56 protein-coding genes, 2 tRNA genes and 1 riboswitch (2 of these 59 cut by a window edge) are annotated in these 55264 nt (G+C 71.0%); of the genes, 38 read left to right on the top strand and 20 right to left on the bottom strand.

Annotation, left to right across the window (positions count from 1 at the left end; all coding sequences use genetic code 11):
• The 3 genes from OHA81_RS12725 to OHA81_RS12715 form a co-directional block, all read left to right on the top strand.
• On the top strand, positions 1 to 679 hold the 3' end of the coding sequence (locus OHA81_RS12725) for a hypothetical protein (RefSeq protein WP_329195604.1). It extends 1664 nt beyond the left edge of the window; the window shows 679 of its 2343 coding nt (coding positions 1665-2343); its start codon lies beyond the left edge, outside the window; the stop codon is at positions 677 to 679.
• Between the two features lie 311 nt (positions 680 to 990).
• Positions 991 to 1368: a hypothetical protein gene (locus tag OHA81_RS12720; protein ID WP_329195602.1), complete on the top strand. Its 378-nt coding sequence runs from the start codon at positions 991 to 993 to the stop codon at positions 1366 to 1368.
• A gap of 155 nt (positions 1369 to 1523) precedes the next feature.
• Entirely contained in the window at positions 1524 to 3386 is a 1863-nt protein-coding gene (locus OHA81_RS12715; protein WP_329195600.1) for a DUF262 domain-containing protein, read from the top strand.
• A gap of 209 nt (positions 3387 to 3595) precedes the next feature.
• Here the strand turns inward: OHA81_RS12715 and OHA81_RS12710 are convergent.
• Positions 3596 to 3667, bottom strand: a tRNA-Cys gene (locus tag OHA81_RS12710).
• A 181-nt stretch (positions 3668 to 3848) separates the two neighbouring features.
• Between OHA81_RS12710 and OHA81_RS12705 the strand changes: the two genes are divergently transcribed.
• The 4 genes from OHA81_RS12705 to OHA81_RS12690 all read left to right on the top strand — a co-directional run bounded on the left by OHA81_RS12705 (position 3849) and on the right by OHA81_RS12690 (position 9206).
• Positions 3849 to 5309 (top strand): MFS transporter, encoded by a 1461-nt coding sequence (locus OHA81_RS12705; RefSeq protein ID WP_329195598.1) that lies wholly within the window; start codon positions 3849 to 3851, stop codon positions 5307 to 5309.
• Between the two features lie 279 nt (positions 5310 to 5588).
• Complete coding sequence (locus OHA81_RS12700; protein WP_329195596.1) at positions 5589 to 7373, top strand: DEAD/DEAH box helicase; 1785 nt, start codon at positions 5589 to 5591, stop codon at positions 7371 to 7373.
• 292 nt (positions 7374 to 7665) lie between these two features.
• Positions 7666 to 8307, top strand: a complete 642-nt coding sequence (locus tag OHA81_RS12695) for an IclR family transcriptional regulator (protein ID WP_329195594.1) — start codon at positions 7666 to 7668, stop codon at positions 8305 to 8307.
• A 101-nt stretch (positions 8308 to 8408) separates the two neighbouring features.
• Entirely contained in the window at positions 8409 to 9206 is a 798-nt protein-coding gene (locus tag OHA81_RS12690) for a S16 family serine protease (protein ID WP_329195592.1), read from the top strand.
• Here OHA81_RS12690 and OHA81_RS12685 read toward each other — a convergent pair.
• The 3 genes from OHA81_RS12685 to OHA81_RS12675 all read right to left on the bottom strand — a co-directional run bounded on the left by OHA81_RS12685 (position 9136) and on the right by OHA81_RS12675 (position 11676).
• The gene (locus tag OHA81_RS12685) at positions 9136 to 10488 is read right to left on the bottom strand and encodes an MFS transporter (protein ID WP_329195589.1); all 1353 of its coding nucleotides are present in this window, start codon (positions 10486 to 10488) and stop codon (positions 9136 to 9138) included. The genes OHA81_RS12690 and OHA81_RS12685 overlap by 71 nt on opposite strands.
• Positions 10485 to 11087: an ArsR/SmtB family transcription factor gene (locus OHA81_RS12680; protein WP_329195587.1), complete on the bottom strand. Its 603-nt coding sequence runs from the start codon at positions 11085 to 11087 to the stop codon at positions 10485 to 10487. Before OHA81_RS12680 ends, OHA81_RS12685 begins: the two co-directional genes overlap by 4 nt.
• Before the next feature lie 118 nt (positions 11088 to 11205).
• Positions 11206 to 11676 (bottom strand): Lrp/AsnC family transcriptional regulator, encoded by a 471-nt coding sequence (locus OHA81_RS12675; RefSeq protein ID WP_329195585.1) that lies wholly within the window; start codon positions 11674 to 11676, stop codon positions 11206 to 11208.
• A gap of 133 nt (positions 11677 to 11809) precedes the next feature.
• On the opposite strand from OHA81_RS12675, the gene hppD reads away from it, so the two are divergent.
• On the top strand, positions 11810 to 12964 hold the full coding sequence (gene hppD / locus OHA81_RS12670) for a 4-hydroxyphenylpyruvate dioxygenase (RefSeq protein ID WP_136214419.1): 1155 nt from the start codon (positions 11810 to 11812) through the stop codon (positions 12962 to 12964).
• 264 nt (positions 12965 to 13228) lie between these two features.
• Here the strand turns inward: hppD and OHA81_RS12665 are convergent, their stop codons facing one another.
• The gene (locus OHA81_RS12665; protein WP_329195582.1) at positions 13229 to 14737 is read right to left on the bottom strand and encodes a hypothetical protein; all 1509 of its coding nucleotides are present in this window, start codon (positions 14735 to 14737) and stop codon (positions 13229 to 13231) included.
• Between the two features lie 96 nt (positions 14738 to 14833).
• On the opposite strand from OHA81_RS12665, the gene OHA81_RS12660 reads away from it, so the two are divergent.
• The gene (locus OHA81_RS12660; protein WP_329195580.1) at positions 14834 to 16240 is read left to right on the top strand and encodes an FAD-binding oxidoreductase; all 1407 of its coding nucleotides are present in this window, start codon (positions 14834 to 14836) and stop codon (positions 16238 to 16240) included.
• Between the two features lie 8 nt (positions 16241 to 16248).
• Here OHA81_RS12660 and OHA81_RS12655 read toward each other — a convergent pair whose 3' ends face one another.
• Positions 16249 to 16731, bottom strand: a complete 483-nt coding sequence (locus tag OHA81_RS12655; protein WP_329195578.1) for an SsgA family sporulation/cell division regulator — start codon at positions 16729 to 16731, stop codon at positions 16249 to 16251.
• A 270-nt stretch (positions 16732 to 17001) separates the two neighbouring features.
• On the opposite strand from OHA81_RS12655, the gene OHA81_RS12650 reads away from it, so the two are divergent.
• Together OHA81_RS12650 and OHA81_RS12645 are read left to right on the top strand one after the other, a co-directional pair.
• Positions 17002 to 18279, top strand: coding sequence for an RDD family protein (locus tag OHA81_RS12650; protein WP_329195576.1), 1278 nt, complete (start codon positions 17002 to 17004; stop codon positions 18277 to 18279).
• A 121-nt stretch (positions 18280 to 18400) separates the two neighbouring features.
• Entirely contained in the window at positions 18401 to 19126 is a 726-nt protein-coding gene (locus OHA81_RS12645) for an RDD family protein (protein WP_329195574.1), read from the top strand.
• Between the two features lie 78 nt (positions 19127 to 19204).
• On the opposite strand, the gene OHA81_RS12640 is transcribed toward OHA81_RS12645, so the two are convergent.
• Positions 19205 to 19504, bottom strand: coding sequence for a hypothetical protein (locus tag OHA81_RS12640; RefSeq protein WP_329195572.1), 300 nt, complete (start codon positions 19502 to 19504; stop codon positions 19205 to 19207).
• 470 nt (positions 19505 to 19974) lie between these two features.
• On the opposite strand from OHA81_RS12640, the gene OHA81_RS12635 reads away from it, so the two are divergent.
• Both OHA81_RS12635 and OHA81_RS12630 read left to right on the top strand, forming a co-directional pair.
• Entirely contained in the window at positions 19975 to 22386 is a 2412-nt protein-coding gene (locus OHA81_RS12635; protein WP_329195570.1) for an immune inhibitor A domain-containing protein, read from the top strand.
• 113 nt (positions 22387 to 22499) lie between these two features.
• Positions 22500 to 22805, top strand: coding sequence for a hypothetical protein (locus tag OHA81_RS12630; protein ID WP_190182641.1), 306 nt, complete (start codon positions 22500 to 22502; stop codon positions 22803 to 22805).
• Between the two features lie 6 nt (positions 22806 to 22811).
• On the opposite strand, the gene OHA81_RS12625 is transcribed toward OHA81_RS12630, so the two are convergent.
• Together OHA81_RS12625 and OHA81_RS12620 are read right to left on the bottom strand one after the other, a co-directional pair.
• Positions 22812 to 23414 (bottom strand): nicotinamidase, encoded by a 603-nt coding sequence (locus OHA81_RS12625; RefSeq protein ID WP_329195567.1) that lies wholly within the window; start codon positions 23412 to 23414, stop codon positions 22812 to 22814.
• 141 nt (positions 23415 to 23555) lie between these two features.
• Positions 23556 to 24884 carry a nicotinate phosphoribosyltransferase gene (locus OHA81_RS12620; RefSeq protein ID WP_329195565.1) on the bottom strand — a complete coding sequence of 443 codons (1329 nt, stop codon included), beginning with the start codon at positions 24882 to 24884 and terminating at the stop codon, positions 23556 to 23558.
• An 80-nt stretch (positions 24885 to 24964) separates the two neighbouring features.
• Here OHA81_RS12620 and clpS point away from each other — a divergent pair, with 80 nt between their 5' ends.
• The 7 genes from clpS (at position 24965) to OHA81_RS12585 (ending at position 29728) form a co-directional block, all read left to right on the top strand.
• Positions 24965 to 25279 (top strand): ATP-dependent Clp protease adapter ClpS, encoded by a 315-nt coding sequence (gene clpS / locus OHA81_RS12615; protein ID WP_329195563.1) that lies wholly within the window; start codon positions 24965 to 24967, stop codon positions 25277 to 25279.
• Complete coding sequence (locus tag OHA81_RS12610; protein ID WP_329202218.1) at positions 25276 to 25911, top strand: DUF2017 domain-containing protein; 636 nt, start codon at positions 25276 to 25278, stop codon at positions 25909 to 25911. Before clpS ends, OHA81_RS12610 begins: the two co-directional genes overlap by 4 nt.
• 324 nt (positions 25912 to 26235) lie before the next feature.
• Positions 26236 to 27678, top strand: a complete 1443-nt coding sequence (locus OHA81_RS12605) for an amino acid permease (protein ID WP_329195561.1) — start codon at positions 26236 to 26238, stop codon at positions 27676 to 27678.
• A 90-nt stretch (positions 27679 to 27768) separates the two neighbouring features.
• Positions 27769 to 28191 carry a M67 family metallopeptidase gene (locus tag OHA81_RS12600; protein ID WP_329195559.1) on the top strand — a complete coding sequence of 141 codons (423 nt, stop codon included), beginning with the start codon at positions 27769 to 27771 and terminating at the stop codon, positions 28189 to 28191.
• 77 nt (positions 28192 to 28268) lie between these two features.
• Complete coding sequence (locus tag OHA81_RS12595; protein WP_329195557.1) at positions 28269 to 28379, top strand: putative leader peptide; 111 nt, start codon at positions 28269 to 28271, stop codon at positions 28377 to 28379.
• Between the two features lie 111 nt (positions 28380 to 28490).
• The gene (locus OHA81_RS12590) at positions 28491 to 28778 is read left to right on the top strand and encodes a MoaD/ThiS family protein (RefSeq protein WP_329202215.1); all 288 of its coding nucleotides are present in this window, start codon (positions 28491 to 28493) and stop codon (positions 28776 to 28778) included.
• Entirely contained in the window at positions 28778 to 29728 is a 951-nt protein-coding gene (locus OHA81_RS12585) for a PLP-dependent cysteine synthase family protein (protein WP_329195555.1), read from the top strand. Before OHA81_RS12590 ends, OHA81_RS12585 begins: the two co-directional genes overlap by 1 nt.
• A gap of 245 nt (positions 29729 to 29973) precedes the next feature.
• On the opposite strand, the gene OHA81_RS12580 is transcribed toward OHA81_RS12585, so the two are convergent.
• Complete coding sequence (locus OHA81_RS12580) at positions 29974 to 30342, bottom strand: DUF488 domain-containing protein (protein ID WP_329195554.1); 369 nt, start codon at positions 30340 to 30342, stop codon at positions 29974 to 29976.
• Positions 30339 to 30746, bottom strand: coding sequence for a hypothetical protein (locus tag OHA81_RS12575; RefSeq protein ID WP_329195552.1), 408 nt, complete (start codon positions 30744 to 30746; stop codon positions 30339 to 30341). The genes OHA81_RS12580 and OHA81_RS12575 overlap by 4 nt, the downstream gene beginning before the upstream one ends.
• A 195-nt stretch (positions 30747 to 30941) precedes the next feature.
• Between OHA81_RS12575 and OHA81_RS12570 the strand changes: the two genes are divergently transcribed.
• The gene (locus OHA81_RS12570) at positions 30942 to 31694 is read left to right on the top strand and encodes an MBL fold metallo-hydrolase (protein WP_329195550.1); all 753 of its coding nucleotides are present in this window, start codon (positions 30942 to 30944) and stop codon (positions 31692 to 31694) included.
• Positions 31695 to 31775: 81 nt separating this feature from the next.
• On the opposite strand, the gene OHA81_RS12565 is transcribed toward OHA81_RS12570, so the two are convergent.
• Complete coding sequence (locus tag OHA81_RS12565; protein ID WP_329195548.1) at positions 31776 to 33050, bottom strand: PTS transporter subunit EIIC; 1275 nt, start codon at positions 33048 to 33050, stop codon at positions 31776 to 31778.
• A 276-nt stretch (positions 33051 to 33326) separates the two neighbouring features.
• Positions 33327 to 34628, bottom strand: a complete 1302-nt coding sequence (locus OHA81_RS12560; RefSeq protein WP_329195547.1) for a PTS transporter subunit EIIC — start codon at positions 34626 to 34628, stop codon at positions 33327 to 33329.
• A gap of 254 nt (positions 34629 to 34882) precedes the next feature.
• Here OHA81_RS12560 and OHA81_RS12555 point away from each other — a divergent pair, with 254 nt between their 5' ends.
• The 4 genes from OHA81_RS12555 (at position 34883) to rdgB (ending at position 37293) form a co-directional block, all read left to right on the top strand.
• The gene (locus tag OHA81_RS12555) at positions 34883 to 35116 is read left to right on the top strand and encodes a glucose PTS transporter subunit EIIB (protein ID WP_112449866.1); all 234 of its coding nucleotides are present in this window, start codon (positions 34883 to 34885) and stop codon (positions 35114 to 35116) included.
• Between the two features lie 110 nt (positions 35117 to 35226).
• Positions 35227 to 35961, top strand: a complete 735-nt coding sequence (gene rph / locus OHA81_RS12550; RefSeq protein WP_190182629.1) for a ribonuclease PH — start codon at positions 35227 to 35229, stop codon at positions 35959 to 35961.
• A gap of 190 nt (positions 35962 to 36151) precedes the next feature.
• Complete coding sequence (locus tag OHA81_RS12545; protein WP_329195542.1) at positions 36152 to 36529, top strand: hypothetical protein; 378 nt, start codon at positions 36152 to 36154, stop codon at positions 36527 to 36529.
• 161 nt (positions 36530 to 36690) lie between these two features.
• The gene (gene rdgB / locus OHA81_RS12540) at positions 36691 to 37293 is read left to right on the top strand and encodes an RdgB/HAM1 family non-canonical purine NTP pyrophosphatase (RefSeq protein WP_329195540.1); all 603 of its coding nucleotides are present in this window, start codon (positions 36691 to 36693) and stop codon (positions 37291 to 37293) included.
• A gap of 76 nt (positions 37294 to 37369) precedes the next feature.
• Here the strand turns inward: rdgB and OHA81_RS12535 are convergent.
• From OHA81_RS12535 to bcp, 3 genes are all read right to left on the bottom strand, one after another.
• Positions 37370 to 37453: transfer RNA gene (locus OHA81_RS12535), tRNA-Leu, on the bottom strand.
• A gap of 42 nt (positions 37454 to 37495) precedes the next feature.
• Positions 37496 to 38341, bottom strand: a complete 846-nt coding sequence (locus OHA81_RS12530; RefSeq protein WP_329195538.1) for an HNH endonuclease signature motif containing protein — start codon at positions 38339 to 38341, stop codon at positions 37496 to 37498.
• 313 nt (positions 38342 to 38654) lie between these two features.
• On the bottom strand, positions 38655 to 39122 hold the full coding sequence (gene bcp, locus OHA81_RS12525) for a thioredoxin-dependent thiol peroxidase (RefSeq protein WP_329195536.1): 468 nt from the start codon (positions 39120 to 39122) through the stop codon (positions 38655 to 38657).
• A gap of 133 nt (positions 39123 to 39255) precedes the next feature.
• Here bcp and OHA81_RS12520 point away from each other — a divergent pair, with 133 nt between their 5' ends.
• The 3 genes from OHA81_RS12520 to OHA81_RS12510 all read left to right on the top strand — a co-directional run bounded on the left by OHA81_RS12520 (position 39256) and on the right by OHA81_RS12510 (position 40532).
• On the top strand, positions 39256 to 39576 hold the full coding sequence (locus OHA81_RS12520) for a DUF3618 domain-containing protein (RefSeq protein WP_329195534.1): 321 nt from the start codon (positions 39256 to 39258) through the stop codon (positions 39574 to 39576).
• A gap of 52 nt (positions 39577 to 39628) precedes the next feature.
• The gene (locus OHA81_RS12515; RefSeq protein ID WP_329195532.1) at positions 39629 to 39973 is read left to right on the top strand and encodes a GroES family chaperonin; all 345 of its coding nucleotides are present in this window, start codon (positions 39629 to 39631) and stop codon (positions 39971 to 39973) included.
• Between the two features lie 128 nt (positions 39974 to 40101).
• A riboswitch (guanidine-III (ykkC-III) riboswitch) is annotated at positions 40102 to 40180 on the top strand.
• A gap of 31 nt (positions 40181 to 40211) precedes the next feature.
• Positions 40212 to 40532 (top strand): DMT family transporter, encoded by a 321-nt coding sequence (locus OHA81_RS12510; RefSeq protein WP_329195530.1) that lies wholly within the window; start codon positions 40212 to 40214, stop codon positions 40530 to 40532.
• A 34-nt stretch (positions 40533 to 40566) separates the two neighbouring features.
• Here the strand turns inward: OHA81_RS12510 and OHA81_RS12505 are convergent, their stop codons facing one another.
• Positions 40567 to 43020 (bottom strand): transglycosylase domain-containing protein, encoded by a 2454-nt coding sequence (locus OHA81_RS12505; protein ID WP_329195529.1) that lies wholly within the window; start codon positions 43018 to 43020, stop codon positions 40567 to 40569.
• Positions 43021 to 43337: 317 nt separating this feature from the next.
• On the opposite strand from OHA81_RS12505, the gene OHA81_RS12500 reads away from it, so the two are divergent.
• The 5 genes from OHA81_RS12500 (at position 43338) to OHA81_RS12480 (ending at position 48405) form a co-directional block, all read left to right on the top strand.
• Positions 43338 to 44141, top strand: coding sequence for an ABC transporter permease (locus OHA81_RS12500; RefSeq protein WP_329202212.1), 804 nt, complete (start codon positions 43338 to 43340; stop codon positions 44139 to 44141).
• Entirely contained in the window at positions 44134 to 45015 is an 882-nt protein-coding gene (locus OHA81_RS12495) for an ABC transporter permease (RefSeq protein ID WP_443056518.1), read from the top strand. Before OHA81_RS12500 ends, OHA81_RS12495 begins: the two co-directional genes overlap by 8 nt.
• Before the next feature lie 9 nt (positions 45016 to 45024).
• Positions 45025 to 45993, top strand: a complete 969-nt coding sequence (locus tag OHA81_RS12490; protein ID WP_329195528.1) for an ABC transporter ATP-binding protein — start codon at positions 45025 to 45027, stop codon at positions 45991 to 45993.
• 80 nt (positions 45994 to 46073) lie between these two features.
• Positions 46074 to 46925 carry a DUF1707 SHOCT-like domain-containing protein gene (locus OHA81_RS12485; protein ID WP_329195526.1) on the top strand — a complete coding sequence of 284 codons (852 nt, stop codon included), beginning with the start codon at positions 46074 to 46076 and terminating at the stop codon, positions 46923 to 46925.
• A gap of 64 nt (positions 46926 to 46989) precedes the next feature.
• Positions 46990 to 48405, top strand: a complete 1416-nt coding sequence (locus OHA81_RS12480; RefSeq protein ID WP_443056517.1) for a DUF445 domain-containing protein — start codon at positions 46990 to 46992, stop codon at positions 48403 to 48405.
• 217 nt (positions 48406 to 48622) lie between these two features.
• Here OHA81_RS12480 and OHA81_RS12475 read toward each other — a convergent pair whose 3' ends face one another.
• Positions 48623 to 48925: a hypothetical protein gene (locus OHA81_RS12475; protein WP_329195525.1), complete on the bottom strand. Its 303-nt coding sequence runs from the start codon at positions 48923 to 48925 to the stop codon at positions 48623 to 48625.
• A gap of 131 nt (positions 48926 to 49056) precedes the next feature.
• On the bottom strand, positions 49057 to 49233 hold the full coding sequence (locus tag OHA81_RS12470; RefSeq protein ID WP_329195523.1) for a hypothetical protein: 177 nt from the start codon (positions 49231 to 49233) through the stop codon (positions 49057 to 49059).
• Between the two features lie 175 nt (positions 49234 to 49408).
• Here OHA81_RS12470 and OHA81_RS12465 point away from each other — a divergent pair, with 175 nt between their 5' ends.
• Both OHA81_RS12465 and OHA81_RS12460 read left to right on the top strand, forming a co-directional pair.
• The gene (locus OHA81_RS12465; protein WP_329195522.1) at positions 49409 to 49945 is read left to right on the top strand and encodes a GNAT family N-acetyltransferase; all 537 of its coding nucleotides are present in this window, start codon (positions 49409 to 49411) and stop codon (positions 49943 to 49945) included.
• A gap of 56 nt (positions 49946 to 50001) precedes the next feature.
• Positions 50002 to 51000 carry a hypothetical protein gene (locus tag OHA81_RS12460; protein WP_329195521.1) on the top strand — a complete coding sequence of 333 codons (999 nt, stop codon included), beginning with the start codon at positions 50002 to 50004 and terminating at the stop codon, positions 50998 to 51000.
• Here the strand turns inward: OHA81_RS12460 and OHA81_RS12455 are convergent.
• On the bottom strand, positions 50991 to 51788 hold the full coding sequence (locus OHA81_RS12455) for a helix-turn-helix domain-containing protein (protein ID WP_329195519.1): 798 nt from the start codon (positions 51786 to 51788) through the stop codon (positions 50991 to 50993). The genes OHA81_RS12460 and OHA81_RS12455 overlap by 10 nt on opposite strands.
• 236 nt (positions 51789 to 52024) lie before the next feature.
• Here OHA81_RS12455 and OHA81_RS12450 point away from each other — a divergent pair, with 236 nt between their 5' ends.
• The 3 genes from OHA81_RS12450 to OHA81_RS12440 all read left to right on the top strand — a co-directional run.
• Positions 52025 to 52699 (top strand): hypothetical protein, encoded by a 675-nt coding sequence (locus OHA81_RS12450; protein WP_329195517.1) that lies wholly within the window; start codon positions 52025 to 52027, stop codon positions 52697 to 52699.
• 83 nt (positions 52700 to 52782) lie between these two features.
• Positions 52783 to 54198: a transcriptional regulator gene (locus tag OHA81_RS12445; protein WP_329195515.1), complete on the top strand. Its 1416-nt coding sequence runs from the start codon at positions 52783 to 52785 to the stop codon at positions 54196 to 54198.
• Positions 54195 to 55264, top strand: partial view of a DEAD/DEAH box helicase gene (locus tag OHA81_RS12440; RefSeq protein WP_329195513.1) — the 5' portion only. The gene runs 754 nt beyond the window's last position; only the first 1070 of its 1824 coding nucleotides appear in the window; the start codon lies at positions 54195 to 54197; its stop codon lies beyond the right edge, outside the window. The genes OHA81_RS12445 and OHA81_RS12440 overlap by 4 nt, the downstream gene beginning before the upstream one ends.

Genomic DNA, 55264 nt, shown 5'->3' with positions numbered 1-55264 from the left:
AGAGGCCCGGAAATTCCTGAGCAGCCTCGGTCAGTACCCGGACTCCTACCTCACGATGTCCCGTGCCGAGTCGGTCTTCTCGGCCGCGATGCTGGAAGCCCAGGTGAGCCCGGACGGCACGCTCAACCAGAGCAGTCTTGAGGAGATCGCCCGTACGGGGGGCGAGTTCCAGGGGGCGCTGGACGAGTCCCGCGCGAAGCAGATCCAGCAAGACGCCGACAAGTGGAACGAGGACTACGAGAGGGCTTTGGAGAAGCGGTCCGGCTGGGTGGAGTTCGCTGCGACCGGCGCGATCGCTGCCGGCGTCGCCTTCCTCCCGGCTACGGCGGCCGCAGCCGGCGCGGCGGCCGTTCTGGTGCCACTTGGGGTCGACCTGGGCACTGGGGCGCTGGAGCAGGTGGCCGGAGACCTCGTGGGTGACTGGTCCCACGACGAGAACGAGCGGCAGAAGAACCTCCACGACGGCAAGGCCCATGACGCCAAGGCGAGCGTGTACAGCCAGGGCGAGGCCTCGGCATCCGGGCCGGTTGAGCACTTCCTCGAACGGCACCCGGTGGGTCCGTCGGACCCGTTGGACGAGCGGCTCCGCCAGGCTCTTCTGACCGGATACAACAGCGGGTGGGCGAACGAACAGCACATGGGCAATGAGCCTGTGAAGCCGAAGAAGGCGGGCGAATGACCAGGCCCGGCTTGAAGATCCACGTACTTGCGGGCTTGCTTGTCATAGGGGTGCTCGTCTCCGGGTGCAGTGGTGGTGAGGACACGGACACGGGGCCGAGCGAGGTATTCGCCGCTGATGTCTGTTCCGAGGGGCTGCTCAGCCCGGATGCCGTGCGTGCTCTGGAACTCCTGACCGGAGGGGCCACACCGTTCAAGCCGCCCAAGAACGTCGGGGACGTGGCGTGGGTGGCAGGCGTTCTGGAGCGGGGTTACGCAAAAATCGGCGCGTCGCTCGGGGGCACAGTGTGCAGGGCTACTCCGGCTGACCGCATGAACTATCACGACCTTTCCGTGTCGTTCGAGATCGAGCACGAGTCAACGCGGATGGGCGAGCACACAGAGAGCGGCAAGGGCTACTACTGGGAGTACGACCTGGGCCGCAACGCCCTGGTCCTTCCTGACAACGGGCGGCTCTACTTCGACTGCGCGAGTGACCGGCTCGCGGGACCGGACAAATCCGTGCCGATCAAAGCGCGTGTCAGTCTCCGACAGGCGCCCACCGACGTCGACCCCCGCGCGCTGCGCGAGGCGAACCTCACCATCCTCCACTCCGCCGCCCGGGCGCTGGCCAAGGAGATGGGCTGCAAGAACAACGGGAACCTGCCCGAGCAGCTGGTGATCAAGGAGAAGGCCGCGCCCACGCGGTAGCACCCACGCACGCAGCGGCCGCCCAGGGAGCCGCCCTGGGCGGCCGTCAGTTCGATTGGCGCTGTGACTGCGGACGTTCAGGGAAGGGCGATCAGATCCGGCGCTGCGCCGTTACGCTGCGATGACCATGCAGGTGCTGGGGGACCGGAGGGGCGATGCAGGCCGGCGACATCAAGCTGGGGAAGGTTTTCGCGAACGACCACCAGAGCGTGATCCCCATCTTCCAGAGGCCCTATGTATGGGATCAGGAGGACAACTGGGAACCCTTGTGGATGGACGTCCGGACGGCGGCGGAGGAAGTGGAGGCGGAGACAGAGCCCCAGAGCGGTACGGGGCAGTCGAAGCCGCGCACCTACTTCCTGGGCGCCGTGGTCGTACAGGAGCGGTACCGGCCGCCTCGGCGCCTCGGTTCGTCCCACATCATCGACGGCCAGCAGCGGATGACCACGCTGCAGATCCTCTTCGCGGCAGCTCGGGCTGTCGCCCACGACATTGCCGCCGACAGCGTCGTCGGGCGCTTCACGAGTCTGCTGGAGAACCGGGCGGAGACGGTTCACGAGGCGTTCCCGGACGACCGCTACAAGGTCTGGCCGCTCCCGCAGGACCGTGCGGCATTCCTCTGGGCCGTACGCGGGAGCGACGACGACAGTACTGCGGCTGCCCCCGACCACCGGCTGGTCCGTGCCCGCGTGTGGTTCCAGCAGGAGATCGGCGACTGGGCCAAGGCATCGCCCAACCCGGTCCAGCGGCTCGACGACTTGTTCTACACGCTTCAAGAGCGCATGCAGCTCGTCGAGATCGTCTTGGACGCGGGTGACGACCCGCAGGTGATCTTCGAGGCGCTGAACCACCGTGGTGTCCGCCTCGACGCGGCGGACCTCGTGAAGAACCTTCTTTTTCAGACCGTCGAGTCGCAGGGGGAGCACCAGCACTCTGAAGAGCTGTTGATGAACGCCTGGCTGCCTCTGGATGCCGAACCTTGGCGCGGTCAGGTCACCACGGGACGCATCAGGCGTGCCCTGATCGACTTGCTCCTGGCTTATTGGCTGACTGTTCAAAAGCGTCAAGACATCCTTGTGGAACATCTGTTCGCCGACTTCAAGAAGTGGCTGCCGGAGAGTGGCCGGCAGGCTTCGGACGTAATTCGGGACATCAGGCATTATGCCGAGACGTATCAACGGGTGCGAGAATTTCCGCTGACTGATGCCACCGGCCGATTGCTCGACCGCATGCAGGCCATGACGACGACGCCGTGGCCGGTGCTGCTCTATCTGCACGCGACAGATGACGTGCCGAACGACCAGCGAGAGATCGCGGCCCGTGCCATCGACTCCTTTCTCATGCGGCGAGCCGTGTGTCTGATGACGACGAAGGACTACAACCGACTCTTTGTCCAGGTACTGGCCGATGCTCGGCAGAGCGATCCCGCTCGGGCAGGTCACGCCGTCGTGCGCAGCCTGTGGAATCAAACGGCCGACGCCCGGCTGTGGCCTGACGACCGGACGTTCCTTACCGGCCTGGTCGCAAACGATCTCTACCGTCGTTCCTACCGTGCCCGGTTGAAGGCTCTGCTGGTCGGACTGGAGAATCACCTGCGGACGCCGAAGACCGAGCACGCGCCGGCACTTTCGAGTGCGGACCCCCGGCTGAACATTGAGCACGTTCTGCCACAGAAATGGGAGACGCACTGGCCGCTGAACGACGGTGAGAGCGAGGAGAGCTTGAAGAAACGGCATGAGGCGGTCCATCAGCTCGGCAATCTCACGCTCACCACCACGAAGCTCAACCCGTCGTTGAGTAACCGCGAATGGCCTCATAAAAAGGACAGCCTGGGTGCTCACAGCCTTTTGCGGCTGACGACCTCATCAGTGCTCTCCGCGCCGGAGGGGGTTCGGGACAAGTGGAGCAACGAGCGTTGGGTCGAATGCTGGGACGAGGACCGGATTCAGCTGCGCACTTCATGGCTCGCCCGCATCGCCCTACAGGCATGGCCGAAGCCCAAGGGCGACAGCGACTGACGAAGTGGGCCGAGCTGCGTCCCACGGGCCGCGCCTGGTGGCGGGCTTCGGCTCGGCCGGGTGGCTCGGTGCTCGGCGACAGGTGTCGCCGTCGCCCCCCTTACCTGCGGTGCGGGGCGCCACGCTGAGACGGGAACCGAGACGGACAGCGCGAAGGGCGGCACCCCGCCGGGGTGCCGCCCTTCCGTTTTTCCTGGTCAGACAGATAGAAGCCGTGACCGGAATCGAACCGGCGTAACTCGCTTTGCAGGCGAGTCCCTCAACCACTCGGGCACACGGCTGGGTGGTGGTGACGGGTCGACCGTACGAGGGGGTGGGGGAGGCGGGGAAGAGGGCGGGCGGGGGTGCCATGGGACTGTCATGCTGCGTTCACAAGGGGCCGGGGGCGTAGGTCTGGGGGCGGAGCGGGGATCGGTCCAAAAGACAGGGGCGAGAGCCGGGGACGCGCCTTACTCTGGGGCGATGAGCGTCCTGAAACCCCGTGTGTCGCAGAAGGCAGGTGCCGCCGTTCCCCCGGAGCCCGAGGGCGGGGTGCTCGCGCCGCCGTACCGGGCGCTGAGCATCGGGATGGTCTCCGTCATCTTCCTGATCGCCTTCGAGGCGACCGCCGTGGGCACGGCGATGCCGGTCGCCGCACGCGAGCTGGACGGGGTCGGGCTCTACGCCTTCGCCTTCTCCGCCTACTTCACGACCAGCCTCTTCGGCATGGTGCTGGCCGGCCAGTGGGCCGACCTGCAGGGTCCGCTGCGGCCGCTCGCCGTCGGGATCGGGGCCTTCGCCGCCGGGCTGGTGGTGTCGGGGACCGCCGGCGTGATGGGGGTGTTCCTGATCGGGCGAGCGGTGCAGGGGCTCGGGGGCGGGCTGGTGATCGTCGCCCTGTACGTCGTCGTCAGCCGGGCCTACGAGGAGCGGCTGCGGCCCGCCATCATGGCCGCCTTCGCCGCGAGCTGGGTCGTGCCGTCGATCGTGGGCCCGCTGGCGGCCGGCACGGTGACCGAGCGGCTCGGGTGGCGCTGGGTGTTCCTGGCGATTCCCGCGCTGGTCGTCGTACCGCTGGTCGTGGCCCTGCCGGCGATCCGCCGGACCGCGGGCGGCCCCGTGCGGACGGCGGACGGCCCCGAGCCGTTCGACCGCCGCCGGATCCGGCTCGCGCTCGGGATCTCGACGGGCGCGGGCCTGCTCCAGTACGCCGCCCAGGACCTGCGGTGGCTGTCGCTGCTGCCGGGCGCGGCGGGCGCGGCCCTGCTGGTGCCGGCGGTGCTGGGGTTGTTGCCGCGCGGGACGTACCGGGCGCGGCGCGGGCTGCCTGCGGTGGTGCTGCTGCGCGGGGTCGCGGCGGGGGCGTTCATCGCGGCGGAGAGCTTCGTACCGCTGATGCTGGTCACCCAGCGGGGGCTGAGCCCGACGATGGCCGGGTTCTCGCTGGCGCTGGGCGGGCTGACGTGGGCGGTCGGGTCGTGGGTGCAGTCCAAGGGGCGGGTGGAGCCGTACCGGGAGCGGCTGATGGTGGCCGGGATGGTGATGGTGGCAGTGGCCATCGCGACGGCGCCGGCCGTGCTGGTCCCGTGGGTCCCGGTGTGGACGCCGGCGCTGGCCTGGGGCCTGGGGTGCTTCGGGATGGGCCTGGTCATCGGCCCGACGGGCGTGCTGTTGATGAGGCTGTCCCCGCCCGAGGAGGCCGGCGCCAACTCCGCCGCGCTGCAGATCTCCGACGGGCTGGCGAACGTGGTGCTGCTGGCGGCGGGCGGGGCGGCGTTCGCCGCGCTGGGCGGGGGAGCGGTGGGGGCCGGGCACGACCTCGCGGGCGGGGTGACCGTCTCGCACCCCGCCGCCTTCGTGGCCGTCTTCCTGCCGATGGCCGTCGTGGCGCTGGTCGGGGCGTGGGTCGCCACCCGGCTGGACCCGGTGCCGGAAGGCGCATGACACCGGCCGGCCTGACGCACTACCCGAGGCCGCCCCTGACGTACCACCCGAGGCCGCCCCTGACGTACTGCCGGCGCTTCGTGCCCGACGTGTGCCAGGGGTCCCGCGACGTCCCCGGGACCGCGGCGCGGTCGCCGAGGTCCGCCGGCCGACTCGGCGTGTGACGCTCGCCGCACCCGGCGAGGTCGCGGGCCTGTCCCTCTCCGGGGGGCGGGCCCGCACCGGTAGGGTGGCCCGGTTGTCCTACGTACGACTGCCGAGAGCGACGAACCGGAGACCGTGACTACTACCGCCTCCCACCACCTCTCACCCGCCTTCCCCGGCCGTGCGCCGTGGGGTACCGCCAGCAAGCTGCGTGCCTGGCAGGAGAGTGCGCTGGGCCGATACCTGGAGACCCAGCCGCGCGACTTCCTCGCCGTCGCGACCCCCGGCGCGGGCAAGACCACCTTCGCGCTGACGCTGGCCTCCTGGCTGCTGCACCACCACGTCGTCCAGCAGGTGACCGTCGTCGCACCGACCGAGCACCTCAAGAAGCAGTGGGCCGAGGCCGCCGCCCGGATAGGCATCCGGCTCGACCCGGAGTACTCCGCAGGGCCGCTGAGCAAGGACTACCACGGCGTCGCCGTCACCTACGCCGGTGTCGGCGTACGCCCGATGCTGCACCGCAACCGGTGCGAGCAGCGCAAGACCCTCGTGATCCTCGACGAGATCCACCACGCGGGCGACTCCAAGTCCTGGGGCGAGGCGTGCCTGGAGGCGTTCGACCCGGCCACCCGCCGGCTCGCGCTGACCGGTACGCCCTTCCGGTCCGACACCAACCCGATCCCGTTCGTGACGTACGAGGAGGGCAACGACGGCATCCGGCGGTCCTCCGCCGACTACACCTACGGGTACGGGAACGCGCTCGGCGACGGCGTGGTCCGGCCGGTCATCTTCCTCTCCTACAGCGGCAACATGCGCTGGCGCACCAAGGCGGGCGACGAGATCGCCGCGCGCCTCGGCGAGCCGATGACCAAGGACGCCGTCTCGCAGGCCTGGCGCACCGCGCTGGACCCGCGCGGCGACTGGATGCCGAACGTGCTGCGCGCCGCCGACCAGCGGCTGACGGAGGTCAGGAAGGGCATCCCGGACGCGGGTGGTCTCGTCATCGCCTCCGACCAGGACTCGGCGCGCGCGTACGCCAAGCTGATCCGGGAGATCACCGGGACCAAGCCGACCGTCGTGCTGTCCGACGACACCGGGGCGTCGAAGCGGATCGACGATTTCAGCGCGGGCGACGACCGCTGGATGGTCGCGGTCCGGATGGTGTCCGAAGGCGTCGACGTACCGCGCCTGGCGGTCGGGGTGTACGCCACCACCATTTCGACCCCGCTGTTCTTCGCGCAGGCCGTCGGGCGTTTCGTGCGTTCGCGCAGGCGCGGCGAGACCGCTTCCGTGTTCCTTCCGACGATTCCGTACCTGCTCGGATTCGCCAATGAGATGGAAGTCGAGCGGGACCACGTTCTCGACAAACCGAAGAAAAAGGGCGAGGAAGACCCTTATGCCGAGTCCGAGAAGGAAATGGACGAGGCGAACAAACTGGAGGACGAGGACACCGGCGAGGACGAGCAGATGTCCTTCGAGGCGCTGGAGTCCGACGCCGTCTTCGACCGGGTGCTCTACGACGGTGCCGAATTCGGCATGCAGGCCCACCCCGGCAGCGAGGAGGAGCAGGACTACCTCGGCATCCCCGGACTGCTGGAGCCCGACCAGGTGCAGATGCTGCTCCAGAAGCGGCAGTCGCGGCAGATCGCGCACAGCCGGCGCAAGCCGGACGCGGACGCGGACCTGCTGGAGCTGCCCGCCGACCGGCGTCCGGTGGTTTCGCACAAGGAACTGCTGGAGCTGCGCAAGTCGCTCAATACGATGGTCGGCGCGTACGTCCACCAGAGCGGCAAACCGCACGGGGTGATCCACACGGAGCTGCGCCGGGTGTGCGGCGGGCCGCCGAGCGCCGAGGCGACGGCGGGTCAGCTGCGGGAGCGCATCAAGAAGGTGCAGGAGTGGGCCACCCGGATGCGGTGACCCGGCGCTGATAAAGCACTTTCGTGTACCGGGGCATCACGAATTGACACACGCGTCAGAAAAAAACGGAACAAACCGGCGGTAGGCGCCCGGATTCTGGACGAGGCCTTCCGCTGAGCGGACCTGCTCGCTACTGTCCCCGAAACGAACGCCCCGTGGCAGCGCCGCCGCGGGAGCGCAGCCGGAGCCATGCCATGGCCGCAACCGGCGGCCTCTCCGTGCGTCGCCGAGGGACCGGCAGCGCTCCACCCCGCGAGAGTCACCGCCGCCCAGTGAAAGAGGGAGAGGCGTCGTGACTGCGGAAACCTCCCAGACCCTCGACCGAGGGCTCAGAGTTCTCAAGCTGCTCGCGGACACCGACCACGGTCTGACCGTCACCGAGCTCTCCAACCGTCTCGGTGTCAACCGCACCGTCGTCTACCGTCTGCTCGCCACGCTCGAACAGCACGCCCTGGTCCGCCGTGACCTCGGCGGCCGGGCCCGGGTCGGGCTCGGCGTGCTCCGGCTGGGGCGCCAGGTCCACCCGCTCGTCCGCGAGGCGGCCCTGCCCGCGCTGCGCTCCCTCGCCGAGGACATCGGGGCGACCGCGCACCTGACCCTCGTCGACGGCACCGAGGCGCTCGCGGTGGCGGTCGTCGAGCCGACCTGGACCGACTACCACGTGGCCTACCGGGCCGGCTTCCGCCACCCGCTGGACCGCGGGGCCGCAGGCCGGGCCATCCTGGCCGCCCGTCAGGGCTCGCTCACCGACCCCGGGTACACCCTGACCCACGGCGAACTGGAAGCGGGCGCCAGCGGTGCCGCCGCGCCCCTCGTCGGGATCACCGGGCTGGAGGGCAGCGTCGGAGTCGTCATGCTGGCCGACGCCGTGCCCGAGCGGGTGGGCCCGCGCGTGGTCGACGCGGCCCGCGAGGTCGCCGACGCCCTGCGCTGAGGGCCGCCCGGCCTCCGCGTCCCGGTCCGCCGGGGCGCGGCTGCGGCATGCGCCCGGGCAGGCGCTCCGTGCCGCCCGCACCGGCCCGATAGATTGACCGGGTGCTCTCTCGCCTCACACGTCTGCCGCGTCCCGCCGCCCTGGCCGTCTGCGCCCTGCCCGTGCTCGGGCTGTTCGCCGCGGCGGCCTTCGCGCCGCTGCCCTTCGTGATCGCCCAGCCAGGGCTCACCGCCGACGTGCTCGGTGCCCGCGACGGCAAGCCCGTCATCGCCGTCACGGGCGCCCCGACCCGCGAGACCAAGGGCCAGCTGCGGATGACCACCATCCAGGCCACCGGCCCCTCCTCGACGGTGCGGCTGCCCGAACTCCTCGCCCGGTGGTTCGACAGCACCCGGGCCGTCATGCCCCGGGAGTCCGTCTACCCGTCCGGCGGAAGCGACAAGGAGATCGAGGCGCACAACCTGGAGGAAATGGCCAAGTCCCAGTCGACCGCCTCCCAGGCCGCCCTCGGGTTCCTGCACAAGGACCCCGCGACGGTGAAGGCCGAACTCAACCTCGCCGACGTCGGCGGCCCCAGCGCCGGGCTGCTGTTCTCCCTCGGCATCGTCGACAAGCTCGACGGCGACGGCAGCGGCGGCGACCTGACCGGAGGGCGTGTCATCGCCGGTACGGGGACCATCACCGCCGGGGGTGAGGTCGGCGCGGTCGGCGGCGTCGCACTCAAGACGCAGGCGGCAAGACGGGACGGGGCGAGCGTGTTCCTCGTCCCGAAGGCCGAGTGCTCCGACGCCCGCTCCGAACTCCCCGAGGGGCTCCGGCTGATCCCCGTCACTTCGCTGACGGGTGCGGTGGACGCCCTTCGTGCGCTGAACCGGGGGGAGCAGGTTCCGTCCTGCTGACGGACCCGGTCCGGCCGGCCTGTACCTGCGGGCCGGCGGGTGACGGCCGGCCGGCCCGCGCCGGCGGGCCGTCCATGCCGCGCCAGGCCGGGAACACCAGGGGGCTCAGCGTCGCCAGCAGGTAGACGCCGCCGAAGGCGAGGAGCGCCGTGGTGGCGCCGAACCCGCCGACCAGCAGGCCCGCCGCGAGACCGCCCAGCGGCATCGTCAGCTCGCAGCCGGCCGTGCTCACCCCGGCGACCCGGCTGCGCAGCGCGTCCGGCACGTGCTCGTAGACGACCGTGGACAGGATCGGGTTGAGCATGCCCGCCCCGAGTCCGGACAGGGCCATCGTCACCGCGAGCGGCAGCGGGGTACCGGTGAGGGCGGCCACCACGTACCGGGGCGCCCCGCACAGCAGGAACGCCACCGCGAACACCGTCCTGCGGTTCAGCCGCTGGCCCCACGCCCCGTACAGCAGGGCGCCGAGCAGCGCGCAGCCGCCGAAGAGGGACACCATCAGGCCGAGCGCGGCGGGGCCGCCGAGGGCCTCGCTGCCGTGCACGGGCAGCAGCACCGAAGACCAGCCCTGGTCCAGGCCGTTGGTCGTCATCACCATCGCGGTGATGACGAGCAGCAGCCGCGACCGGGTCAGGAAGGCCCAGCCTTCGGCGAGCTCGGCCCGGTAGCCCGCGAAGGAGATCCTCCCTGCGGCGCGGTGCGGTTCGGCCGCCGGGACCCCGCGCAGGAACGCGGTGACCAGCAGCGCCGACGCGCCGAAGGTGGCGGCGTCCACCAGCAGGATGGACTCGGTCCCGAACGCGGCGATCAGTACCCCGGCCAGCGCGGCCCCGATCATGCGGGCCCCGCGCGAAACCCCGTCGTAGAGGCTGGCCGCGCGGGCGAGGGTGGTCCCGGCGTGCTCGGCGAGGTCCGGGAGCAGGACGCCGCGGGCGGTCAGGCCCGGGGTGTGCACGAGGCCGCCGAGGGCCATCAGGGCGCACAGCATCCAGAACTCCAGCATCCCCGCGTAGTGCAGCAGCGGGATCGCGGCCACGGACAGGGCGCAGACCAGGTCGGAGACGGCGGAGACCCGCCGCCTCCCGATCCGGTCGATGACGGGGCCGCCGACGAGGGCCGCCACGACGACGGGCAGCGTGGCGCAGAAGGCGACGACCCCGGCCCGGCCGGCGCTGCCCGTGGTCTGGAGCACGAACCACGGAACGCCGATGAGGGTGAGGGAACTCCCGGCTATGGAGATCGTGTTGGCGGCCAGTACCGCCGCGAAGGGGCGCCTGCTCATGCCGTGCGCCGGGTGTGGTCGCCTTCACGCGGGAAGGTGTGCGTGTGGATGCGGACCGGCTGACGGCCCTCCGCGGGCGGCAGGTCGCGGTAGCTGTTGACCAGGTCGTGCATCTTGTGGATCAGCTCCAGGGCCTGTTCGGCCGTCAGGTGCAGCGTGAAGTCGCTGAGGTCGGAGCCGCGCCGCCACTCGGCCGGCCACGTGTCGGCCTTGGCGAGCCAGGAGTTGACCTCCTGCGCGTGGGTCGTCGCGATCTGCTGCAGGAAGAAGTCCGCCGCGCCGCGGGTTGCCGGGTCGTCGTCGTAGAGCAGCGACTCGTCGAACCGCGTGCCGTCGTGGGAGGCCTTCCACCACCGCTCGCGGCCCTTGCCGTGCCCGGGCGCGTCCTCGACGAACCCGTAGGCGGCGAGCTGGCGCAGGTGGTAGCTGGTGGCGCCGCTGGACTCGCCGAGCCGTTCGGCCAGTTGTGAGGCGGTGGCGGGTCCCTCGTGGCGCAGCGCGGCCAGCAGGCGCATGCGCAGCGGGTGGGCGAGCCCGCGCAGCGAGCGGGCGTCGAGGGTGCGGAGCTGGGGCTGGGGGACTTCCGGTGTCTCGGGCACGACCCCACAGTAGAGTTGCAAAGATTCCTATGCAAGGGTTTCTTTGCAACTCGCTCGTGGTCAACTCCCGTCGTGGACAGGGCTCGTCGCGAGCAGGGCCCGTCGGTTCGTCCGCCCGTCAGTCGTCCGCGGCCGCCTGCTCCACCAGAGGGATGATCCGCAGGGGGACGGGGTTCTCCATGACGATCGCCGTCGACGCCCGCACGATCCCCTCGAAGCCGACCACCCGGTCGATCACCCGTTGCAGGTCGGCGTTGGAGCGGGCGACCAGCCGGCACAGCATGTCCCCCTGGCCGGTCGTCGTGTGCAGCTCCAGCACCTCCGGCACGCCGTCCAGGTGGGCCCGTACGTCGGCGCCCTGCCCCTGCTTGATCTCCAGCGTGGCGAACGCGGTCACCGGGTACCCCAGCGCCGCCGGGTCGACCTGCGGGCCGAAACCGCGGATGACCCCGTTCGACTGGAGCCGGTCCAGGCGCGCCTGGACCGTGCCGCGCGCCACGCCGAGCCGACGGGACGCCTCCAGCACCCCGATCCGGGGTTCGCGCGCCAGCAGCACGATCAGGCGCCCGTCCAGTTCGTCGATTCCCATGGCCGCCTCCGGACCGCTCGGCTGGTGGTCATCCTGCACAGATCTCTCAGTCATCCTCCGCCCCGGCTGGTCAATCTGTACAGCGGAAAGGGAAACTATTGCGCAGCTTGTGGATCGGCGGGACTCTGCGCTCATGACTGAGTCTTTGGCGAACCTCGAAACCACCCCGGCCACCGCGCGCGAGGCAGACCCCTTCCCGGTGAAGGGCATGGACGCCGTCGTCTTCGCCGTGGGCAACGCCAAGCAGGCCGCGCACTACTACTCCACCGCGTTCGGCATGAAGCTGGTCGCCTACTCCGGACCGGAGAACGGCGTCCGCGAGACGGCCAGCTACGTCCTGACGAACGGCTCCGCCCGCTTCGTCCTGACCTCCGTCATCAAGGCGGCCACGGACCACGGCCGCTTCCTCGCCGAGCACGTCGCCGAGCACGGCGACGGCGTGATCGACCTCGCGATCGAGGTCCCGGACGCCCGTGCGGCGTACGCGTACGCCGTCGAGCACGGCGCGCGCGGGCTGGACGAGCCGTACGAGGTCAAGGACGAGCACGGCACGGTCGTGCTCGCCGCGATCGCGACGTACGGGCAGACCCGCCACACGCTGGTGGAGCGCAAGGAGTACTCCGGCCCCTACCTGCCGGGCTTCGTCGCCGTCGACCCGATGGTCGAGCCGCCGGCCAAGCGGACCTTCCAGGCGATCGACCACTGCGTGGGCAACGTCGAGCTGGGCCGGATGAACGAGTGGGTGGCGTTCTACAACAAGGTCATGGGCTTCACGAACATGAAGGAGTTCGTGGGCGACGACATCGCCACCGAGTACTCGGCGCTGATGTCGAAGGTGGTCGCGGACGGCACCCTCAAGGTGAAGTTCCCGATCAACGAGCCGGCGATCGCGAAGAAGAAGTCGCAGATCGACGAGTACCTGGAGTTCTACGGCGGTGCGGGCGTCCAGCACATCGCGCTGGCGTCGAACGACATCGTGGCGACGGTGCGGTCCATGCGGGCGGCGGGCGTGCAGTTCCTGGACACCCCGGACTCGTACTACGACACGCTCGGCGAGTGGGCCGGCGAGACGCGGGTGCCGGTGGAGACGCTGCGCGAGCTCAAGATCCTCGTCGACCGCGACGAGGACGGGTACCTGCTGCAGATCTTCACGAAGCCGGTGCAGGACCGGCCGACGGTGTTCTTCGAGATCATCGAGCGGCACGGGTCGATGGGCTTCGGCAAGGGCAACTTCAAGGCGCTGTTCGAGGCGATCGAGCGGGAGCAGGAGAAGCGGGGCAACCTGTAGGTTGCGGTCGCGCCGACGTGTGGCCCCGGCCCCGCCGGCCCTTCGGGGGCGGCGGGGCCGGGGCGTGCGGTGGGGCCGTACGGCACCGCCCGCACCCCGCGCCGCCCGCACCCCGCACCGCCCGCACCCCGCGTCGCGGCCCCGGCTGCGCCGGGCTCCGCGGGGCTCCGCCCCGCACCCCGCGCCTCGATCGCCGGCGGGGCCGGGTTTGCCGGGCCTGCATCGCAGCCGGCCCCGGCGGGGCCGGATGGCGTGCCCGGGGTCTCAGGTCGTCGCGGAGGGCTTCGGTGCCGGCTGCGCCGGCTTGGGGCCCGGCTTCGGGGCGGCCTTCGGGAGGTCCGGGGCGACCCAGGGGGTGGCCGGCTGCATGTTCTCCGGGCCGCCCGGCGGGGGCTGGGCCAGGGCGGCCAGGGCCTCCTTCGCCAATGGTCCCCGCACCGGTGAGAAGCCCGGGTTCGTCCGCAGGGCCTCCTGCAAGTGCCGCCGCGCCCCCGCCTCGTCGCCCAGACCGCGCTCGATCATCGCCCGGTGGAAGGCGAACTCCGCGCTCCGCAGCCCCGGTTCCGTCGCCTTCTTCGCGTACTCCAGCGCCATCGCGTCGTCGCCCGTCCTGTGCAGCGCCCACCCCAGCGCGTCGGCGACCTCCATGCTCTTGTGCCGCCCCCACTCCTGCGTGAGCCTGCGCACCGCCGCCTCCGGATCGCGGTGGTCGGCCTCGTACAGCCCGAGCACCACGTTCTCGTTCACCGGCTGTGCCCCCTCCAGCCCCGCCAGCGCCCCCAGCGCCTCGTACGGCGCCCGCGCCTCCTCCGCCCGCCCCAGCGACTCCAGCAGCTCGCCCAGCTCCAGCTGCAACCGCGGTACCGCCGCCCGCCCCAGCGCCATCCGGTAGTCCCGGACCGCCTCCCCGCCCCGCCCCAGCGAGGCCAGCGCCCGCGCCCGGCCGCCCAGCGCCTGCGCCTGCGCCGGGTCCGTCCGCAGCGCCGCCTCGTACTGGCCCAGCGCCTCCTCCGCGTCGCCCCGCTCCCAGGACAGCTCCCCGAGCCGGAACAGCGCGTACGCCTTCTCCGCCGGGGCCTTCGCCACCCCGGCCGCGTGCTCCATCGCCATCACCGCGTCCTCGCGCCAGCCGCGGTCCCGGTACACCTCGGAGGCCTTGACGTACGCCGCCAGCCCCGAGTGCAGTTCGTCCAGCCGCTCCAGCGCCTTCTGCGCGGCCTTGTAGTCGCCGAGCCCGGAGTACGCGTCCACGAGCACCGGGTACGCCGTCCAGCGCCGCGGCGACTGTGCCCGTACGAGCTCCCCCCACTTCTTCGCCGTCCCGAAGTCGCGCCGGGCGTTGGCCAGCGCGCCCATGCCCGTCATCGCGTCGAGGTTGCCCTTCTCCGCGGGCCGCAGCTCCAGCGACCGTTTCAGCGCCCCCTCCGCCTTCGGGAACCAGTCCGGGGCGGCCGTGCGCCGCGCCTGCTCCAGGTACGCCGAGCCGAGCACCGCCCACGACGCGTCGTCGCGGGGGTGCCCCGCGAGCCACTTCTCCCGGTCCGTGACCAGCGCCGTCAGGTCCACCGCGGCCGCCGGTGCGCCCAGGCCCATCGCCGCCACCGCCCGTTCACCGGGCCCCGGCGGGCGGGCGTCGTCCCCGGTCCTCGCCGGCCTGATCACCAGGGCCCCGACGATCAGGACCACCGCGACCGCGGCCGCCACGAGCGTCTTGCGGCCGGTGAACGTCACGGCCGGCCCGGCCTGCTCCGATGCGTAGTCGATACGGTCCATGCGCTCACTGTGCGTCAATATGAAGAGTACGCCGGGGTGTCCGAAGAAGGTCGCGTCCGTGTTCACACCTATGGCCCCAGCTGCCACGCTGACCCCATGGATGATGACCTCTCCACCTCACCCGGCGCGGACGTCCTCGCAGCGCTCCACGAAGCGCTCCTCGAAGGACTGCCGGCCGAAGCGGTCCTGACCGACCCCCAGGTGACCGCCTCCTACGCCGCCGACATGGCGAGCTTCTGCGCCGCCGGCAGACCGGCCGCCGTCGTCCTGCCCCGGACCGTCGAGCAGGTGCAGCACGTCATGCGCACCGCGACCGCACTGCGTGTCCCCGTCGTCCCCCAAGGCGCCCGTACGGGCCTGTCCGGCGGTGCCAACGCCTCCGAGGGCTGCATCGTGCTCTCCCTGGTGAAGATGGACCGGATCCTGGAGGTCAGCGCCGTCGACCGGATCGCCGTCGTCGAGCCCGGTGTGGTCAACGCCGTCCTCTCGCGCGCCGTCGCCGCACAGGGCCTGTACTACCCGCCCGACCCCTCCAGCTGGGAACAGTGCACCATCGGCGGCAACATCGGCACCGCGTCCGGCGGCCTGTGCTGCGTCAAGTACGGGGTCACCGCCGAATACGTCCTCGGCCTCGACGTGGTCCTCGCCGACGGGCGGCTGCTGCGCACCGGCCGGCGCACCGCCAAGGGCGTCGCCGGGTACGACCTCACCCGCCTGTTCGTCGGCTCCGAGGGCAGCCTCGGCATCGTCGTCCAGGCCGTACTCGCGCTGCGTCCCGCGCCGCCCCGGCAGCTCGCGCTCGCCGCCGAGTTCCCCTCGGCCGCGGCCGCCTGCGAGGCCGTGTGCGCCGTCATGGAGGCCGGTCTGACACCCTCGCTGCTGGAACTGATGGACCGTACGACCATCAGGGCCGTCAACGCCCTCGGCAAGATGGGCCTGCCCGAGACCACCGAGGCGCTGCTGCTCGCCGCCTTCGACACCCCGCACGCGCCCGACGACCTCGCCGCCGTCGGCGAACTGTGCACGGCCGCGGGAGCCACGGCCGTCGTACCGGCCGAGGACGAGGCGGAATCGGAGCTGCTGCTCCAGGCCCGGCGGATGTCGCTGACCGCACTGGAGACCCTGCGGCCCGCGACGATGATCGACGACGTGTGCGTCCCGCGCTCGCGGCTCGCCGAGATGCTCGACGGGACCGCCGGGATCGCCCGTACGCACGACCTGCTCATCGGGGTGTGCGCGCACGCGGGCGACGGCAACACCCACCCGGTGGTCTGCTTCGACCCGGCCGACGAGGACGAGACGCGCCGGGCCCGCGCGTCCTTCGACGCCATCATGGCGCTCGGGCTGTCGTTGGGCGGCACCATCACCGGCGAGCACGGGGTCGGCGTCCTCAAGAAGGAGTGGCTCGCCCGTGAGCTGGGGCCGGTGGGGCTGGAGGTGCAGCGCAACGTGAAGCGCGCCTTCGACCCGCTGGGGCTGCTGAACCCCGGCAAGCTGTTCTGACGGAGCCCTCACGAGTCCCCGTCCGGTGACTCGTCCGAGGGCCAGGGGTCCCGCAGCCACAGGTCGTCCGCCGGGGTCGGCGTGAGCAGCTCCGCCAGCGCCGCGTCCAGGCCGAGCCGCTCGGCCTCCGTCCCCGGCGGGACCACGCGCAGGGTCCGCTCCAGCCAGGCGGACACGGCGGTGGCGGGGGCCTGCAACAGGGCGTCGCCGTCGGGCGAGCTGAGCGCCATGCACAGCACCGGCCGGTTGTCGGACTTCGTGGGCCAGATCCGGACGTCTCCGTGACCGCACGGGCGGAACACCCCCTCGACCAGCAGCTCGCGCGCGAAGGTCCAGTTCACCGGGACGCTGGAGCCGGCGTGGAAGGTGATGTGCACGGCGTACGGGTCGTCCGTCAGGTAGAGCAGCCTGGCGGGGACGGGGATGCTGCGCTCGGGGGACATGACCAGCTTGAGTTCCAGCTCGCGCTCGATGACGGGGTGGTGGTGCATGACGGCCTCACTTCTCAGCGGATCTCGCGTGCGGTGCGCGGGGCCGGTCGTGCCCCGCGTCCGGAGAGAGCCCCTGTGTGCCGGGGTATGACGCGACTTCGCGCGGTGGGGCGCAGATTGGCCGAAATCTGTCGGATGACCGAAAAGAGGCGGCCGGGGAAAGGATTCGCTCGAAGGCTTGGATTCTCCCGTTACCGGACCGGTCGGAGGGAGGTTCTTCGCTATGGTCCTGCCCTTCACAGCCTCAAGCCACGATCGGAGTTGGGGACATTGACGGCCTCCCCTGGTGACGGCGAGCACGCGGCCCGCGAGGGCTACTACCCCGATCCCTCCATCCCCGGGTACGTCCGGTACTGGAACGGCTCTGCCTGGGTGCCGGGTACGAGCAGGCCGGCCACGCCCGCGGACGGGGCGGGCCCGGGCTTCCCGGACGAGACGTCCGCGACCGAGACGCTGCCGGACCCGGATGCGGAGCCTGAGCACGAGCCGGAGTACGAGCCGGAGCGCGAGCCGGTGGCCGCCGCCGTGGCCGAGGCGGCGGCGTGGCAGGCGGACCCCGCGCACCAGGCCGGCTTCGGCGGCCCGCGCGACGTGCGGGTGTCCTGGGGCCACGCCGAGGAGCCGGCCGGCGCGCCGCCCGCCCGGGCGGCGGTCGCCGCGCCGCCCGTGGACCGGTTTCCCGCGCAGGCCCCGGCGGAGGCGGTGGGCATCCTGTCGGCCCGGTCACCGGTGGTGGCCGCCGCCGTAGCCGCCGCTGCCCCTGCGCCCGCCGCGCCCGTCGCGCCCGGCGCCCCCGCACCGGCTCCCGCCTGGCCCGCGGCTCCCGGAGGCGGTGATGCGCCGTCCGGGGTCACCTCCTCGTGGCCCGAGGCGGTCAAGGCGCCCCGTCCGGACCCGGCCCGGCCCCGTCCGGTGGTGACCGCGCCCAGGCCGGCCCCCGGCCCCCTGCGGCCCGCGCCCGCCGCCGCCCGGCACGACCCCGCCCCGCAGGCCGCGGTCCCGCAGGCCCCCGCCCCGCAACCTCCCGCCCCCGCCCCGCTCCCCACCGCGCACGCCGTCTTCGAGCGCATGGCCGAGCGGGCCGTCCGCCCCGCCGGGCTGGTCCGCCGCGCCCTGGCCCGCCTCCTGGACTCCCTCGTACTCGCAGCCGTCGCGACGGGGGCCGCCCTGCCCCTCGTCCCCCGGGCGACGGCCCACATCGAGGCCAAGATCGACGCGGCCCGCGGGATCGGCCGGCACACCACCGTCTGGCTGCTCGACGCCACCGTCACCGGCTACCTGGCATTGGTACTCGCCGCCGTCCTGCTCTTCGGGATCCTCTACGAGGTCGCCCCCACCGCCCGCTGGGGCCGCACCCCGGGCAAGAAGCTGCTCGGCGTCCGCGTCCTGGCCACCGCCACCCGGCGCCCGCCCACCTTCGGCGCGGCCCTGGGCCGCTGGCTGGTGTACGCGGTCCTCGGCGTCCCGGGCAGCCTCTGGTGCCTGGTCGACCGGCCCCGCCGCCAGGCATGGCACGACAAGGCGGCGAAGACCTACGTAGCCCGCTAGGGGGTGTCTTCCGGATCGTGCCGGGCCGGCCTGATCCGGAAGACACCCCCTGGGCGGAGCACCACCCCCGAACGGACGCCGTCCCGTTGCGGGGCTCGCGCGCGCGGGGTCGACTCGGGCCATGAGCACCGATCAGCCGCCGCCGGAGCAGCCGCCCGAGGACGACCCGTTCCGCAAGAGGCCCCAGGAGCCGACGCCCCCGTCGGGCGGTTCGCCGTACGGTTCGCCGCCGCCCGGCGCGGGCGGGTACCCGCCGCCCCCGCCCCCCGGCGGACCCGGCGGAGGCGGGGGCTACCCGCCCCCGCCGGGCCCGTACAACGGCAGCGGCGGCGCCGGGGGCCCGTACGGGATGCCGGACCCGCTCGCCGGCATGCCCCCGCTCGCGGACTTCGGCAAGCGGCTCGGCGCGCGGATCATCGACCTGATCATCGTCGCGGTCCCGCTGTTCCTCATCCAGTTGCCGTTCGGTGCGCGGCGGTACGCCGTCGACACGGACAAGGGCGAGGACGTCACCGAGGTCATCACCAAGTCGTACAACGGCTCCGGGCTGCTCTGGACGCTGATCTCGATCATCGCGTACGTCGGCTACGACTGGTGGTTCACCAAGAGGAACGGCCAGACGATCGGGAAGCGGGCGCTGGGCCTGCGCGTCGCGATGCTCAACGACGGCAGCGTGCCGCCCTCCGGCGCCGCGCTCAGCCGTGGCGCGGTGCTGTGGGTGCCGACCCTGATCTGCTGCTTCTGCCTGTGGCCGCTCGCGCTGATCATTTCGATGCTGATCGACAAGCCGTACAGACAGGGTCTGCACGACAAGGTGGCGAAGACCGTGGTGGTCCGCACCACTTGAGTCCGCGTCCCGCCATGCATGCGGTGCGGGCGGCCGTCCCCTGGGGACCGGCCGCCCGCACCGTCGTACGCGTACGCGTCAGTGGTGCACGGGGTGTTCGGACGCGGCCCTCGGCTCGGGCACCCGCGCTCCCGAGCGGACCTCGACGGGGACGACGGAGTCCTGCGGCAGCGCACCGGAACGCCCGGCGGCGTGCCGGCCGCGCCGGCGCGGGATCGGCACGGTGAGCGCGACGAGGAGCCCGAGGGCGAGCGCGGCCGCGGAGATGACCGCGATGCCGATCCCCGTGCTCGTCTGCGACAGCAGCAGCATGGCGATCGTCGACACGATGACGGTGGCGGACCCGTAGGCGAGCTGTGCGGCAGTCGGACGCGGCATGGCGGTATCCGTCCTCAAGGCGGTGAGGGAGAGTCGGCTCAACTCGTCGCGCGGCAAGAGACTCTACGACGGGGCATGCCCGAGCGGAACCGTCAGTAAGCGTGCCCTAACCGAACGGCTGCCCCGCGCGGGAGCACGGGGGGCGCACGGCGTCATGGACCGTGCATCCTCCGGCGTTTCCCCGCCACTTCTCCGGCAGTTCTCCCGCTGCCCCTGCGGTGTTCCTCCGTCAGTCCGCCGCCGTTCCTCCAGGGGGCGGGAACCTCCCCTTCGCCCCGACTGGTGACGAACGTCCGAATAGCGGAACCGGCTGCCCGCATAGTGCAGTTGTAAGGAACAAGTCAAGGTCTGTCTTTTCTCCCTTCTCTCCGGTCAAATGTCGTCACTTGAGACGCGCGCCGCGCGGAACCCCCCACTCCTTTGGAGACGTTCCGACCAACGCTGCGGCCGCGGGAGGGGAACGACATCAAGTGACCGGCAACTCCACGAGAAGGCGCACGCTGCGCACCGCGGCCATCGCCGTGACGCTGGCCGCCACCGCGGCCTCGGGCGCCTTCTTCACCACGGCACAGGCCGACCAGGGTCGGGGCAACGCGCCCGCAGCGGAACGCCAGGACCCGAGTGCTCCGAACAAGGAGCAGGTCCAGCACGACCTGCCCGGCCCGTTCAGCAAGCAGCAGGCGCAGGCCCGCGAAGCTGCCGTCGACCAGGTGCTGAGCGGCAAGAAGGCAGTCGAGCAGCGCGGGGCCTCCAAGGTCGTCAAGCTGGACGACAAGAAGTACGTCGAGCTGGGCCGCGAGAAGACCGACAAGATCTTCACGATCCTCGTCGAGTTCGGCGACCAGGTCGACAACACGACCATGTTCGACCCGGACGGCCCCAACGGCCCCAAGCCCCCGGCTCCTAAGTACGGCGGCACCCCGGGCCCGGCGCACAACACGATCGCGCAGCCCGACCGCGCGACGAACAACAGCACGGCCTGGCGCAAGGACTTCAGCCGCGACTACTTCCAGGACCTGTACTTCGGTACCGGCCAGGGCAAGAACTCGCTGAAGACCTACTACGAGAAGACCTCCTCGGGCCGCTACTCCGTCGACGGCCAGGTCGCCGACTGGGTCAAGATCCCGTACAACGAGGCCCGTTACGGCTCGAACTACTGCGGCCAGACGAACTGCTCCAACGTCTGGGACACCGTCAAGGACGGCGTCAACGCCTGGGTCGACGCCCAGAAGAAGGCCGGCAAGACCGACGCCGAGATCAAGGCGACCCTGGCGCAGTACGACCAGTGGGACCGCAACGACTACGACGGCGACGGCAACTTCAACGAGCCCGACGGCTACATCGACCACTTCCAGATCGTCCACGCGGGCGAGGACGAGTCGGCCGGCGGCGGCGTGCAGGGCACCAGCGCCCTGTGGGCGCACCGCTGGTACGCCTACGGCACCGACGTCGGCAAGACCGGCCCGGCGAACAACAAGGCCGGCGGCACGCAGATCGGCGACACCGGCATCTGGGTCGGCGACTACACGATGCAGCCGGAGAACGGCGGCCTCGGCGTCTTCGCGCACGAGTACGGCCACGACCTCGGTCTGCCGGACCTCTACGACACCTCCGGCGGCGGCGACAACAGCGTCGGCTTCTGGTCCCTGATGTCGGCGGGCTCCTGGCTCGGCGACGGCAAGGAGTCCATAGGCAACCTCCCGGGCGACATGGACGCCTGGAGCAAGCTGCAGCTGGGCTGGCTGAACTTCGACAAGGCCAAGGCCGCGACGAACTCCACCCACAAGCTGGGCGTTTCCGCGTACAACACCAAGGACAAGCAGGCCCTGCTCGTCGATCTGCCGAAGAAGCAGGTCAAGACGGACATCGTCGCTCCCGCCGAGGGCTCCTCGCAGTGGTGGAGCAACATGGGTGACGACCTCAAGAACACCCTGACCCGCTCGGTCGACCTGACCGGCAAGTCCTCCGCCGCCCTGTCCCTCAAGAGCTGGTGGGACATCGAGCAGGACTACGACTTCCTGTACACCGAGGTGTCCACGGACGGCGGCGCCACCTGGACCGCCCTCGCCGGCACCGCCGACGGCGCGGCCCTCCCGGTCGACGCCTCCGGCGCCCCCTCGCTGACCGGCGCCTCCGGTGCCTGGAAGCAGCTGAACTTCCCGCTGGACGCCTACGCGGGCAAGAAGGTCGACCTCCGTTTCCGCTACCAGACGGACGGCGGCGCCGGCGGCAAGGGCTTCACCGCCGACGCGATCAACATCACCGCGGACGGCTCCACCCTGTTCACCGACGGCGCCGAGAACGGCGACAACGGCTGGACCGGCAAGGGCTTCTCGCGGGTCGGCGCCGGCTTCACCAAGGAGTACGCGCAGTACTACCTGGCGGAGAACCGTCGCTACGTCTCGTACGACTCGACCCTCAAGGTCGGCCCGTACAACTTCGGCTTCGCCAACACCAAGCCGAACTGGGTGGAGCACTACCCCTACCAGGACGGTCTGCTGATCTGGCTCTGGGACACCTCCCAGAAGGACAACAACACGAGCCAGCACCCCGGCTCGGGTCTGATCCTGCCGATCGACGCCAACGCCAAGCCGATGAAGTGGGCGGACGGCACCCTGCTGCGGAACAAGATCCAGCCGTACGACGCGACGTTCAGCGCGTACTCGACGGACGCCTTCACCCTGCACAAGAACGGCGAGGCGCTGTTCCTCAAGCCGAAGCCCGCGAACCTCGTCTTCGACGACCACAAGGGCAAGTACTTCTACGACGAGAACCCGACCGGTTCGGTGAAGACCACTGACACCAACACCAAGATCAAGATCGCCAAGGAGCCGTACGACGGTCTCCAGATGACGGTCGAGGTCGGTCGCGCCGTGAAGTAGTTCGGTAAAACCGCAGGTCAAAGCATGATCGGCCGTCGCCCTCTAGCGGGCGGCGGCCGATCGCGTTTAGATGCGGGTCGGAAGTTGTCTTATTGACGGGGGAGCTGAAGATCATGCCCGGTGGAGGTTTCGTCAGACTGCCTGGCGGCAGCGTGGTGGTCGCGCTCATGCTGCCCAGGCCGTCCGGCGAGGACGGGAACGTCCGCGTGCTCGTCCACGCCGCGAACCGGGCCCGCGCCCTGACCAGGCTGCGGAACCTCGGCATGCGCGCCGTCTACCTGCGGGGCAACGCCCATCCGCCCACCCCCGATGAGGTCACCGCCGTCCTCCACCACCCGGACGGCCTCCTGTGGCGCTGCACCCCGGACCGCGCCCAGGAACTGTGGCACCCGATCGGCGCCCTCCTGCGGGGCGCGTAGGGCCCGCTACGCGCCGCCGAGCACCGGAGCGCCGGTGAGGCCCACGCCGGCCGTGCGGAGGTCCTCCAGGGCGCGGGCGGTGGTGTGCGGGGCGACGCCCGCCGTGAGGTCGAGCAGGACCTGTGTACGGAAGCCCTCGCGGGCCGCGTCCAGGGCGGTGGCCCGCACGCAGTGGTCGGTGGCGATGCCGACCACGTCGACCTCCGTGACGCCCCGCTCCCGCAGCCAGTCGGCGAGGCCCGAGCCGTTCTCGTCCCGGCCCTCGAACCCGCTGTAGGCGGCCTCGTACGCCCCCTTGTCGAAGACGGCGGCGATGGCGCCGGAGGCCACGGCGGGGGCGAAGTTCGGGTGGAACCCGACGCCCTCGGTCCCGGCGACGCAGTGCACCGGCCAGGTGGTCTCGTAGTCGGGCGCGGCCGGCGGGTGCGCGAAGTGCGGACCGGGATCGATGTGGTGGTCGCGCGTGGCGACGACGTGCCGGTAGCCCGGCGTGGCCTGCCCGATCAGCTCGGTGATGGCGGCGGCGACATCGGCCCCGCCGGTGACCGCGAGGCTGCCGCCTTCGCAGAAGTCGTTCTGTACGTCGACGACGATCAGTGCGCGGTGCATGTCGCGTGTCCTTAGGTCGATGTGGTTGCCGCTGGGCGGGCTCTTCCCCCACCCCGCCCCTTCCCGAACCTGGGGCCCGGAGCCGGGGGGCCGGGCGGAGTGTGCCGGGGCCCGTCCGGGCGGACGGGCCCCGGACGGGGCCTAGACGTACTCCGTCGGGATCACGGCCTCGCCGCGCGAGAGCTGCGTCGCGGACAGCGGCAGGCCCGCCCGGGCCGCGAGGTGGCGCTCCCGGGCCGCCTCCAGGGGTTCGCGGGCCACCACCTCGCCGCCCTTGACCAGCTGGACCAGCAGCTGCCGGTCCGCCAGGGCCGTCGGTACCGGGCCCACGCCCACGACCTCCGCCTCCGCGACCCCCTCCGCGTCGACCCGGCGCGCCGCCCACTTGCGGCCGCCCAGCGAGGTCTTGCCGCCCGAGGACTTCTTCGCCACCGGCAGCAGCGGCGCCTTGGGGTCCGCCGACACCGCCCGGGCCACCAGCTTGTAGACCATCGAGCAGGTCGGGTGCCCGCTGCCCGTCACCAGCTGCGTGCCGACCCCGTACGCGTCCACCGGAGCCGCCGCCAGCGAGGCGATCGCGTACTCGTCCAGGTCCGAGGTGACCACGATCCGCGTCCCCGTCGCCCCCAGCTCGTCCAGCTGCTGGCGCACCCGGTGCGCGACCAGCAGCAGGTCCCCGGAGTCGATGCGCACCGCGCCCAGGCCCGTCCCGGCGACCTCCACGGCCGTCCGTACCGCCTCGGCGACGTCGTAGGTGTCCACCAGCAGGGTCGTGCCGCTGCCCAGCGAGGCCACCTGCGCGGTGAAGGCGTCGCGCTCGCTGTCGTGCACCAGGGTGAAGGCGTGCGCGCTGGTGCCGACCGTGGGGATCCCGTAGCGGAAGCCGGCCGCCAGGTCCGAGGTGGAGGTGAAGCCGCCGACGTACGCGGCGCGCGAGGCCGCCACGGCCGCCAGCTCGTGGGTGCGCCGGGCGCCCATCTCGATCAGCGGCCGCCCGCCCGCCGCCGACGCCATCCGGGAGGCGGCCGCGGCGATCGCCGAGTCGTGGTTGAGGATCGACAGGACCACGGTCTCCAGCAGTACGCACTCGGCGAAGCTGCCCTCGACCCGCAGGACGGGGGAGCCGGGGAAGTAGACCTCGCCCTCGGGGTAGCCCCAGATGTCGCCCGAGAAGCGGTACGAGGACAGCCATTCCAGGGTCCGCGCGTCGATCACGGCCCGCTCGCGCAGGAACTCCAGTACGGCTCCGTCGAAGCGGAAGTTCTCCACCGCGTCCAGTACCCGTCCGGTGCCCCCCACGACGCCGTAGCGCCGCCCCTCGGGCAGCCGCCGGGTGAAGACCTCGAAGACCGAGCGCCGGTCGGCGGTGCCGTTGGCCAGCGCGGCCTGGAGCATCGTGAGCTCGTAATGGTCCGTGAAGAGCGCTGTCGACGGCACGTCCACCGGCAGGCCCAGGTCCGCAGGGTTCATGTCACGGATGCTAGCGCACATCTCGTCAGAGTGACGAGATGTAGGGCCGGTTTGTGCGACGGGCCCGTCACAGTGGCAGCATGGGACGGGTGAGTGTTGCTCCCATTGAGATCGAACGCACCGAATCGGCCGAAGAGACCTCCGCGGTCCCCGAACCCGACGTCCCGTGGGTGACCCTGGTGCACAACGACCCGGTCAACCTCATGAGCTACGTGACGTACGTGTTCCAGGCGTACTTCGGCTACCCCAAGGACAAGGCGAACCGGCTGATGCTCGACGTCCACCACAAGGGCCGGGCGGTCGTGTCCAGCGGCACCCGCGAGGAGATGGAACGGGACGTGCAGGCCATGCACGGCTACGGGCTCTGGGCGACGCTGTCGCAGGACCGCGGCTGATGGGCACCTTCGAGTCCCGCAAGGGCGGCGGCGCGGCGATCGCGCTCGACGACATCGAGATCTCCATCCTGCGCTCCCTGGCCGTGCAGCTGCTGGAGCTGATCGGTCCGGGCGAACCGGAACCCGCGGCGGACGCCGACCCGCTGGCCGTGCTGTTCGCCTCGGACGGCCCGACCGAGCCCCCGTCCGACCCGGCGCTCGCCCGCCTCTTCCCCGACGCGTACGGCGCGGGGCCGGACGCGCGGGACGGCTCCGGGAACGGCCCGCAGGGCGCTCTCCCCGACGCCGAGGCGCAGGAGCTGCGGGCCCGCTCGGCCGAGTTCCGCCGCTTCACCGAGAACGACCTGCGCACCCGCAAGCGGGAGGACGCGCTGGCCGTCGTCCACAGCCTCAACGGGCTCACCCCGGCCGGGGACGGCGCGGCCGTACTGGAGCTGACCGGGGAGCTCCCGCTGCGCTGGCTCGGCGCGCTCAACGACCTGCGCCTGACCATCGCCGCCCGGCTGGAGATCACCGAGGACGACGAGAGCGCGGCGCTGTTCCGGCTGCCGGACGACGATCCGCGCAAGCCGATGGTGATGGCGTACCTGTGGCTCGGCGGGCTCCAGGAGAGCCTGATCGAGACCCTCTGAGCGCACCTCTCGCCCGGTGGCGGCTCTGTTCGCTCAGCGAACGCTCAAATCCGGATAACGATCAGATCACCGCGATGCGGTGATCTGATCTGTTCCGGGGCCCATGTCCTGATTTGGCTGTGCGGTGCGCCACATTCCACCCTCTCGATCACCCGTAAGCACGTGATAAATCTTCACGACCGCCGACGGGACGCCACCCATGTCCCCCGGCTCGCTTGAACCGGCTGATCGCCGGCGTGCAACTCCATCCGTATCCGGGGGGATCGAGGACCCGATCCGCAGCCATCGCAGGCGCGGGTCGGCGTGGAGAAAGGCGCACCAGACATGACCTCTGTGCAGGTCGAGCAGCACGACAAGAAGCCCGGCGCGGACGCCGGGCCCGAGGGTGGCGGCGAGGGGTACCACCGCGCGCTCGGAGCCCGTCAGATCCAGATGATCGCGATCGGCGGTGCCATCGGCACCGGCCTGTTCCTGGGCGCGGGCAAGGCCATCTCCAAGGCCGGCCCCAGCCTGATCCTGGCCTACGCCATCGCGGGCCTTGTCATCTTCTTCATCATGCGGGCCCTGGGCGAGCTGCTCATGTACCGCCCGGTCTCCGGCTCCTTCTCGGACTACGCCCGCGAGTTCCTGGGCCCCTTCTGGGGGTACGTGACCGGCTGGACGTACTGGCTGTTCTGGGTGGTCACCGGCATCACGGAGGTCACCGCCGCCGCGCAGTACATGTCGTACTGGACCCACGACAGCTTCCCGCAATGGGCGTACGCGCTGATCTTCACCGTCGTCCTGTACGCCGCCAACCTGATCTCCGTGAAGCTCTTCGGTGAGCTGGAGTTCTGGTTCTCCATGGTCAAGGTCACCGCCATCGTCGGCATGATCCTGATCTGCGCCGGCATCCTCACCCTCGGGTTCTCCGACGCCGCCGACACCGCGACCGTCGCCAACCTGTGGAGCGACGGCGGCTTCTTCCCCAAGGGCATCGGCGGCACGCTGATGACCCTCCAGATCGTCATGTTCGCCTTCCTCGCGGTCGAGCTGGTCGGCGTCACCGCCGGCGAGTCGAAGGACCCCGAGAAGACCCTCCCCAAGGCCATCAACACCGTGCCGTGGCGGATCGCCGTCTTCTACGTCGGCGCGCTGATCATGATCCTGTCGGTCGTCCCGTGGCACGAGTTCCAGCCCGGCGTCAGCCCCTTCGTCGCCGCCTTCGAGAAGATGGGCCTCGGCGTCGGCGCCGCCATCGTCAACTTCGTGGTGCTCACCGCCGCCCTGTCGTCCTGCAACTCCGGCATGTACTCCACCGGCCGCATGCTGCGCGACCTCGCGCTCAACGGCCAGGGCCCGAAGGTCTTCACCAAGCTGACCAAGAGCGGCACCCCGCTCGTCGGCACCACCTTCTCCGCCGCGCTGATGCTGGTGGGCGTCTGGATCAATTACGTCGCCCCGGGCAAGGCCTTCGACTACGTCGTCTCCTTCGCCACCATCTCCGGCATGTGGGCCTGGATCATGATCCTGGTCTGCCAGATCCGCTACCGGGCCGCCTCCGACCGCGGCGACCTGCCGAAGTCCCCGTTCCGGGCGCCCGGAGCCCCGTACACCAGCTGGTTCGCGCTCCTGTTCATCGTCATGGTCATCGTGATGATGGGCGCCGACAAGGACTCCCGCGTCTCGCTCTACTGCGCCCCCCTGTGGGGTGCCATCCTGGGCGTCTCGTACCTGTTCCTGAAGTCCCGCAACCCGCGCGGTGCGGCCTTCACCAAGGCCGAGTAGACGCAGGCGCCCCGCGGCGTCCGTCCACCATTCGGGCCCTCCCGTACCACTCCTCGGTACGGGAGGGCCCGTCTGTTTATCCTGTCGCTCATGCTGACCCTCACCCAGGCCCTGTACGACCAGATCGTGGAACACGCCCGCAAGGACCACCCCGACGAGGCCTGCGGGGTCGTGGCCGGCCCGGCCGGAACCGACCGGCCCGAGCGCTTCATCCCGATGCTGAACGCCGCCCGCTCGCCCACGTTCTACGAGTTCGACTCCAAGGACCTGCTGCGGCTCTACCGCGAGCTGGACGACCGGGACGAGGAACCGGTGATCGTCTACCACTCGCACACCGCGACCGAGGCCTACCCCTCGCGCACCGACGTCACCTACGCGAACGAGCCCGCGGCGCACTACGTCCTCGTCTCCACCGCCGACCACGACGGCCTCGGGGAGTTCCAGTTCCGCTCCTACCGCATCGTCGACGGAGTGATCACCGAGGAAGAAGTGCAGGTCGTGGCGGCCTACTGACCAGCATGTGAGCGCCCGGAGTCCACGATGCGGGATCACACTCCAAACGGGGGACCGGGAATCGTTAACATGACCGCATGGTTTCCCACGACGTGAGCAACGAGACGCCCGGCAGGCCGCTGCTGCTCGTGGCGCGGCTGCACGTCGACCTGTGCCGCCTCGCAAGCGCCATCTGTCCTGCTGCCTGAGCACGAGCACCACAGCCCTGCCGCGCGGGGGGCGCCACGCGCACTCGACCCCGCCCGCCCCCTCCGCACGCCCCTTCACGCTTTGACGACTTGACGACACTGGAGCCCGCCATGGCCATCGAGGTCCGCATCCCCACCATCCTCCGCACCTACACCGACGGCGAGAAGGCCGTCACGGGCGAAGGCAGCACCCTGGCCGACCTGTTCGCGGACCTGGAAACCCGCCACAAGGGCATCCAGGAGCGCATCGTCGACGACACGAAGGGCGGCGAGCTGCGCCGCTTCGTGAACGTCTACCTCAACGACGAGGACGTCCGCTTCCTGGACGGCATCTCCACCGCGCTCAAGGACGGCGACAGCGTCACCATCCTCCCGGCCGTGGCCGGCGGATCGAAGTAATGCGCTACGACTCCCCCCTCGCCGCGGTCGGGAACACCCCGCTCGTCAGGCTGCCCCGGCTCTCGCCCTCCGACGAGGTACGGATCTGGGCGAAGCTGGAGGACCGCAACCCCACCGGCTCGATCAAGGACCGCCCCGCGCTCCACATGGTCGAGCAGGCGGAGAAGGACGGCCGCCTGTTCCCCGGCTGCACCATCCTGGAGCCCACCTCCGGCAACACGGGCATCTCGCTCGCGATGGCCGCGAAGCTCAAGGGCTACCGGATCGTGTGCGTGATGCCGGAGAACACCAGCCAGGAGCGCCGGGACCTGCTGACGATGTGGGGAGCCGAGATCATCCCGTCCCCGGCGGCGGGCGGCTCGAACACCGCGGTCCGGGTGGCCAAGGAACTCGCGGCCGAACACCCCGACTGGGTGATGCTCTACCAGTACGGCAACCCGGACAACGCGGGCGCGCACTACGCCACGACCGGCCCGGAGATCCTGCGCGACCTGCCGTCCGTGACCCACTTCGTGGCCGGCCTCGGCACGACGGGCACGCTGATGGGCGTCGGCCGCTACCTGCGCGAGCACGTGCCCGGCGTCAAGATCGTCGCCGCCGAGCCGCGCTACGACGACCTCGTGTACGGCCTGCGCAACCTGGACGAGGGCTTCGTCCCGGAGCTCTACGACGCCTCGGTGCTCACCACCCGCTTCTCGGTGGGATCGGCGGACGCGGTCACCCGCACCCGCGAACTCCTGCGCGAAGAGGGCATCTTCGCCGGCGTCTCCACGGGCGCGGCCCTCCACGCGGCCATCGGCGTCGGCCGCAAGGCGGTGGCCGCGGGCGAACGGGCGGACATCGTGTTCGTGGTGGCCGACGGGGGCTGGAAGTACCTCTCGACGGGCGTCTACACGGCGGCGACGACGGAAGAGGCCATCGAGGTCCTCCAGGGCCAACTCTGGGCCTGATCCCGGCCGGGCCCGCCACAGCCCCGCCGGCATGCGGGGCGCGGGCCTTCCAGCCCCGCCGGCGTGCGGGGCGCGGGCCTTCCGGCCCCGCCGGCGTTCGAGGCGCGGGTCCGGGCGGAGCCCGGTTTCGGGGCGGGGGTGCGGGCGCCGGGGGAGAGGCCCCGCGCAGCGACCCCCGCCCCGCGCGGCAGCCCGACCGCCCCGCCGGCCCCCGCACCGCCCCGGCGCCCGCGCCCCCGCCCCGCTCACCGCGCCAGCAGCTCCGCCAGCACCGCCGCGTGGCTGCCCTCCGGGTCCTTGACCGCCGTCAGCAGCGTCAAACGCCCCGCCGCGGCCAGCCCCCGCAGCCGCTCCAGCTCCGCCACCGCCTGAGGCTCCGCCAGCTCCGCCTCGTACCGGGCCCGGAACTCCCGCTCCGTTCCCCCGCCCCCGTGGTACCACTTGCGCAGCTCCGCCGAGGGCGTCACCGCCTTCGGCCACTCGTCCACCGCCGCCTCGGCCTTCGCCAGCCCCCGCGGCCAGAGCCGGTCCACGAGGACCCGTACCCCGTCGCCGTCCGCCCCCGGCTCCGGGGGATCGTAGACCCGCCGCACCCTGATCACCGGCTTGCTCACCCGTAGCCTCCGCCCAGCCCTTTGACCTCGTCCCACACCGTCGGGTCCAGCATGCCCAGCCGCCTGTCGAAGTCGGCCGACGCCACCTCCGCGGGCCGGTCCGCCTCCAGGTAACCCGTCCGCCCCGGCCGCCCGCCGACCCCCGGTGGCAACGGGATCACCCCCGCGCGCCGGTCGTCGTACTTCCCCGTGATCCACGCGACCCGCGCCCGCCCCCGCGCCCCCACCGCCAGCACCAGACACGACCGCCCGTCCGCCAGGCACCACAGCTCGCCCGGCCGCACCCGGCCCGCCGCCCCCGGCGCACGCCGCCGCGCCGCACCCCGTACACCCGGCCGGGGCAGCAGCACCAGCGCCACGACGGCGACCACCGCCACCGCGGCGGGCCACCACGACGTGTCCATAACCCGACCGTAGCCGCGGCCCCCGCCCCCGGCGCGGCAACGCCCGTGCCCCGTGTCGCTCCCCCGGGTGACAGCACAGGTGATTCCCCCCACAACGGCCCGCCGCGGAGGAGCGACCGGACGTTTCGCGCCTTACGCTCGACCCACGCTCGGCCCGCATTCCGTCCACGGACCGTCCACGGAGGTTCACGCTCCATGAAGCTCACCGTCGTCGGCTGCTCGGGGTCGTTCCCGTCCGCGGAATCGGCATGTTCGAGCTACCTCGTCGAGGCCGACGGCTTCCGGCTGCTCCTCGACATGGGCAACGGCGCCCTCGGCGCGCTCCAGCGCCACATCGGTCTCTACGACCTCGACGCGATCTTCCTGAGCCACCTGCACGCCGACCACTGCATCGACATGTGCGCGTACTTCGTGGCCCGCTACTACCGGCACGAGGGCGGCCGCTGCGGCACCATCCCCGTCTACGGACCGGAGGGCGCCGAGCAGCGGCTGACGGCGGCGTACGACGACGTTCCCGATGCGCGCTCGATGAGCGAGGTCTTCGACTTCCGGACCCTCAAGTCCGGCGCCTTCGAGATCGGCCCGTTCCAGGTCCGCACGGAGCGGGTGTGCCACCCCGTCGAGTCGTACGCCATCCGCGTCGAGCACGGCGGCCGCTCGCTCACGTACTCCGGGGACACCGGCGTCTGCCCGGAGCTGGCCACACTGGCCGCCGGATCCGACCTGTTCCTGTGCGAGGCCTCCTTCACGCACGGCAAGGAGGACATCCCGGACCTCCACCTCAACGGCCGCGAGGCGGGCCAGTACGCGGCCGGCGCCGGAGCGGGCCGGCTGGTCCTGACCCACGTCCCGCCGTGGACGGACGCCGCCCGCAACCTCGCCGACGCCCGCGCGGTCTACGACGGCCGGGTCGACCTCGCGCAGCCCGGCGCGGTCTACGAGGTCTGACGCCCCGACGGCACACGATGAAGCCCCCGCCCTCCCTTTCGGGAAGTGCGGGGGCTTCGTCGTGCACGGGGACCGCGGGGCCTACTTGGCCTCGGCCTTCGCCAGTTCGGCGAGCTCCTCGTCGGACTCGCGGCCCGGCGTGGGGAGGTTGAACTTCGTGATCGCGAAGCGGAAGACGAAGTAGTAGATCGCCGCGAAGACGAGTCCGACCGGGATGATGTACAGCGGGTTGGTCGCCTTGTTCCACCCCAGGCCCAGGTCGATCAGGCCGGCCGAGAAGGTGAACCCGGCATGGATGCCGAGCGCCCAGGTGACGGCCATGGAGATGGCGGTCAGGACGGCGTGGATCGCGTACAGCAGCGGCGCGATGAACATGAACGAGAACTCGATGGGCTCGGTGACACCCGTGACGAACGAGGTGAGGGCGAGCGAGACCATCATGCCGGTGACCGCCTTGCGGCGCTCCGGGCGGGCGCAGTGCGCGATGGCCAGTGCCGCGGCCGGCAGGCCGAACATCATGATGGGGAAGAACCCGGTCATGAAGAGGCCGGCGTCCGGGTCACCGGCGAAGAACCGGTTCAGGTCGCCGTGGACGACCTCGCCGGCGGCGTTGGTGAAGTCACCGATCTGGAACCAGGCGACGGTGTTGACGAACTGGTGCATGCCGATCGGGATCAGGCCGCGGTTGATCAGGCCGAACAGGCCGGCGCCGCCGGAGCCCAGGCCGGTCATCCACTCGCCGAAGCTGGAGATGACCTCGCCGATCGGCTCCCAGACCAGGCCGAAGAAGACACCGGCGATGACGCCGACGAACGCCATGATGATCGGGACGAGACGGCGGCCGTTGAAGAAGCCGAGCCAGTCCACCAGCTTCGTGCGGTGGTAGCGCTGCCACAGGACCGCGGCGAGCAGACCCATGATGATGCCGCCGAGGACGCCCGGGTTGTTGTACGTCGCGGCGACGTCGACACCCTTGTTCTCGGTGGTGTTGATGACGGCCTCGGTCACCGGGAAGGCAGTGAGGACGTTCTTGTAGACCAGGAAACCGACCAGCGCGGCGAGCGCGGTGGAGCCGTCGGCCTTCTTGGCGAAGCCGATGGCGACACCGATGCAGAAGAGCAGCGGCAGGTTGGTGAAGACGGCGTCACCGGCGGTGGCGAACACCGTGGCGACCTTGCCCCAGCCGAGGCCGTCCTTGCCGAAGACGTCGGGCTGGCCGAGGCGCAGCAGGATGCCGGCGGCGGGCAGGACGGCGATGGGCAGCTGGAGGCTGCGGCCGACCTTCTGCAGACCCTGGATCAGGCCGGCGCCCCGCTTCTTGGCGGGCGGCGCCGCGGCGTCAGTAGCCGTACTCATAACTTCCTCCGGGGAGCAAGGCGCCGCCTAGGGGTGAACCACGGGGGACGGCGACGTCTCGAAAAGGGGGCACACGCCGCCGGGGGGAAGCGGTCGTGGTCTACACCAATGCATGGTGTAGACCAGTTGTAACACGGTCGGGGTTAGATAAGGAACCTTCAATTTTTTGTTGTAGGAACCACGCTCCCGGCGGGCAGCGAAAAGCCCCCGACTCCGTGGAGCCGGGGGCCTTTCACGCGCCGGAGCGGAGGATGGAACGGCCGGCCTCGGGGTGCCTCAGGCCTTGGTGGTCTCCCCTTGCATCGCCTCGATCTCCTCGTCCGACTCCCGACCCGGGGTGGGGAGGTCGAACTTGGTGATCGCGAACCGGAAGATCGCGTAATAGACCACCGCGAAACCCAGGCCGATCGGGATGATCAGCCACGGCTTGGTCGCCAACCCCCAGTTGATGACGTAGTCGATCAGGCCCGCCGAGAAGCTGAACCCGTCGTGGACCCCGAGCGCCCACGTCACCGCCATCGACACCCCCGTCAGCACCGCGTGGATCGCGTACAGGGCCGGCGCGACGAACAGGAACGAGTACTCCAGCGGCTCCGTGATCCCGGTGACGAACGAGGTCAGCGCCACCGACAGCATCAGGCCCCCCACCTCCTTGCGCCGCCGCGGCTTCGCGCAGTGCGTGATCGCCAGCGCCGCCGCGGGCAGGGCGAACATCATGATCGGGAAGAAGCCGGAGAGGAACAGGCCGGCGTGCGGGTCGCCCGCCAGGAACATGTTGATGTCACCGTGCACGACCACCCCGTCCGGCTTGGTGAAGCTGCCGAACTGGAACCACACCGGCACGTTCAGGAACTGGTGCAGCCCGATCACCAACAGCGCGCGGTTCGCGACGCCGAAGATGCCCGCACCCCACGACCCCAGTCCCACCAACCAGTCCGAGAAGCTCTCCAGCGCGTCACCGACCGGCGGCCAGACCCACAGGCACAGCACGGCGAACCCGATCGCGACGAACGACATGACGATCGGGACGAGACGGCGGCCGTTGAAGAAGCCGAGCCAGTCCACCAGCTTCACCCGGTGGAAGCGCTGCCAGAACCAGGCCGCCAACAACCCCATCACGATGCCGCCGAACACCCCCGGGTTCTGGTACGTGTACCCGGCGAAGGTGTCCGTCGACGTCAGGCAGCCGCCCCCGATGTCCTTCGTCCCCTGCGGACAGGGCTTGTGGAAGGCGTGCAGCACCCCGCGGTAGACGAGGAACCCCGCCACCGCCGCCAGCGCCGTCGAACCGTCCGCCTTCTTGGCCATCCCGATCGCGACACCCACGCAGAAGAGCAGCGGGAGGCCCAGGTCCGGATCCAGCAGCGCGCCACCCGCGCCCGCCATGACGTTGGCGACGTCAGTCCAGTCCAGCCCGTCGGCGCCGAACACGTCGGGCTGGCCGAGCCGGGTGAGGATGCCCGCCGCCGGCAGGACGGCGATCGGCAGCTGGAGACTGCGCCCCATCTTCTGCAGCCCCTGGAACAAGCCGCTCCACCACTGGGGTCGCGGCCCGGCTGCGGCGCTGTTCACGCTCATCGGCGTCCTCCCTGACCGGCCCGTTTTGGTAGGTGCGTCGCATACGGCACACTGGTGTAGACCACTCGTCGCAGGGTCACGTGCACCGGCCCGCAAGGCGGGTGGATGTTGATCGTTATCATTCGGCAGGTGCCGGGCACGCGCTCGCATAGATGGGCCAACCGTGAGTTACCGTGACAAAGCGGACCTCCGGGTGGGCGAACCAGGCATCCGGCCGCCGAGACTCGTTCTTCGTCACACGCAGGGAGACACACATGGCCACCAAGGCTGAGAAGATCGTCGCCGGGCTCGGCGGTATCGAAAACATCGAAGAAGTCGAAGGCTGCATCACCCGCCTGCGCACCGAAGTCATCGACCCGAGCAAGGTCGACGAAGCCGCCCTCAAGGCCGCCGGCGCCCACGGCGTCGTCAAGATGGGCACCGCGATCCAGGTCGTCATCGGCACCGACGCCGACCCCATCGCCGCCGACATCGAAGACATGATGTGAGCTGAGCCCGCCCGCTCACCCGCTCTCCCCGCAGGCAGCACGGCAGACCCCGTACCGGAACCACCCGGACGGGGTCTTCCCGTACCCCCGCACCGACTAGGCTCGACAGCATGTCTCGCATCGACGGCCGCACGCCCGAACAGCTCCGCCCGGTCACCATCGAACGCGGATGGAGCAAGCACGCCGAGGGCTCCGTCCTCATCTCCTTCGGAGACACCAAGGTCTTCTGCACCGCCTCCTTCAGCGAAGGCGTCCCCCGCTGGCGCAAGGGCAGCGGCGAAGGCTGGGTCACCTCCGAGTACTCGATGCTGCCCCGCTCCACCAACACCCGCGGCGACCGCGAATCCGTCCGCGGCAAGATCGGCGGCCGCACCCACGAGATCTCCCGCCTCATCGGCCGCTCCCTGCGCGCCGTCATCGACTACAAGGCCCTCGGCGAAAACACCATCGTCCTGGACTGCGACGTCCTCCAGGCCGACGGCGGCACCCGCACCGCCGCCATCACCGGCGCCTACGTCGCCCTCGCCGACGCCGTCGCCTGGGGCCAGAAGAAGAAGCTGATCAAGGCCGGCCGCAAGCCCCTCACCGGAACCGTCGCCGCCGTCAGCGTCGGCATCGTCGACGGCGAACCCCTCCTCGACCTCTGCTACGAGGAAGACGTCCGCGCCGAAACCGACATGAACGTCGTCTGCACCGGCGACGGCCGCTTCGTCGAGGTCCAGGGCACCGCCGAAGGCGAGCCCTTCGACCGCAAGGAACTCAACGCCCTCCTCGACCTCGCCGCCGGCGGCTGCGCCGACCTCCAGGCGCTCCAGCTCAGCGCCCTGGACCTGGCCGCCTCCTAGAGCGGCGAGGCCCGCGCGGCCCGGGCGGCCCTGCCGGCTCACCCCGGGGCAACCGCCGGGCCGGGCCCGGCGTCTACGCCGGTACGGGCGCACGGTGTCGAAGCCGTGCGCCCGTCCACGTACCCGAGCACCTGCATCTGAACCTGCACCTGCACCGAGCCCGAGCCCCTGGGGGACCCGAATGAAGCCCATGCACCGCGCTGCGGCCCTCGCCGTCGCAGCCGCCCTGGCCGTCCCGGCGCTCTCCGCCTGCGACACCCTCAACACCGCGATGGACTGCGCCAACACCGCCGTGGCCATAACCGACGGTGCCAACGACCTCCAGCAAGCCGTCTCCCAGGCCGGCAACAGCCCGCAGGACGCGCAGAACGCCCTCAACCAGATCGAGACGAGCCTCAAGAAGATCGGCGACCAGACGGACAACGCGGACCTGGGCAAGGCCATCGCCTCCATGAAGACGGCCGTCACGAACGTCCGCACCTCCATCGAGAACGGCAACGCCACCCCGGACATCACCCCGGTCGGCAACGCTGCCGAGGAGATCTCCAAGGTCTGCACCCCCGGCTGACCGCCCCCTCCGGCTGCCCGGCCCCCGGCTGACCGCCCACCGGAGGGCGGCCGCGCGGGGCCCTGGTCGATACTCGGCCGCACGGGCCCTGGTCGGTACTCGGCTGCGCGGGGCCCTGGTCGATACTCGGCCGCACGGGGCCCTGGTCGATACTGGTCGGCATGACCCGCCTGATCCTCGCCACCCGCAATGCGGGCAAAGTCGCCGAACTCCGCGCCATCCTGTCCGACGCCGGCCTGCCGCACGAACTGGTCGGCGCGGACGCGTACCCCGAGATCCCGGACGTCAAGGAAACCGGCGTCACCTTCGCCGAGAACGCCCTCCTCAAGGCCCACGCCTTGGCCCGCGCCACCGGCCTGCCCGCCATCGCCGACGACTCCGGCCTGTGCGTCGACGTCCTGGGCGGCGCCCCCGGCATCTTCTCCGCCCGCTGGGCCGGCAGCCACGGCGACGACAAGGCCAACCTGGACCTCCTGCTGGCCCAGCTCTCCGACATCGACGCCCCCCACCGCGGCGCCCACTTCGCCTGCGCGGCCGCCCTCGCCCTCCCGGACGGCACGGAGCGCGTCGTGGAAGGCCGCCTGCGCGGCACCCTCCGCCACACCCCGTCGGGCACGGGCGGCTTCGGCTACGACCCGATCCTCCAGCCGGACGGCGAAACCCGCACCTGCGCGGAACTCACCCCGGCGGAGAAGAACGCCATCTCCCACCGCGGCCACGCCTTCCGCGCCCTGGTCCCGTTCATCCGCGCCCTGACGACCTGATGGCCTGACGACCCGACGGCCACCGCAATGCAGAAGGCCCCGTACGCGGCGTGCGCGTACGGGGCCTTTCGGTGCGTGCGGTTGGGGGGACTCGAACCCCCACGGGTTTTACCCCACTGGGACCTAAACCCAGCGTGACTGCCAATTCCACCACAACCGCGACATTGCGCTCAATTCGGACATCCAGCCTGAGCGACTGGGCTCAGTCTACGGCCGCCCGGCCTCGCGGGGCGACGGAGTTGCTCCGCGGTTTGCGGCACCACGTGTCAGTGAGCGCATGGCAATTCGGGCACAGGTAGCGGAGGTTCTCGCGGCGGTTGTCGAGCCAGTCCCCGCTGACGTGGTCGATCTGCAAAGTGAGCGAGCGGCCCAGCCACTCGCCGGGGTTCCCGCACCCGGCGCACGCGTAGGGAACGCCGACCTGCTGCAGTGCCGAGTGGAGCCGGGCGCGATTGATCCTGGCAGACCCCTCCGGTTGCAGGGTGAGAACACCGGGGGCAACGGCCTTCGGCGCCACCGCCCGCGCGGCGGCCCAGGGCCGCCGCGCGAAGTGAGAGACGTCCAGTCCGAGCTGGGTCACGCGCCGCCGAACGCGCCGGCGGTTCACCTCGGTGAAGTCCAGTGCGAGCGCGCGCAGGAGGTCCGCGTAGCTGGTGGCACCGGGGACAGCCGCGCGAAGCGCTTCCTCCGGCACGGCCGACCGGGCGTTGCGGAAGTGAGAGGTGTCGATTCCGTGCCTCCTGAGTGCCTTCCCGAGCGCCGCGCGGGACCGGCCGTCGTCGGGCATCTCCAGGGCGCGGGCCGTGCCTCGAACGCTGTCGGAGGAAGCGGCGGCGGCGGCAAGCTCCTCAGGGCTGAACGGAAGCCCGACGGAGCCCTGCCCCATGCCGCCGAAGTGGCTCGTGTCGATGTCCGCCGCCGCCATGCGGCGGGCGAGGTGGGACAGCGTCCCCGTGGCCGGCCGGGCACCGAGTTCCAGGGCCACCTCGCGCAGGTGGTCGAGGCGGCCGCAACAGCGGCGATGACCTCGTCCGAGTACGTGCGCCACGGACCGCGCTTCGCGAAGTGGCTGGTGTCGATCCCGTGGCCCGTCACCTTCGCCTGCAGCACCCGGCGTTGGCCGCCGCTGACGGTGCGGCCGAGGCGCCGTATCAGGTCGGCCCAGCCGGTGGATGCGGCGACGGCGGTCGCCAGCGCGTCCCGCTCGTACGGATCGGTCATCGGCCCCCCGGTCCCGGCCGCTTGTGCGGCTCTCGTACGGAGTAACGGGGGTGCGGCGCAGGTGGTTACGGAGGGTTTCGTGCGATGAGCGGAGCGGCCCGCACCGGGTGGGGCGGGCCGCTCGGGGGAGGGGGCGGGGGTCAGATGCCGAGGTCCTTGATGATCTTGGCTACGTGGCCCGTCGCCTTCACGTTGTAGAGGGCGCGTTCGACCTTGCCCTCCTCGTCGACGATCACCGTCGAGCGGATGACCCCGGTGACCGTCTTGCCGTACAGCTTCTTCTCGCCGAACGCGCCGTACGCCGCCAGGACCTCCTTGGAGGGGTCGCCGACCAGCGTCACCTTCAAGTGCTCCTGCTCGCGGAACTTCGCCAGCTTCTCCGGCTTGTCGGGCGACACGCCGATCACGTCGTAACCCGCCTGGGCCAACACGGCCAGGTTGTCCGTGAAGTCGCACGCCTGCTTGGTGCAGCCCGGCGTCAGGGCGGCCGGGTAGAAGTAGACGATGACCTTGCGGCCCTTGTGGTCGGCGAGCGAGACCTCGTTGCCGTCCGCGTCGGGCAGGGTGAAGGCGGGGGCGGTGTCGCCCGGCTCAAGTCGCTCGCTCATGTCAGCAGTCTCCTCGGGAGGGGATCGGTACGGTCCGAGACTAAGCTGACAGACTGTTCATGGTGGGCCACGCCCCTATGGCCGATCACGACCGGTCACGACGACCGACCACGACGACGACGGAGGCAGCGCGGTGCCGGAAGCCAGGACCCCCGCACAGATCGAGGCGGACATCGTCCGCCGCCGTGAGCAGCTCGCCGAGACGCTCGACGAGATCGGCGTGCGCATGCATCCGAAGACGATCGTCGGGGACGCGAAGGCCAAGGTCGCCTCCAAGATCGACCACACCGCCGGCCGTGCCGTCGTGGCCGTGAACAAGCTGGTCACCGATCTGAAGGACGGTCTGCGCCATGAGGACGGGGCGCCCCGCATCGAGCGGATCGTGCCGGTCGCGCTGGTGGCGACCGGGCTGGTGGGGCTGCTCGTGCTGACGGCGCGCCGCAAGCGCGGATGAGGTGGGTGACCCTGCGGCGTGCCGGCCGGGCAGGGGCGGGTAGGTTCGGGTCGTGAGCGACAACACCACCACCCACGACAAGCTGCCCATCCGCATGCTGCACGACCGTGTGCTCGTACGTTCCGACCTGCCGGAGGGCGAGCGCCGCTCGGGCGGCGGCATCCTGATTCCGGCGACGGCCGCCGTCGGCAAGCGGCTGGCCTGGGCCGAGGTGGTCGCGGTCGGGCAGAACGTGCGCAGTGTCGAGCCGGGCGACCGGGTGCTGTACGACCCGGAGGACCGGGCCGAGGTCGAGGTGCGCGGGGCGACGTACGTGCTGATGCGCGAGCGGGATCTGCACGCCGTGGCCGCGGAGCGGCTGGAGGGGTCGAAGGACTCCACCGGGTTGTACCTGTGACGGCTGACGGATCCGGAGCGGTGCCGGCATCCGGAGCGGTGCCGGCGGCCCCTGAGCGCCGCTGACGGCCCCGGACGGCCGCTGTGCGAACCCCGCAAGGGCCGGTGACCGAGGTCACCGGCCCTTCTGCATGCCCTTTGCTACGGTGGTGGGGAAACCCCGACGAGACGCGCCGTACCGGGTAGCTGGACGCAAAGACGACGCACCCCGTTCCGCTCTCGTTCCGGAGGTGCCCGTCATGGCCTGGGTTCTGCTTCTCGTCGCCGGTCTGCTCGAAGTCGGCTGGTCGATCGGTATGAAGTTCACCGAGGGATTCACCCGGCTCTGGCCCAGCGTGTTCACGGGCGCCGGCATCGTCGCGAGCATGGTGCTGTTGTCGTACGCGGCGAAGACGCTGCCCATCGGTACGGCTTACGGCGTGTGGGTGGGTATCGGCGCGGCCGGTGCGGCGCTGCTCGGGATGGCGGTGCTGGGGGAGCCCGTCACCGCCGCCCGGATCTTCTTCATCTGTCTGCTGCTGGTCGCGGTGGTGGGGTTGAAGGCGACCTCCGGCCACTGACCCGGGCGCGGCCGGGGCTCTTCGAGGCAGCGGGCTATTCGAGGTAGCGCGACGGGGGGCGGGAGCGGCGGCCCGCGTCGATGCCGCCCAGGACTCCGGCGGTGGTGCCCGCGAGGGTCCCGCCCGTGCCGGTTCCCGTGCCCGTGCTCGTGCCCGTTCCCGTGGTGTTTCCGGCGGTGGTGCCGGTGGTGGTTCCGCTGTCGGTGCCGGCGTCGCCCCGGCCGCCGTCCGTGCGGCCGCCGTCGGTCTGCCCGCCCGTGTCCTGGCCCGCCGTGGTTTCGCCGCCGTCCTGTCCGCCCTGGTCCTGTCCGCCCGTGGGGCGCGTGGGACGGTGCGGGCGGCCGGGTCGGCTGGGCGGGACGGGAGGGAGGGGGGTGGTGCCCGGGGGCTGCTCGGGGTTGGTCGGGGTGAAGGGGGGCGGGGAGGGGACCGCGCCCGGCTGGAGTTCCAGGTCGAAGTCGAGGGGGTCGCTGCCGGCCAGGGCCGTCTTCGTGTACTGGGCCCAGATCCTGGCCGGGTACCCGCCGCCGCCGAGGCGGTCTTCGCCCAGTGCCCCGTACAGGGATTCGAGGGCGCCGGTGTCGGGGTCCTGGCCCATCACGGAGACCACCGTGACCAGGTCGGGGGTGTACGCGGCGAACCAGGCGGAGCGGTCGAGTTCCGCGGTGCCGGTCTTGCCCGCCGCCGGGCGGCCGGCCGCGAGGGCGGCGGTGCCGGTGCCGTTGTCGACGACGCTGACCAGCATGGAGGTGGTGGTGTCGGCGGCTTCGCGGCTGACGGCCTGGCGCGGGGCGCGGTCGGGCAGCTGGACGTTCTCGTCGCCCTTGCTGATCTTGTCCACGAGGGTGTACGGGGTGTGGCGGCCGTGATCGGCGAGTGTCGCGTAGGCCTGGGTCATGTCGAGCACGCTGGCTTGGAGGGTGCCGAGCGCCATGGCCGGTCCGGGGTCGAAGTTGGGGGTGTCCTCGGGGATGCCGAGGGCGATGGCGGTCCGCTTGACCTTGTCCGTGCCGACGTCGACGACCATCTGGGCGAACACGGTGTTGACGGAGAGGTCGGTGGCGGTGTTGACGGTGATGTCCCCGTACGACTGCTGGCCCTCGTTCTCGGGCGCGTAGGGGATCCGGGTCCCGATGACGCGGCGTTTGTTGTCGCCGTTGTAGAGGGTGTTGGGGGTGATGCGGCGGCCGTCCTGGGTGCGGGCGTCGTTGTCGACGGCGGACGCGAAGACGAACGGCTTGAAGGTCGAGGCCACTTGGTAGTCGTGCCGGGTGGCGTTGTTGACGTACTGCTTGGTGTAGTCGAGGCCGCCGTACATCGCGACGACCTTTCCGGTGGTGGGGTCGATGGAGGCGCCGCCGGCCCGGACCACCCGGTCGGCCTTGTGGGTCTGCGGGTCGAGCCTGCTGATCAGCTGTGCTTCCGCGGCGGCGACGATGGCGTTCTGGCGGCGCTTGTCGATGGTGGTGGTGATGCGGAAGCCGCCTTCGGAGAGCGTCTTGTCGTCGACGATCTTGTGTTCGACGATGTAGTCCTTGACGGCTTCGACGAGGTAGCCGCGCTGCCCGGAGAGGCCGGCGGCGGGGCGGATCTTCCCGGGTTCGGGGAAGCGGGCGGCCGCGCGTTCGGCGGGGGTCATCCAGCCCTTCTTGACCATGCCGTCGAGGACGTAGTTCCAGCGGGCGAGGGCGCGGCCGCGGCCTTGCGGGTGGGCGACGACGTCGAATGCGCCGGGGGAGTTGAGGAGGGTGGCGAGGTAGGCGCCCTCGGTGGTGGTGAGTTTGCCGACGTCCTTGCCGTAGTAGGCCTGGGCGGCGGCCTGGATGCCGTAGGCGTTGCGGCCGAAGTAGCTGGTGTTCAGGTATCCCTCGAGGATGTAGTCCTTCGACTTCTCGCGTCCGAGTTTGATCGCGATGAAGAATTCCTTGGCTTTGCGCCGGACCGTCTGTTCCTGGCCCAAGTAGTAGTTCTTGACGTACTGCTGGGTGATGGTGGAGCCGGACTGGGTGCCTTTGCCGGCGAGCGTGTTCCAGGCGGCGCGCAGCATCGCCTTCGGGTCCACCGCCCGTTCGGAGTAGAAGTCCCGGTCTTCCGCCGCCAGTACCGTCTCCTGCACCGTTCGGGGGATCTGTGAGAGTGCGACGTTGACGCGGTTGACCTCGCCGTCGCGGGCGAGCTGGGAGCCGTCGGCGTAGAGGTAGAGGTTGGACTGGGCGGTGGCGGTGGCGTTGGCGGGCGGGATGTCGACCAGGAGGTAGCCGGCGATCAGGGCGCCGCCGATCAGCAGGGCGATGAGCAGGATGCCGCCGAGGAGCATGCGCCAGGTGGGGAAGGCCCTGCGCCATCCGGTCCGCTTCCGGTTCCGGTTGCGCCCGGTCTGCGGCTCGGCCGGCGGGCCGGGCGCCTTTTCGGGCGGCGGTCCGGCGTTCGCACCAGGGGTGTCGGGGTCGCGAGGGGTCCAGCCCGGGGGTAGTGACTGGTCGTTCATCTCCGGGGCTCCTCGACGGTGTACGACATATCCGCATCTGTGCCAATGGTGTCTACCTGATAGCCGATGTGCGTGCTTCGGACGGGCGTAAATCCGTCGCGTGGCTCGCCCCTCCGCACTAAGCTCGCGCGCTTTGGCCGACGTAGGAACGACCTGGGAAGGGGAGGGATACGGTGCGCCGGGAAGTGAGCCGGGAAGTGAGCCGGGGAGCGGACGCCGAAGGGGAAGCGGAAGGGGAAGCCGAAGCGGAAGCGGAAGCCGGCACGGGGAGCGGGGACGTCCGCCGCAGGGCGGTGGCCGGGGACGCGGGGCACTGCTTGCGGCTGTACGGGGCCGTCGCGGTCGGCGGGTTCCGGCGATACGCCACCTACGGGACGGCCACGGCGGCCGGTGTGTTCACCAACACCGTGTTCGGCTTCATCCTCGCGTACACGTACGTGGCGCTGTGGGACGAGCGGCCCGGCCTCGGCGGCTACAGCCAGGGGCAGGCACTGGCCTTCATCTGGGTCAGCCAGTCGCTGCTGGCCGCCGCCGCGCTGATGGGCGGAGGGTTCCAGGAGGAGTTCCAGGAGCGCGTCCGGACGGGCGACATCGCCGTCGACCTGTACCGCCCCGCCGACCTCCAGCTGTGGTGGCTCGCGGCCGACATGGGCAGGGCCGCCTTCCAGCTGCTGGGGCGCGGGCTGGTGCCGGTCCTGGCGGGGGCGCTCGCCTTCCCGCTGGCGCTGCCCGCCGATCCGGTGCGCTGGCTGCTGTTCGTGGTGGCCGTGGTGCTCGGCCTGGTGGTGAGTTTCGCGGTGCGGTTCCTGCTGGGGCTGGCGGCGTTCTGGCTGCTGGACGGCACCGGGATCAACATGATGGCCGGTCTGGTCTCGGTGTTCTTCTCCGGGATGCTGCTGCCGCTGACCGTCTTCCCGGGCGGGTTCGGGGACGTGGTCCGGATGCTGCCGTGGGCGGCGATGCTCCAGGTGCCGATGGACGTCCTGCTGGGTGAGGGCGCGGGGGCGGGCGGCGCGGGAGGGGCGCTCGCGTTCCAGGCCGGGTGGGCGCTGGTGTTGTTGGGTGCGGGCCGGCTGATGCAGGCGGCCGCGACGCGGAAGGTGGTGGTCCAGGGTGGCTGACGCGGTGCTCGGGCGTGAGCGGGAGGGGCCGCCGGCGGCGGTGTGGGAGCGGGAGCCGCGGCGCCACCGGGCGTGGGAGGGGCTGCGCTGCTACGGGCTGATCGCCGCGATGTGGATCCGCTCCGCGATGACGTACCGGATGTCCTTCCTGCTGGCCACCGTCGGCCACGCGGCGGTCACCCTCCTCGACTTCGCCGCGATCTACATCATGTTCACGCACGTGGACGCCCTCGGCGGGTTCTCGCTCCCCGAGATCGCCCTGCTGTACGGGTCCAGCTCGACCTCGCTGGGCCTGGCCAACCTGCTGCTCGGCAACACCGACCGGATGGGCACGCGGATCCGTGACGGCTCGCTGGACGGCATGCTGGTGCGCCCGGTCCCGGTGCTCGCGCAGGTGGCGGCGGACCGGTTCGCGCTGCGCCGGCTCGGCCGGATCGCGCAGGGCTGCGGGGTGCTGGTGTGGGCGGTGGCGGCGCTGGACGTGGACTGGACGGCAGGGAAGGTGCTGCTGGTGCCGGTGATGGTGCTGGCGGGTACCGCGATCTTCGCGGCGGTGATGGTGGCCGGGGCGGCCTTCCAGTTCGCGGCCGGCGACGCGGCGGAGGTGGTCAACTCCTTCACGTACGGCGGCTGCACGATGCTGGAGTACCCGCCGACGGTGTTCGCGAAGGAGCTGCTGCGCGGGGTGACCTTCGTCGTCCCGCTCGCGTTCGTCAACTGGCTGCCCGCGCTGTACGTGCTGGGGCGGCCCGATCCGCTGGGGCTGCCGGGCTGGGTCGCGTTCCTGAGCCCGCTCGTGGCCTTCGCGGTGTTCGTGCCCGCGTCGCTGGCGTGGCGCGCGGGACTTCGTTCGTACCGGAGCACGGGGAGCTGAGGACAGGGCATGAGCGAAGTACTGATCGAGCTGGACGGCGTCGAGAAGGTGTTCACGGTCCGGCGCCGGGTGGGGCTGGTACGGCGGGAGAAACGGCAGGTGAGGGCCGTGGACGGGATCGGTTTCACGGTCGGCAGGGGGGAGATGGTCGGCTACATCGGGCCCAACGGCGCGGGGAAGTCCACGACGATCAAGATGCTGACCGGGATCCTCACCCCCAGCGCCGGCCGGCTGCGCGTCGCGGGCATCGACCCGGCCCGGGAGCGGATGCGCCTCGCGCACCGGATGGGGGTGGTGTTCGGGCAGCGCACGACGCTGTGGTGGGACCTGCCGCTCAAGGATTCGTACGGGCTGATGCGGAGGATGTACCGGATCCCCGAGGCGAGGTACCGGGCGAACCTGGAGCGCTGCGTGGAGCGGCTGGACCTGGGGGAGCTGCTGGACGTGCCGGTACGGCAGTTGTCGCTGGGGCAGCGGATGCGCGGCGACATCGCGGCGGCGCTGCTGCACGATCCGGACGTGCTGTACCTGGACGAGCCGACGATCGGGCTGGACGTGGTGAGCAAGGCGAAGGTACGGGCCTTCCTGCGGCAGCTGAACGCAGAACTCGGGACGACGGTGCTGCTCACGACGCACGACCTCCAGGACATCGAGCAGCTGTGCGAGCGGGTGATGGTCATCGACCACGGGCGCCTGATGTACGACGGCCCGCTGGGCGGGCTGCACGCGGCGGGCGCGGCGGGGGAGAGCGAGCGGACGCTGGTGGTGGACCTGGAACGGGAGTTTCCGCCGCTGGTGGTGCCGGGGGCGCGGGTGGTACGGGTGGAGGGGGCGCGGCAGTGGCTGGCGTTCCCGGCGCAGGCGTCGGCGGCGCCGCTGGTGGCGGCCGTGGCGGCGGGGTACCCGCTGCTGGACCTGTCGGTGCGGGAGCCGGACATCGAGGAGGTCATCGCCCGGATGTACGCGGGGCGGGGGTAGGGGGAAATCAGGGTCGGTCCCGGGGTCCGGTACGGGGCCGGAACGTACAACTGCCCGGGGTCAGTACATAGTCTGGTCCCATGAATGAGGAGCGGCCGGAGAAGCCGTTGACGGAGGGGTCGTTGCCGCAGGAGCCGTCCTCGGAGAAGGCGTCCGGGGAAAAGGCGTCCTTGGAAAAGGCGTCCCCGGAGAAGCCGTCCTTCGAGAAACGGCCGTCCTTGGTGGGGCCGCCGCTCGCCGGGGATGCGTTGCCGCAGCTGAGGGCCTCGGATGCCGACCGGGAGCGGGTGGTGGAGCGGCTGCGGGACGCGGTCGCCGAGGGCCGGCTCGACATGGAGGAGTTCGAGGAGCGCCTCGACGCGGCCTACACGTCGCGGACGTACGCGGAGCTGGCGCCGCTGACCCGCGACCTGCCCGAGCCGGGTGCCGAGGCGCCCCTGGCGTCGGCGCCGCAGGGGGCCGCGGTGGCGCGGCCGGCGTCCGGGTCGGCGTGGGCGGACCGCATCGGGGGCCAGGGCACCTGGTCGACGGGGATCGCCGTCATGTCGGGGTTCCAGCGCAAGGGCCGCTGGACGGTGCCCGCGCGGTTCGACGCGTTCGCGCTGATGGGGGGAGGGGAGCTCGACCTGCGCGAGGCGAACTTCGCCGAGCCGGAGGTCGTGATCAACTGCATCGCCGTGATGGGCGGCATCGAGATCACCGTCCCGCCGGGCGTGGAGGTCGATGTACGGGGCATCGGCTTCATGGGGGCGTTCGACCACCGCGAGGGCCCCGGCGTGCCGGAGCCGGGCGCACCGCGGGTGGTGGTGACCGGCCTCGCCCTGATGGGCGGGGTGGAGGTACGGGTGAAGGAGCCGAAGGGCGTCAAGGGGTCCAAGGGCGGCAAGAGGGACGGGTCGGTGGACGGCCGGTCGCCTCGGAAGGAGCTGTAAGGGGCTCTCGTGGCGGCGTGCTGGCGCGCCGGGAACTCCTGAGGCCGCCCGGGAGTCGGATGCTATGCGGACGAAACCGGCCATGGGGGGAAGGCAGGAGCACGTGGAAGACGTGGACCATCGCGACGTGGACCCGCGCACGGGAGCGCAGCCCGGGGCCCCGACCGGGACCCGGACTGAGGCTGGGACCGGGACCGGGGCTGCCGTCGGACGCGGAGCATTCGGGTTCAGCGCGGCGGACGAGGAGCGGCGGCGCGGTGTCCGCCGGATGAAGACCACCGCGACGGGGCTGCTGGCCCTGGTGGCGCTGGTCTACGTACTGGCCAAGTGGGCGCAGCACACCGGCGCGGGCGACTGGGCCGGGTACGTCGCGGCCGCCGCCGAGGCGGGCATGGTCGGCGCGCTCGCGGACTGGTTCGCGGTGACGGCCCTGTTCCGGCGGCCCCTGGGGCTGCCGATCCCGCACACCGCGATCATCCCGACGAAGAAGGACCAGCTGGGTGTGTCGCTGGGCGAGTTCGTGGGCGAGAACTTCCTCTCCGCGGAGGTCGTCCGGGCCCGGCTGCACGCCCTCGGCATCGGCGGCCGGCTCGGCTCGTGGCTGGCGGATCCCGCGCACGCCGAGCGGGTCACGGCGGAACTGGCGACGGCCCTGCGCGGCGCCCTGGCCGTGCTGCGGGACTCCGACGTCCAGGCCGTGGTGGGCGAGGCGATCACCAGACGGGCCGAGGGCGCCGAGATCGCTCCGGGGCTCGGCAAGACCCTGGAGAAGGTCGTCGCCGACGGCGGTCACCGCCGCGCCGTCGACCTGGTCTGCGCCAAGGCCCACGACTGGCTCGTCACGCACGGGGACTCGGTCATGGACGCGGTCCAGGGCGGGGCGCCCGGCTGGACCCCGCGCTTCGTGGACCGCAAGGTGGGCGAGCGGGTGTACAAGGAACTGCTGCGCTTCGTGACGGAGATGCGGGACATGCCGGAGCATCCGGCCCGGAGCGCGGTGGACCGCTTCCTGACGGACTTCGCCGGCGACCTCCAGTCCGACACCCGGACCCGGGAGCGGGTGGAGCGGCTCAAGTCGGAGATCCTCGCGCGGGGCGAGGTGCAGGACGTGATCGCCTCGGCGTGGGCCGCGATCCGGTCGATGATGATCGCGGCGGCCGAGGACGAGCAGAGCGAACTGCGGCTGCGGGTGCGGTCGTCCCTGATGTCCCTGGGCGCCCGGCTCGCGACCGACGGGCGGCTCCAGGCCAAGGTGGAGGGCTGGATCGAGGACGCGCTGGTGTACGTGGTCACCACCTACCGCACGGAGATCACCTCGCTGATCACCGACACGGTGGCGGCCTGGGACGCCGAGCACACCTCCCGCAAGATCGAGGCCCACATCGGCCGCGACCTCCAGTTCATCCGCATCAACGGCACGGTGGTGGGCGCCCTGGCGGGCCTCCTGATCTACACGGTGTCCCGAGCACTGGGGGCGTAGGGCCGGTGCGCGCCAAGGGCCGCACCTCCAGCCCGGCCGGCGTCTGGGCCGCACCTCCAGCCCCGCCGGCGTCCGGGCCGCACATCCAGCCTCGCCGGCGTTTGAGGCGCGGGGTCTGGGGCGGAGCCCCGGAAAGCCCGGCGCAGCCGGGGCCGCTCCGCGCAACGGCGCCGCAGCCCGCCCCGCACCCAACCCCCCGCACCCAACCCCCGGCCCCCTACCCCCGCCGGTCGGCCACGACCCACGCGGCCCCCGCCACAACCCCCGCCGCCCCGAAGACGGCCGGCCACGCCCCCACCTTCCGCGCCAGCGGATGCGCCCCCGCGAACCCGGCCAGGTACAGCGCTCCGAGCCCGGCAGCCGCCGGCACGCCACCGCGCCGGTGCCACTCCCGCCCCGCCGCGATCCCGGCGGCCCCCAGCACCACACCGCCCAGCGGCCGCTTCTTGGTCCAGCGGGCCACCGCGTACCCGCCCACCAGTCCGGCCGCCGCCACCATCGAGGTCGGTACCCGCTCCATGTCCACTCCCTACGCGTCCTGGCCGTACGTACGGGCCGCACCCGCACGAACCGTCGCCGCACGAACCGTCGCCACACGAACCGTCTCCGTACGGCCGTCCCCGTACGGGCCGTCTCCGTACGCCCACGAGGCTAACGGCCCCGCCTGACGGCCCGCCGCGCCCCCACCCCGCCCAGCACCAGTACCGCCCCGCCGAACACCCCCTCCGGCACCGCCTCCCGTACGGCGGCCGGCAGCAGCGCCACCACCCCGAGTACGAGCAGGAAGGCGAGGGCGGCCCGCCCAACGGCCCGGAGCACTCTGTCCACGACCCCTCAACGCGCCTGCCGCCCCCACGACACGCCCCACCCCGCCGGGGTCGGATTTGTCGCACACTCGCCGCATCCGCCTGATACGCCGCCCATGGAACCCGGACCGCATAAATTCACTCTCCAAAGACAAACGGGAAAATCCCCGTCAACGCGCCCCAGGAGCCCGGACATCGTGATCTGCTACGGACAGGCCGTCCTCGACCTCGTGGACGAACTGGTCGACGCCTACGCCGACGTCTTCTCCGCCCCGCCGTGGAACGAAGACGAAGAAACCATTCGCCAGTTCGCGGACCGCCTCCCCGCCGACGCCCGGCGCCGTGGTTTCCGTACCGCCCTCGCCCAGTCCCCGGCCGGCATCGACGGGTTCGCCACCGCGTGGCTCACCCCGGCCGCCTTCCCCAAGAACCGCGCCTACGGCCAGGTCGCGGCGCAGCTCGGACCCGGCCGGGTCAAGGAACTGCTCGTCGGCGCGCTGGAGATAGACGAACTCGCCGTACGCCCCTACGCGCGCGGCCGCGGCACCGGACGCGCCCTCCTCACCGAGATCACCGCCGACGCCCCCGACCGCCGCGCCTGGCTGCTGACCTCCCGACTGGCCCGGGACACGGTGGCGACGTACCGCCGCCTGGGCTGGCACGAGGTCGCCGCCCTCCCCGGCACCGAGACCGGCGTGATCGTCTTCCTGGCCCCGGACCACCCGAGCCGCTGACCGGGGGTATCCGCTGACCGGGGGTATCCCGTTCCGGGGGCGGGCATACCCGCGCCATGATCACCACTACGCCCCAGCGGCTGGCCCGGCGCCAGCTCAACCTGGCCACCCGGCACCAACTCACCACCACGGCCGGAGTACCCGACGGCACGATCACCTCCCGCACCCGCCCGGGCGGGCCCTGGCAGCGCTTACTGCCCCGGGTCTACCTCCTCCAGACCGGTCCCCCCGACCACCGTCAACGCGCCCTCGCCGCCGTCCTGTACGCCGCCGAGCCCGCCTCCGACCCCCTGTCGGGCGACACGGCCGCCCTCACCGGCGGCGCCGCGCTCGCCCTGCTCGGCATCCGCGAGGCGCCGTACACCCCGGCCGACGTCCTGATCCGCGCCCCGCGCCGGCTCACCGCCACCCCCGAGGTCCGGCCGCTGACCACCTCCCGCTGGCCGCGCACCATCACCGTGAGCGGCGTCCCGAGCACCCGGCCGGTCCGCGCGGCCGCCGACTTCGCCGCCCGCGCCGACGACCCCGAGCGCATCCGCTCGACCCTGGCCCACGTCGTCCAGGCCGGCTGGTGCCACCCGCACGACCTGCACGCCGAACTGCGCTCCTCCCGCCTCCTGGGCCGCCCCGCGATCCGCTCGGCGGCGTCGGAACTCCTGGCCGGCGTCCGCTCGGTCGCCGAAGCCCGGGCCCGCGACACCCTCACCGCGACCGACCTCCCGACCCCGCTGTGGAACGCCCGCCTCCACACCCCGGACGGCACCTTCCTGGCCAGCCCGGACGCCTACTGGCCCGACGAGGGCGTCGCTCTGGAGATCGACTCCGCCGAGTACCACTACACCCGCGACGCCTGGCACGCCACCCTCCGCCGCCGCCTGCGCCTGGAGTCCCACGGCGTCCTGGTGGTCAGCGCGACCCCCTCCATGATCCGCGACACCCCCACCGAAGTCATCGCCGCCCTCCGCACCCTCCTCACCCTCACCACCCCCCGCCCCCACCCCCCAACCGCTACCGCCCGCGGCCACCAGCAGCTCTTCCTCCCCCTTCAGTCCTGAGCGGCTGCCGACAGCAGATAAGCGACATCCATGTGCTGCCCGGCTTTGTGCAGTGCGGCGGTGATGTTCAGAACCGCCTGCCTGTCTGCCCGCTCGCTCGCGCTGGAAAGTACTGTTTCCGCCGCTGCGTCCTTGCCCGCCGTACGGCAGGATGCGACGGCTTCCACGACCTCACTCGGGGAAGCCGTGCTTCCCACCCGCCACAGCATCACGCCGGCGTCGCGAGTCCGGCCGGTGGCGAAATAGCGGAGAACGGTCTCAAGCTCGGTCCAGGCTGGGCCAGCTTGTTCCGTGCTCTGCCGGTCCCCCTCCGGCAGGGGGACCGGCAGAGCAGCAGGTACCACTGCCGACGCGTCAGGCCGTACATGTACTCGTGCTCGGGGCCGCACGATCCGCCGCGGCCGGACGGTCGGCGAAGCCGGCGCGACGGTGACGCTGCTGGCGGGCCTGCTCCTTGCGGTCGGCGAAGCGGCGACGGTGTGGCGGCAGCAGGGGCAGTGCCGTGCCGCAGCGTGCTCGCGAAGAGTGCGCAGTTCTTCGTAGGTGCACGGCAGCGTATGCCCAGCGGCCAGGGCCTCTGGTTCGATCACCTCGAAAAGGCTCTTGAGCAGCGACTCTTCCGGGACGCGGCCGCCGTTCAGGTGATTGGACAAGGTGGTCGGCGCGATGTTCGCATCCGAGGCGATGGCTGCCTGGGTCCGCTCACTGCACTCGCGTAGCAGGCGTAACTTCGCGACCAGTACGCGGTGCGGAACGGAGAGTCCCGGCGGCAAGCTCTTCCACTTCATCGGTCTAGGTGACAACGCGACCCCCATCGTGCATCAGCAACTGGCTTTCTGAGCATGCCTGTTCACAGGGGCAGCGCGAAGGCGTCTGGAGCTTTCACCTGCCCTCGAAATGCTCAAGAGGGGTAGACGGTGACTAGCCGTCAGGCAAAGCTTGGTGCTGTCCGCAAGCGCTGTCCGGTGAGTAATCCCGCCCAGCCGGATTCAGGACGACCTCTGCCGGAAGAAGGAGTTATTCAATGGCGCTGCCGTCATGGACGGATACGAAGCTGGGGACCATGAAGCGTGCCGCGTTGTGGCTCGTCTCCGTCGTCGGGGAAGGGAACACCTTCACCAAGGAAAACGTCAAGGAGGCGTTTCCGGGTGTGAGCCAGGCTGATCGCCGGGTTCGTGACTTGCGCAAGCACGGATGGCGCATCGACACGAACCGGGAGGATTCCAGCCTGGGGCAGCATGAGCAGCGGTTCGTCGCGCAGGGCGAGCCGGTCTGGCAGCCGGGCAAGGGGAGTGTGCCGGCTCAGTCCCTCACGGATACGCAGCGACGCGAAGTCCTGGCGCGGGACGGCCACTTCTGCCGTTCGTGCGGCATCGCGCCCGGCGAAGAATATCCCGGCACTTACCAGTCGGCGCAGCTGGACATTGCCCGTCGGCCCGTGAAGCAGAGTGACGGGACGGTCCAGGTGGAGAACGTGGCTGAGTGCAACCGCTGCCGAGTGGGTGGGCGGGGCAAAGAGGCTGACGTGCAGGCACTGATCGTGGGAGTCAGCAGGCTGGCCCCCATGGAACGGGCGATGCTCAGCGACTGGATCGACGCGGACCAGAGGGAGTTCGGCACGGTCGAACGGTACTGGGCCGACTACCGGACCCTGCCGGCCGAGTCGAGGGAGAAAGTCCGTAAGGCGCTCAGTGACTGAATCTAGCCGTTGAGGCCGGCCGGGGCGGCAAGCGCGTCCCCGGCCGTGTCTGCCCGTGTTTCGATATGGAGGGATTACATACTGTGAGTACGGATTTCGGGCGGCCGCCGCGCGCTCCGCAGAATCGCGCGCTCGTGAACGAGAGGCTCAGGGAAGCCGAAGCCGGCACAGGCCTGCAGGAGACGCTGACCATCGAGTGGCGCACCAAGCCGCATGTCGTTCAGGTCATCGACATGCCGGTGGACGGAGTGTTCTACAACCCTGCGACCCACAGGATCCGTGCCCAGCGCAGTTTCGATCCTGACCGGGACCGGCAGCTCGTGGCTGATCCGTGGAGTCCAGAGAGCCAGGATTATCTGCATGACCTTCTTCAGGCGTCTCCCTCGAACCCGGCCAAGCGGGACACGGAGTTCGAGGACCTCAAGAGCAGCCTCAAGGAGTACCGGCAGAACGAGCCGGGGCTCATCACCCGCGACGGAGTGCTCGTCAACGGGAACACCCGTGTGGCCGCTCTGCGCGAACTCGGGGTCAGCAGCGTCCGTGTGGGCGTTCTGCCGGAGTCCTGCACCTGGGACGACATCAACGCGGTTGAGCTGTCACTCCAGCTGAGGCACGACACGCGGCGCCCGTACTCCTACATCAACCGGCTCCTCACCATCGAGGAGCAGGTGGCTCACCGGCCGCTCGCCGACATTGCAAGAGACTTCCGCATCAGGGTTTCGACGGCCGAGCAGGATCTGTGGGTCCTCGCATGCCTCCGGGACCTGGCGGAGCGGTCCCGTGCCGGCAGCAAGGCGCAGCTCCGCTTGATGGACTTCGAGGATGCCCAGGAGAAGCTCCGCGAGCTGCACCGCGCCTACAGCAAGGAATCGAAGCAGAACCCGGATCGGGCAGAACTGGTCAAGGAGAACAAGCTCGCCCTGATCGTCCTCGAATTCTCGAAGACCGACGTACGTCTCGCGGAGGCGGACTTCCGGACCCGCTACCTCGAGAACCGGCTGCCGGGCGAACTCAATGCCGCCCTCGTTGCCGCGCCGGCGCGGACGATTCCGGGCATCAACCGCGGGGTCCGGGGGGACTCGGCTCAAGTGGCTGCGGCGAAGGCGTTCACCGACGTGCTTCTGCGGGCCAAGGCGGTTCAGCGGTCCGTCGATGTGGTGAGCGTCCCGGAAGCCCAGGAGGCGGCTGCCACGTGGCAGAAAGCCAGAGAAGCTGTGAACGAGGCTCTTGTGCCGGCCGGCAAAGATGCGCGCGTGCAGAAGCGGAAGCAGGCTGCGCCCGACCGCCTCAACGATGCCTGTGAGGACATCAATCAGTGCGTGACGGACATGGCGTTGGCCCGTGCGTCGCGGAGCCTGGATGACGACGCGCTGGAAGAGGCGGTGGTCGCGCTCAAGGGAAGCCTGACCAAGCTGGCGCGGGAGGCCGCACGCAGCATCACTGTCCCGGGTGACGGCATCGCTTGGCTTCTTGAAGCGGTAAAGCTGGAGGGAGTGTGACGGCGCTCGGGGAACCGTCTCTGCGTGTGGGTTTCGACGTGTCCCGCACCAAGGCGGTTCTCCGCGCCGGAGAGGCGTTCCGTGCGGAACTGACGCATCTGGCGGCTCGTTTCCCGGGTGGTGGCCAGCGGGGGCCGCTGGCGATGGAGCTGTCTCTCGATGAATTCCTCGCAGGGATCGATTCTCTCGCTGACTGGCCGCATCCTGACTCGGTCGAATGGGAGGAAGAGCTAGCGGAACTCGTCAATGGAGTCCTGGACGACGCGGACCGCGCCGAGGAGCACCTGCGATGTGGTCCGGCCGCCTCACCGGTTGAACTGGATGGTCTCGATGCGACGCTCGGCGGTGGGTGGTGCGCGAACCTCACGGATTTCCAGCGAAGGGACATTGCCAGGCTGCTTTCGTTGCGCCATGGCGCGAACTTCAGCGTCCCGGGTGCGGGTAAGACCCGTGTGGGCCTCGCTGTCTACGCGGCGATGAAAGAGGCGGGCGAGGCGCGGCGCTTGCTCGTGGTGTGCCCGAAATCCGCTTATGAGTCCTGGCTATCCGAGGCCCGCCAGTGCTTCAATGAGCCCCCCGTCACCCAGGTTATGGCCAGGTATCCGGGTATCGGCGCAGAAGTCATTCTCGTGAATTACGAGCGGCTGGACCGGTCTCTGAACGAGCTGGCGGAGTGGCTGCGCGCCGTGCCCTCCATGGTGATTCTCGATGAGGCCCACAGGATGAAACTCGGCACGCAGGGAACTTACGGCAGTGCCTGCATGGCGTTGGGGCCGATCAGCCGCCGTCGGCTCATCCTGACCGGTACCCCCGCTCCGAACGGGGCACGTGATCTTGAAAACCTGCTCTCGTTCGTCTGGCCGGGCCACGGGCGCAGGGTGGTCACCCAGGCTGTCGCCGGAGGGGACCTCGCGCATGCAAGCTCCGTTCTGAAGCCGCTCTTCACGCGCACAACGAAGCAGGAGCTGGGCTTGCCGCCCTTCCAGCCCCGTATCCGCTACGTCAAGTTGCCGGATCTCCACCGTGAGGTCTACGACGCCCTGGTCGGCCGCTTCACAGCCCGTGC

The organism is Streptomyces sp. NBC_00667 (genome assembly GCF_036226825.1).
Classification (GTDB): Bacteria; Actinomycetota; Actinomycetes; order Streptomycetales; family Streptomycetaceae; genus Streptomyces.
This window is presented reverse-complemented; position numbering and strand designations above follow the sequence as displayed.

What these genes read in the sequence shown, in the direction of transcription:
- OHA81_RS12720 (WP_329195602.1), top strand. Translation starts at nt 991, where the DNA reads ATGAACTATCACGACCTTTCCGTGTCGTTCGAGATCGAGCACGAGTCA.
- OHA81_RS12715 (WP_329195600.1), top strand. Translation starts at nt 1,524, where the DNA reads ATGCAGGCCGGCGACATCAAGCTGGGGAAGGTTTTCGCGAACGACCAC.
- OHA81_RS12705 (WP_329195598.1), top strand. Translation starts at nt 3,849, where the DNA reads ATGAGCGTCCTGAAACCCCGTGTGTCGCAGAAGGCAGGTGCCGCCGTT.
- OHA81_RS12685 (WP_329195589.1), bottom strand. Translation starts at nt 10,488, where the DNA reads ATGAGCAGGCGCCCCTTCGCGGCGGTACTGGCCGCCAACACGATCTCC.
- OHA81_RS12675 (WP_329195585.1), bottom strand. Translation starts at nt 11,676, where the DNA reads ATGGGAATCGACGAACTGGACGGGCGCCTGATCGTGCTGCTGGCGCGC.
- hppD (WP_136214419.1), top strand. Translation starts at nt 11,810, where the DNA reads ATGACTGAGTCTTTGGCGAACCTCGAAACCACCCCGGCCACCGCGCGC.
- OHA81_RS12665 (WP_329195582.1), bottom strand. Translation starts at nt 14,737, where the DNA reads ATGGACCGTATCGACTACGCATCGGAGCAGGCCGGGCCGGCCGTGACG.
- OHA81_RS12660 (WP_329195580.1), top strand. Translation starts at nt 14,834, where the DNA reads ATGGATGATGACCTCTCCACCTCACCCGGCGCGGACGTCCTCGCAGCG.
- OHA81_RS12655 (WP_329195578.1), bottom strand. Translation starts at nt 16,731, where the DNA reads ATGCACCACCACCCCGTCATCGAGCGCGAGCTGGAACTCAAGCTGGTC.
- OHA81_RS12645 (WP_329195574.1), top strand. Translation starts at nt 18,401, where the DNA reads ATGAGCACCGATCAGCCGCCGCCGGAGCAGCCGCCCGAGGACGACCCG.
- OHA81_RS12640 (WP_329195572.1), bottom strand. Translation starts at nt 19,504, where the DNA reads ATGCCGCGTCCGACTGCCGCACAGCTCGCCTACGGGTCCGCCACCGTC.
- OHA81_RS12630 (WP_190182641.1), top strand. Translation starts at nt 22,500, where the DNA reads ATGCCCGGTGGAGGTTTCGTCAGACTGCCTGGCGGCAGCGTGGTGGTC.
- OHA81_RS12625 (WP_329195567.1), bottom strand. Translation starts at nt 23,414, where the DNA reads ATGCACCGCGCACTGATCGTCGTCGACGTACAGAACGACTTCTGCGAA.
- OHA81_RS12620 (WP_329195565.1), bottom strand. Translation starts at nt 24,884, where the DNA reads ATGAACCCTGCGGACCTGGGCCTGCCGGTGGACGTGCCGTCGACAGCG.
- clpS (WP_329195563.1), top strand. Translation starts at nt 24,965, where the DNA reads ATGGGACGGGTGAGTGTTGCTCCCATTGAGATCGAACGCACCGAATCG.
- OHA81_RS12605 (WP_329195561.1), top strand. Translation starts at nt 26,236, where the DNA reads ATGACCTCTGTGCAGGTCGAGCAGCACGACAAGAAGCCCGGCGCGGAC.
- OHA81_RS12600 (WP_329195559.1), top strand. Translation starts at nt 27,769, where the DNA reads ATGCTGACCCTCACCCAGGCCCTGTACGACCAGATCGTGGAACACGCC.
- OHA81_RS12595 (WP_329195557.1), top strand. Translation starts at nt 28,269, where the DNA reads ATGGTTTCCCACGACGTGAGCAACGAGACGCCCGGCAGGCCGCTGCTG.
- OHA81_RS12590 (WP_329202215.1), top strand. Translation starts at nt 28,491, where the DNA reads ATGGCCATCGAGGTCCGCATCCCCACCATCCTCCGCACCTACACCGAC.
- OHA81_RS12585 (WP_329195555.1), top strand. Translation starts at nt 28,778, where the DNA reads ATGCGCTACGACTCCCCCCTCGCCGCGGTCGGGAACACCCCGCTCGTC.
- OHA81_RS12575 (WP_329195552.1), bottom strand. Translation starts at nt 30,746, where the DNA reads ATGGACACGTCGTGGTGGCCCGCCGCGGTGGCGGTGGTCGCCGTCGTG.
- OHA81_RS12570 (WP_329195550.1), top strand. Translation starts at nt 30,942, where the DNA reads ATGAAGCTCACCGTCGTCGGCTGCTCGGGGTCGTTCCCGTCCGCGGAA.
- OHA81_RS12565 (WP_329195548.1), bottom strand. Translation starts at nt 33,050, where the DNA reads ATGAGTACGGCTACTGACGCCGCGGCGCCGCCCGCCAAGAAGCGGGGC.
- OHA81_RS12560 (WP_329195547.1), bottom strand. Translation starts at nt 34,628, where the DNA reads ATGAGCGTGAACAGCGCCGCAGCCGGGCCGCGACCCCAGTGGTGGAGC.
- OHA81_RS12555 (WP_112449866.1), top strand. Translation starts at nt 34,883, where the DNA reads ATGGCCACCAAGGCTGAGAAGATCGTCGCCGGGCTCGGCGGTATCGAA.
- rph (WP_190182629.1), top strand. Translation starts at nt 35,227, where the DNA reads ATGTCTCGCATCGACGGCCGCACGCCCGAACAGCTCCGCCCGGTCACC.
- OHA81_RS12545 (WP_329195542.1), top strand. Translation starts at nt 36,152, where the DNA reads ATGCACCGCGCTGCGGCCCTCGCCGTCGCAGCCGCCCTGGCCGTCCCG.
- rdgB (WP_329195540.1), top strand. Translation starts at nt 36,691, where the DNA reads ATGACCCGCCTGATCCTCGCCACCCGCAATGCGGGCAAAGTCGCCGAA.
- bcp (WP_329195536.1), bottom strand. Translation starts at nt 39,122, where the DNA reads ATGAGCGAGCGACTTGAGCCGGGCGACACCGCCCCCGCCTTCACCCTG.
- OHA81_RS12510 (WP_329195530.1), top strand. Translation starts at nt 40,212, where the DNA reads ATGGCCTGGGTTCTGCTTCTCGTCGCCGGTCTGCTCGAAGTCGGCTGG.
- OHA81_RS12505 (WP_329195529.1), bottom strand. Translation starts at nt 43,020, where the DNA reads ATGAACGACCAGTCACTACCCCCGGGCTGGACCCCTCGCGACCCCGAC.
- OHA81_RS12490 (WP_329195528.1), top strand. Translation starts at nt 45,025, where the DNA reads ATGAGCGAAGTACTGATCGAGCTGGACGGCGTCGAGAAGGTGTTCACG.
- OHA81_RS12485 (WP_329195526.1), top strand. Translation starts at nt 46,074, where the DNA reads ATGAATGAGGAGCGGCCGGAGAAGCCGTTGACGGAGGGGTCGTTGCCG.
- OHA81_RS12480 (WP_443056517.1), top strand. Translation starts at nt 46,990, where the DNA reads ATGCGGACGAAACCGGCCATGGGGGGAAGGCAGGAGCACGTGGAAGAC.
- OHA81_RS12475 (WP_329195525.1), bottom strand. Translation starts at nt 48,925, where the DNA reads ATGGAGCGGGTACCGACCTCGATGGTGGCGGCGGCCGGACTGGTGGGC.
- OHA81_RS12460 (WP_329195521.1), top strand. Translation starts at nt 50,002, where the DNA reads ATGATCACCACTACGCCCCAGCGGCTGGCCCGGCGCCAGCTCAACCTG.
- OHA81_RS12455 (WP_329195519.1), bottom strand. Translation starts at nt 51,788, where the DNA reads ATGAAGTGGAAGAGCTTGCCGCCGGGACTCTCCGTTCCGCACCGCGTA.
- OHA81_RS12450 (WP_329195517.1), top strand. Translation starts at nt 52,025, where the DNA reads ATGGCGCTGCCGTCATGGACGGATACGAAGCTGGGGACCATGAAGCGT.